This window comes from Photorhabdus asymbiotica, from assembly GCF_003634575.1.
GTDB classification, from domain to species: Bacteria; Pseudomonadota; Gammaproteobacteria; order Enterobacterales; family Enterobacteriaceae; genus Photorhabdus; species Photorhabdus asymbiotica.
This window is the reverse complement of sequence record NZ_RBLJ01000002.1, coordinates 1-57,671: the sequence shown is the minus strand read 5'-3', so window position 1 is coordinate 57,671 and position 57,671 is coordinate 1. Positions and strand designations below refer to the sequence as shown.

42 protein-coding genes and 3 pseudogenes (1 of these 45 running past the window's edge) are annotated in these 57,671 nt (G+C 45.4%); 23 read left to right on the top strand and 22 right to left on the bottom strand.

Annotation, left to right across the window (positions count from 1 at the left end):
* From BDD30_RS06905 to BDD30_RS06890, 4 genes are all read right to left on the bottom strand, one after another.
* Window positions 1–7,180, bottom strand: partial view of a non-ribosomal peptide synthetase gene (locus tag BDD30_RS06905; RefSeq protein WP_015835476.1) — the 5' portion only. It extends 137 nt beyond the left edge of the window; the window shows 7,180 of its 7,317 coding nt (coding positions 1–7,180); its start codon is at window positions 7,178–7,180; its stop codon lies off the left edge, out of view.
* Between the two features lie 3 nt (window positions 7,181–7,183).
* On the bottom strand, window positions 7,184–18,070 hold the full coding sequence (locus BDD30_RS06900) for a non-ribosomal peptide synthetase (protein WP_041382956.1): 10,887 nt from the start codon (window positions 18,068–18,070) through the stop codon (window positions 7,184–7,186).
* A gap of 802 nt (window positions 18,071–18,872) precedes the next feature.
* Window positions 18,873–19,271: a M15 family metallopeptidase gene (locus BDD30_RS06895; RefSeq protein ID WP_015835474.1), complete on the bottom strand. Its 399-nt coding sequence runs from the start codon at window positions 19,269–19,271 to the stop codon at window positions 18,873–18,875.
* Entirely contained in the window at window positions 19,268–19,576 is a 309-nt protein-coding gene (locus BDD30_RS06890; protein ID WP_015835473.1) for a phage holin family protein, read from the bottom strand. The genes BDD30_RS06895 and BDD30_RS06890 overlap by 4 nt, the downstream gene beginning before the upstream one ends.
* A gap of 362 nt (window positions 19,577–19,938) precedes the next feature.
* Between BDD30_RS06890 and BDD30_RS06885 the strand changes: the two genes are divergently transcribed.
* The 19 genes from BDD30_RS06885 (at window position 19,939) to BDD30_RS06790 (ending at window position 42,558) form a co-directional block, all read left to right on the top strand.
* On the top strand, window positions 19,939–20,388 hold the full coding sequence (locus BDD30_RS06885; RefSeq protein ID WP_015835472.1) for a phage tail protein: 450 nt from the start codon (window positions 19,939–19,941) through the stop codon (window positions 20,386–20,388).
* 38 nt (window positions 20,389–20,426) lie between these two features.
* Window positions 20,427–21,494, top strand: coding sequence for a phage tail sheath family protein (locus BDD30_RS06880; protein WP_015835471.1), 1,068 nt, complete (start codon window positions 20,427–20,429; stop codon window positions 21,492–21,494).
* A gap of 23 nt (window positions 21,495–21,517) precedes the next feature.
* Complete coding sequence (locus BDD30_RS06875) at window positions 21,518–22,840, top strand: phage tail sheath family protein (RefSeq protein WP_015835470.1); 1,323 nt, start codon at window positions 21,518–21,520, stop codon at window positions 22,838–22,840.
* 70 nt (window positions 22,841–22,910) lie between these two features.
* Entirely contained in the window at window positions 22,911–24,143 is a 1,233-nt protein-coding gene (locus tag BDD30_RS06870) for a phage tail sheath C-terminal domain-containing protein (protein WP_041382954.1), read from the top strand.
* Between the two features lie 15 nt (window positions 24,144–24,158).
* Entirely contained in the window at window positions 24,159–24,617 is a 459-nt protein-coding gene (locus BDD30_RS06865; RefSeq protein ID WP_015835468.1) for a phage tail protein, read from the top strand.
* A complete protein-coding gene (locus BDD30_RS06860) occupies window positions 24,614–24,796 on the top strand; it encodes a DUF5908 family protein (RefSeq protein WP_015835467.1) in 183 nt (60 codons plus the stop codon). Before BDD30_RS06865 ends, BDD30_RS06860 begins: the two co-directional genes overlap by 4 nt.
* The gene (locus BDD30_RS06855) at window positions 24,793–25,482 is read left to right on the top strand and encodes a CIS tube protein (protein ID WP_015835466.1); all 690 of its coding nucleotides are present in this window, start codon (window positions 24,793–24,795) and stop codon (window positions 25,480–25,482) included. Before BDD30_RS06860 ends, BDD30_RS06855 begins: the two co-directional genes overlap by 4 nt.
* Window positions 25,479–27,095 carry a phage baseplate assembly protein V gene (locus BDD30_RS06850; RefSeq protein WP_015835465.1) on the top strand — a complete coding sequence of 539 codons (1,617 nt, stop codon included), beginning with the start codon at window positions 25,479–25,481 and terminating at the stop codon, window positions 27,093–27,095. The genes BDD30_RS06855 and BDD30_RS06850 overlap by 4 nt, the downstream gene beginning before the upstream one ends.
* A gap of 13 nt (window positions 27,096–27,108) precedes the next feature.
* The gene (locus BDD30_RS06845; RefSeq protein WP_015835464.1) at window positions 27,109–27,531 is read left to right on the top strand and encodes a GPW/gp25 family protein; all 423 of its coding nucleotides are present in this window, start codon (window positions 27,109–27,111) and stop codon (window positions 27,529–27,531) included.
* The gene (locus BDD30_RS06840) at window positions 27,528–27,953 is read left to right on the top strand and encodes a hypothetical protein (protein ID WP_015835463.1); all 426 of its coding nucleotides are present in this window, start codon (window positions 27,528–27,530) and stop codon (window positions 27,951–27,953) included. Before BDD30_RS06845 ends, BDD30_RS06840 begins: the two co-directional genes overlap by 4 nt.
* Before the next feature lie 91 nt (window positions 27,954–28,044).
* Window positions 28,045–30,231, top strand: coding sequence for a hypothetical protein (locus BDD30_RS06835; protein ID WP_015835462.1), 2,187 nt, complete (start codon window positions 28,045–28,047; stop codon window positions 30,229–30,231).
* On the top strand, window positions 30,224–33,076 hold the full coding sequence (locus BDD30_RS06830) for a hypothetical protein (RefSeq protein ID WP_015835461.1): 2,853 nt from the start codon (window positions 30,224–30,226) through the stop codon (window positions 33,074–33,076). The genes BDD30_RS06835 and BDD30_RS06830 overlap by 8 nt, the downstream gene beginning before the upstream one ends.
* Before the next feature lie 58 nt (window positions 33,077–33,134).
* The gene (locus BDD30_RS06825; protein WP_015835460.1) at window positions 33,135–34,661 is read left to right on the top strand and encodes a tail fiber protein; all 1,527 of its coding nucleotides are present in this window, start codon (window positions 33,135–33,137) and stop codon (window positions 34,659–34,661) included.
* Between the two features lie 56 nt (window positions 34,662–34,717).
* Window positions 34,718–36,433, top strand: coding sequence for a contractile injection system tape measure protein (locus BDD30_RS06820; RefSeq protein WP_015835459.1), 1,716 nt, complete (start codon window positions 34,718–34,720; stop codon window positions 36,431–36,433).
* A gap of 35 nt (window positions 36,434–36,468) precedes the next feature.
* The gene (locus BDD30_RS06815; RefSeq protein WP_015835458.1) at window positions 36,469–38,565 is read left to right on the top strand and encodes an ATP-binding protein; all 2,097 of its coding nucleotides are present in this window, start codon (window positions 36,469–36,471) and stop codon (window positions 38,563–38,565) included.
* Window positions 38,566–38,648: 83 nt separating this feature from the next.
* The gene (locus BDD30_RS06810) at window positions 38,649–39,530 is read left to right on the top strand and encodes a Pvc16 family protein (RefSeq protein ID WP_015835457.1); all 882 of its coding nucleotides are present in this window, start codon (window positions 38,649–38,651) and stop codon (window positions 39,528–39,530) included.
* Between the two features lie 496 nt (window positions 39,531–40,026).
* A complete protein-coding gene (locus tag BDD30_RS06805; protein WP_231849147.1) occupies window positions 40,027–40,866 on the top strand; it encodes an Insecticial toxin in 840 nt (279 codons plus the stop codon).
* A 1,010-nt stretch (window positions 40,867–41,876) separates the two neighbouring features.
* Window positions 41,877–42,128, top strand: a complete 252-nt coding sequence (locus BDD30_RS06795) for a hypothetical protein (protein ID WP_049795217.1) — start codon at window positions 41,877–41,879, stop codon at window positions 42,126–42,128.
* Window positions 42,129–42,261: 133 nt separating this feature from the next.
* On the top strand, window positions 42,262–42,558 hold the full coding sequence (locus tag BDD30_RS06790) for a LysR family transcriptional regulator (protein ID WP_015835452.1): 297 nt from the start codon (window positions 42,262–42,264) through the stop codon (window positions 42,556–42,558).
* Window positions 42,559–42,726: 168 nt separating this feature from the next.
* Here BDD30_RS06790 and BDD30_RS23505 read toward each other — a convergent pair whose 3' ends face one another.
* Window positions 42,727–42,867 carry a hypothetical protein gene (locus tag BDD30_RS23505; protein ID WP_170152948.1) on the bottom strand — a complete coding sequence of 47 codons (141 nt, stop codon included), beginning with the start codon at window positions 42,865–42,867 and terminating at the stop codon, window positions 42,727–42,729.
* Window positions 42,868–43,064: 197 nt separating this feature from the next.
* Between BDD30_RS23505 and BDD30_RS06780 the strand changes: the two genes are divergently transcribed.
* Window positions 43,065–44,087, top strand: a complete 1,023-nt coding sequence (locus tag BDD30_RS06780) for a cytotoxic necrotizing factor Rho-activating domain-containing protein (RefSeq protein ID WP_015835451.1) — start codon at window positions 43,065–43,067, stop codon at window positions 44,085–44,087.
* A gap of 523 nt (window positions 44,088–44,610) precedes the next feature.
* On the opposite strand, the gene BDD30_RS23500 is transcribed toward BDD30_RS06780, so the two are convergent.
* Complete coding sequence (locus BDD30_RS23500) at window positions 44,611–44,757, bottom strand: hypothetical protein (protein ID WP_170152947.1); 147 nt, start codon at window positions 44,755–44,757, stop codon at window positions 44,611–44,613.
* 434 nt (window positions 44,758–45,191) lie between these two features.
* Between BDD30_RS23500 and BDD30_RS06770 the strand changes: the two genes are divergently transcribed.
* Both BDD30_RS06770 and BDD30_RS06765 read left to right on the top strand, forming a co-directional pair.
* Window positions 45,192–45,623: a lysozyme gene (locus BDD30_RS06770; RefSeq protein ID WP_041382327.1), complete on the top strand. Its 432-nt coding sequence runs from the start codon at window positions 45,192–45,194 to the stop codon at window positions 45,621–45,623.
* A gap of 60 nt (window positions 45,624–45,683) precedes the next feature.
* On the top strand, window positions 45,684–46,361 hold the full coding sequence (locus tag BDD30_RS06765) for a lysis protein (protein WP_015835448.1): 678 nt from the start codon (window positions 45,684–45,686) through the stop codon (window positions 46,359–46,361).
* A 45-nt stretch (window positions 46,362–46,406) separates the two neighbouring features.
* Here the strand turns inward: BDD30_RS06765 and BDD30_RS24980 are convergent, their stop codons facing one another.
* The 5 genes and pseudogenes from BDD30_RS24980 to tnpA form a co-directional block, all read right to left on the bottom strand.
* A complete protein-coding gene (locus tag BDD30_RS24980; protein ID WP_387795993.1) occupies window positions 46,407–46,556 on the bottom strand; it encodes an nSTAND3 domain-containing NTPase in 150 nt (49 codons plus the stop codon).
* A 156-nt stretch (window positions 46,557–46,712) separates the two neighbouring features.
* A pseudogene (locus BDD30_RS06760) lies at window positions 46,713–47,024 on the bottom strand (ATP-binding protein); the annotation flags it as partial.
* A 55-nt stretch (window positions 47,025–47,079) separates the two neighbouring features.
* Window positions 47,080–48,582 (bottom strand): annotated as a pseudogene (gene tnpC / locus BDD30_RS24630) (IS66 family transposase).
* A 105-nt stretch (window positions 48,583–48,687) separates the two neighbouring features.
* Window positions 48,688–48,867, bottom strand: coding sequence for a hypothetical protein (locus BDD30_RS24075; RefSeq protein WP_071823750.1), 180 nt, complete (start codon window positions 48,865–48,867; stop codon window positions 48,688–48,690).
* Window positions 48,861–49,163 (bottom strand): IS66 family insertion sequence element accessory protein TnpA, encoded by a 303-nt coding sequence (tnpA, locus tag BDD30_RS06745; protein WP_041382323.1) that lies wholly within the window; start codon window positions 49,161–49,163, stop codon window positions 48,861–48,863. The genes BDD30_RS24075 and tnpA overlap by 7 nt, the downstream gene beginning before the upstream one ends.
* A gap of 261 nt (window positions 49,164–49,424) precedes the next feature.
* Between tnpA and BDD30_RS06735 the strand changes: the two genes are divergently transcribed.
* The gene (locus BDD30_RS06735; RefSeq protein ID WP_015835441.1) at window positions 49,425–49,562 is read left to right on the top strand and encodes a hypothetical protein; all 138 of its coding nucleotides are present in this window, start codon (window positions 49,425–49,427) and stop codon (window positions 49,560–49,562) included.
* 67 nt (window positions 49,563–49,629) lie between these two features.
* Here BDD30_RS06735 and BDD30_RS06730 read toward each other — a convergent pair whose 3' ends face one another.
* The 11 genes and pseudogenes from BDD30_RS06730 to BDD30_RS06680 form a co-directional block, all read right to left on the bottom strand.
* Window positions 49,630–50,172 (bottom strand): DUF3916 domain-containing protein, encoded by a 543-nt coding sequence (locus BDD30_RS06730; RefSeq protein ID WP_015835440.1) that lies wholly within the window; start codon window positions 50,170–50,172, stop codon window positions 49,630–49,632.
* A gap of 96 nt (window positions 50,173–50,268) precedes the next feature.
* The gene (locus BDD30_RS06725; protein WP_015835439.1) at window positions 50,269–50,970 is read right to left on the bottom strand and encodes a hypothetical protein; all 702 of its coding nucleotides are present in this window, start codon (window positions 50,968–50,970) and stop codon (window positions 50,269–50,271) included.
* 36 nt (window positions 50,971–51,006) lie between these two features.
* Window positions 51,007–51,339: a hypothetical protein gene (locus BDD30_RS06720; protein ID WP_015835438.1), complete on the bottom strand. Its 333-nt coding sequence runs from the start codon at window positions 51,337–51,339 to the stop codon at window positions 51,007–51,009.
* On the bottom strand, window positions 51,336–51,857 hold the full coding sequence (locus tag BDD30_RS06715; RefSeq protein WP_015835437.1) for a TNT domain-containing protein: 522 nt from the start codon (window positions 51,855–51,857) through the stop codon (window positions 51,336–51,338). Before BDD30_RS06715 ends, BDD30_RS06720 begins: the two co-directional genes overlap by 4 nt.
* Before the next feature lie 56 nt (window positions 51,858–51,913).
* Window positions 51,914–52,177, bottom strand: coding sequence for a hypothetical protein (locus BDD30_RS06710; protein WP_015835436.1), 264 nt, complete (start codon window positions 52,175–52,177; stop codon window positions 51,914–51,916).
* Window positions 52,174–52,464 carry a hypothetical protein gene (locus BDD30_RS24070; protein WP_015835435.1) on the bottom strand — a complete coding sequence of 97 codons (291 nt, stop codon included), beginning with the start codon at window positions 52,462–52,464 and terminating at the stop codon, window positions 52,174–52,176. The genes BDD30_RS06710 and BDD30_RS24070 overlap by 4 nt, the downstream gene beginning before the upstream one ends.
* Window positions 52,452–52,655, bottom strand: a complete 204-nt coding sequence (locus BDD30_RS24065; RefSeq protein ID WP_015835434.1) for a hypothetical protein — start codon at window positions 52,653–52,655, stop codon at window positions 52,452–52,454. The genes BDD30_RS24070 and BDD30_RS24065 overlap by 13 nt, the downstream gene beginning before the upstream one ends.
* A gap of 8 nt (window positions 52,656–52,663) precedes the next feature.
* The gene (locus BDD30_RS06700; RefSeq protein ID WP_015835433.1) at window positions 52,664–52,963 is read right to left on the bottom strand and encodes a hypothetical protein; all 300 of its coding nucleotides are present in this window, start codon (window positions 52,961–52,963) and stop codon (window positions 52,664–52,666) included.
* On the bottom strand, window positions 52,960–53,637 hold the full coding sequence (locus BDD30_RS06695) for a hypothetical protein (protein WP_015835432.1): 678 nt from the start codon (window positions 53,635–53,637) through the stop codon (window positions 52,960–52,962). Before BDD30_RS06695 ends, BDD30_RS06700 begins: the two co-directional genes overlap by 4 nt.
* A gap of 845 nt (window positions 53,638–54,482) precedes the next feature.
* Window positions 54,483–55,613, bottom strand: a complete 1,131-nt coding sequence (gene xerC, locus BDD30_RS06685; protein ID WP_015835428.1) for a site-specific tyrosine recombinase XerC — start codon at window positions 55,611–55,613, stop codon at window positions 54,483–54,485.
* A pseudogene (locus tag BDD30_RS06680) lies at window positions 55,600–57,671 on the bottom strand (DNA primase); the annotation flags it as partial. The pseudogene BDD30_RS06680 and the gene xerC, both read right to left, overlap by 14 nt.

The following is a 57,671-nucleotide window of genomic DNA, read 5'->3' as shown; positions in this document are numbered from 1 at the left end:
AGATATTATTATCCGGTATTTTCGTTATCAATTTACCCATGGCTAATTGAATTTCATCTGTATAATATGGAGTCATTTGGCCAGCTTTAAATAGAGTAATATTGGTATGGGCTAATTTCCCGCTTAAATTGCAGTTAGTCATTCCACGTTCAAATGGTATTGCTTCCAAAACTTTATTAATATAGGTATCACTTGCCCCCATTTTCCGCAATTTTCCAATGATTGGCCCATGTTCACTTGATATACTTAAGTTATCTCTGAACTCTTTTATTTCATCATTATTGATTATAGTATCTAACAAGAACAATTGAATTTCTTTTGCACCTAACTGTTCTAATTGAAAAGCAATCTCCATCGCTAATTGTCCACCTAATGACCATCCTAAGATGCGAATAGGTTGATCAATAGAAGTTTCAGTCAGAATTAACTCCCTATAAATTTGGGCTATTTGGTGTAGTGAATCTATCTGATTATCTGTACAGAGATTATAATTATCGATGCCTATGCAGTTATACATACTAGATAAAGTATCTGCCAGAAATTCATAGACTTCACTGCCGGCATTAGCAGGATGAACCATAAATAGCTTATTTGTTGCCGTTGATTTCGGTGTTAATAAATTAAGTAAACTGGATTTTGTATTGCCTGTTTCCAACCATTCGGATAATAAAGAAATGCATTTGCAGCTAAATAAAATATTTAAAGGAATATCAACTCCCATTTTATGGCGTATTGCTGTAGTCAGCTTAATTACCATCAGGGAGTTCCCCCCGATGCGAAAGAAGTTATCATCAATACTCACCCGTTCCAGCCCCAATACGTCCTGCCAGATGGCACACAGTTGGGTTTCCAATGGATTGCGGGGCGCTACATACCCCTCTTGGTTTCCCCAGACCGGTGCAGGCAATGCCTGCCTATCTACTTTGCCATTCAGGGTCAGGGGGACCGCGTCAATACGGATAAAGCAGGCCGGCAGCATATAGTCCGGTAGACGGGAAGATAAGTGCCTGACGAGCTTATCGTCTGAGAGTGCTCCTTCTGTCACCAGATACGCCACCAGTGCTTTATGGCCGTTATGCTCCCGGTCAATGGCTACCGCCTGTTTGACCTGTGGGTGCAAAGTGAGTGCAGTTTCAATTTCGCCCAATTCAATGCGGTAACCGCGGATTTGGACCTGAAAATCATTGCGTCCTAGGTATTCCAGAGTGCCATCCGGCTGCCAGCGGACTAAATCGCCGGTTTTATACAGACGGGTGTAACCGCGCTCCTTATCTTTATTTGTGGCAAAGGGGTTTGCCACAAACCGCTCGGCAGTCAGGTCAGGCCGGTTCCAGTAACCCCGCGCCAATCCGGCACCACCAATATACAGTTCTCCCGGAGCCCCGACAGGAGACAGATTGCCGTGATTGTCAAGAACGTAAAGGCGAACGTTATTAATCGCTTTACCAATGTTTGTTGCAATATCGCCACGTTGATACTGCTTCCATGTCGCACAAACGGTTACTTCTGTCGGGCCGTAGGCATTCAGTATGTTGTTGTGTTGGCTGAAATATTCAAGAAAATCTGAAGAAGGTGACTCTCCGCCTGTCACTAATAATTGCAGGGAAGGCAACTGAGCCCCAATTAATAATTTCAATATAGCAGGAGGTAAGATGGTCATTTCAATGTTTTCCTGTTGAATGAGTTTTTCAACGGCGGGAACATGACGTTCTGTTTCGCTGCAAAGGTAAATGGTATGACCATGAAAGAGGCTGAGGAATAACTCGAAAACTGAAGCGTCGAAGACATAAGCAGCAAACATTAAGGTTTTTTTTCTCTCTGCGGCATCAAAGATTTCTGCCTGTGCTGCCACCAGATGAGCCACATTTTTGTGCTCAATCATGACCCCTTTTGGCTGGCCGGTGGTGCCGGAGGTGTAGATGATATAGGCCAAATCCGAGGGGGTGTTTACTGATGCCGGATTGTCCACAGGCTTGTCTGCGGTGATTGTCGGGTCATCTGCTGCTATCAGCACTGGTTGTTCTGTGCATGTTTGCTTGTCTGTCGCCAGCGTGGCTAGATACCTTTGTTGTGTGACGACACAGGGGGCTTGGGTATCGTCTAAAATAAATCGAACCCGCTCTAATGGATAATCAGGGGAAATGGGGACATAAGCGCCGCCGGCTTTCAGTACCGCTAAGATACTGATAACCATTTCCAGACTGCGGTCGAGGTAGAGGGCGATTGGGGTATCCGCTGGCATAGGGACAGGCTTGTGTTGCTGATAACGTTCACGGATCACATAAGCCAGCTGGTTGGCCCGTTCGTTAAGCTGACGGTAGGTCAGGGATGTGCCTGCAAACACCAGCGCCACGGTATCGGGAGTGCTTGCCACCTGGGCTTCAAACAGTTGTTGCAGGGTTTTATCCTGCGGGTAAGGCGCATCGGTCTGATTCCAGCAATGCAGCAGGGTATGGCGCTCCTGTCCGGACAAGATATCAATCCCGGCCAGCGATGGGGTCTGGTCTGCCACGAAGGCTTCCAGTACCCGTTGATACATCCCCGCCAGTCTGACGAGGGTGGTCTCTGCAAACAGGCTGACGGCGTAGTTCAGACACCCGGTAATCTCGGTTTGCCCATCGGATAGAAACAGGCTCAGGTCAAACTTGGCCGGGCTGTATAACGGCGTATCCAGCGGCACTGGCCTGAACGGCAGACGGCTGTCTGGGGGATGATTGCCAAAGCTTTGTAACCCGAACATGACCTGAAAAATCGGATGGCGGGCGGTGTCACGTTCAATATCCAGAGCCTCAACCAGCTGTTCAAATGGCATATCCTGATGGGTTTTGGCTTCAGTGACCCGCTGATGGGTCTGTTTAATCAGGGCTGCGACACTGTCGGCTTGTTGAAGTGGTATCCTTAAGGCGAGTGAATTGACAAACATCCCTATCAGGGTGTGGGTTTGGGCGTGGTGGCGGTTATCTGCCGGCGTCCCCAGGACGATATCGTGTTGCCCGGATAATTTTGCCAGCGTGAGAGAAAAGGCACTGAGCAGCACGGTATACAGGGTAGTTTCCTGTGTTTTTGCCAGCGTTCTTAACTGCTCAGAAAGTCGGGCGTCCAGCACAAAATGGAAATCCCGTCCCTGATAATTCACCCGTGCGGGTCTGGGATAATCGGTGGGCAGGTTCAGTGATTCATAGCCGGCCAGGGTCTGTCGCCAGTAAGTGAGCTGGCGTTCACGGGTGTCCCCCTGTAAATAGTCCCGTTGCCAGGCGGCGTAATCGCCATAGGTAATCTCCAGCGGGGGAAGCTGGCTGTCACGGCCTTCCCGCAGGGACTGATAAATCTCTGCCAGTTCCGCCATAAAGATATCGATTGACCAGCCATCCATGGCGATATGGTGCCATAGCATGAATAAGTAATGCTGGCCAGATACCGGATAGTGGCACAGGCGCAGGCTGGGTTCGGTGGTCAAATCAAACGGGGTGGCTATTTCAGTACGAACCATGTTCAACAGCGGGGCAGCATTTTCACAGGAGTGGATAACCAAATTGCTGTCCAGTTTCTGAGGATAAACCTGCCCGTCATCATCGCAGCGGTACACCATCTTCATCACCGCATGGCGTTCGGCGAGCTGGTTAATAGCGGTTTCCAACAGGGGCAGACAGGCATCATTATGCAGCTGAACCAGATAAGGGATATGGTAGGTATCGGAGCCTTGTTCAAACTGTTCAATAAATAGCATCCGTTCCTGGGCGAACGATAAGGGGTAGCGCTCCTGAGCCCGATGAGGGATAACCGTATAAGTTTGTTGTTCCAGCTGGGTTGTCAGGCCCGCGATGGTTTTCAGGGTAAATAACTGCGCCAGAGAGACTTCGGCTGCCAATATGCGACGGATGGCGGCGGTCAGCCTGATGGCGGTCAGGGAATTGCCCCCGATGCGGAAGAAATTATCTTCAATGCCTACTCGCTCCAGCCCCAATACGTCCTGCCAGATGGCACACAATTGGGTTTCTAGTGGATTGCGGGGCGCTACGTACCCCTCCTGGTTTCCCCAGACCGGTGCCGGCAATGCCTGCCGGTCCACTTTGCCGTTCAGGGTCAGAGGGATGGACTCAATGCGGGTCAAGCTGGCTGGCAGCATATAGTCTGGCAGGGAAGAAGATAAGTACCTGATGAGCTCATCGTCTGAGAGTGCTCCCTCTGTCACCAGATACGCCACCAGGGCTTTATTCCCCTCATATTCGCGATCAATCACCACCGCCTGCTTGACCTGCGGGTGGGTAGTCAGGGCCGTTTCAATTTCGCCCAGTTCAATGCGGTAACCGCGGATTTTGACCTGAAAATCATTGCGCCCGAGATATTCCAGAGTGCCATCCGGCTGCCAGCGGACTAAATCGCCGGTTTTATACAGACGGGTGTAACCGCGCTCCTTATCTTTATTTGTGGCAAAGGGATTTGCCACAAACCGCTCGGCAGTCAGGTCAGGCCGGTTCCAGTAACCCCGCGCCAATCCGGCACCGCCGATATACAGTTCTCCCGGAGCCCCGACAGGAGACAGATTGCCGTGATTATCAAGAACGTAAAGGCGGGCATTATTAATGGCTTTACCGATATTGGTTGGGATGCCCCCCCGTTGATATATTTTTTCGGTGGCACAAACGGTCACCTCGGTTGGGCCATAAGAATTTAGGACATTGCAATGACGGCTGAAATGTTCAAGAAAATCCAGCGAGGGGGATTCTCCGGCGGTCACTAATAGCTGTAAGGAAGGTAAGTGCGAGTCAACTAACAACTTCAGTATTGCTGGCGGTAAAGCCGCTATCTCAATGCCTTCACGTTGAATGAGTTTTTCAACTGCGGGGGCATTGCGTTCTGTTTCGCTGCAAAGGTAAAGAGTCAGGCCATTAAATAAACCGGGGAAGAGTTCGAAAACAGAACCATCGAACACATAGGGGGCAAACATTAAGGATTTTTTTCTTTTTAAGGCATCAAAAATTGCAGCCTGTGCCGCCGCCATATGCACCACATTTTTGTGCTCAATCATGACCCCTTTCGGCTGGCCGGTGGTGCCTGAGGTGTAGATGATATAGGCCAAATCCGAGGGGGTGTTTACTGATGCCGGATTTTCTACAGGCTTGTCTGCGGTGATTGTTGGGTCATCTGCTGCTATCAGTATCGGTGGTTCCATGAGTGCCTGACTGTATGCTGTCAGCGTTATCAAGTGTCGCTGTTGAGTCAATATGCAGGAAGCTGCCGTGTCAGCCAGAATAAACTGGACTCGCTCTGATGGATATGCCGGTAAAATGGGGACATAAGCGCCGCCGGCTTTCAGTACCGCTAAGATACTGATAACCATTTCCAGACTGCGGTCGAGGTAGAGGGCGATTGGGGTATCCGCTGGCATAGGGACAGGCTTGTGTTGCCGACAACGTTCACGGATCACATAAGCCAGCTGGTTGGCCCGTTCGTTAAGCTGACGGTAGGTCAGGGATGTGTCTTCAAACACCAGCGCCACGGTATCGGGAGTGCTTGCCACCTGGGCTTCAAACAGCTGTTGCAGGGTTTTATCCTGCGGGTAAGGCGCATCGGTCTGATTCCAGTGGTACAGCAGAGTATGGCGCTCTGCTTCGTTGAGGAAGGTGATTGATGTATGTGACTGGTCTGGGTTGTATGCTACTGCGTGCAGGATACGTTCAAGCTGACCCAGTACGCGCTGTGTCTGTGCTTCTGTCAGCCAGTCTTTGCCGTAACTGAATTTAATGATGAGACTGTTGTTGTGCTCATAGGCTAACAGCGATACCGGATAATCCACTTTTTCAACGGACTGACGGAATGTCAGGGTATGTTCTATACCTGTTGGGTTTTCGCTTACCACGGGAGCAGGGTAGTTTTCAAATACCAGCAGGCTGTGAAATAACCGTTCCCCGTCGGATTGTAAACTGGCCAGTGAGATGGCACTGTGGCTGTTGAGGGCAGCAATAGCTGTCTGGATATCTTGTAAGACCGCCGCTACACTGTCTGCTGGATGCCATTGCACCATTAGCGGCAAGGTATTGATATATAGGCCAACACTGGATTCAATTCCCGCCACCGGAACATCGCGGCCAGAGACAGTGGTGCCGACAAGAGTCTGTGCATCGCCCGTGTAGCCGTGCAGGAGTTTATGCCAGGCAAATTGCAGGGCCACATTCAGCGTTACCCCTTGTATCCGGCACATATCCTTAAGCTGCGTATAAGCGCTGCCCTGAATAATGAGTTCTTGTTCAGCCGGATTTTCAATGCTTTTTATCTGCGCTAAATCGACACAGTGACTTAACAACGCAGAAAAATCATTGGCACCCTGAAATTGGGTTTTGTATGCCGCCCAGTAGGCATCTGACTCAGCTTGATGATCCAGATGATATTGCTGGGTTGCCAGATAAGTTTGTTCCACTACGATCTGGGGCTTTTGCCCCTTTATCAATTGGTTGTAATACTCATGCACAGCCTGCAATAAAATTGGGTTACTCCAACCATCAGTAATGCAATGATGTTGTGTAAGCAGTATGGTGACTAACTGCTCATCTTGCCTGATGAAAGTAAAGCGGATTAATCCGGGCTGACTTAAATCAAAAGGCAGGATACGGTCGTGTTGTTGAATTTCGTCAATCGCCTTGTTTCGATCTTCTTTTGGTAATTGACTGATATCTTTGAACTTGAAGTTCAATGGCCCAATACTGGCACCCGTTGTTACGATCTGTAATATTTTTCCTTCCCAATCAAATGCGGTTCTGAGAATGGGGAAACGCAGTGAAGCCAGTGACCAAGCTTGTTGGTAGACGGTAAAGTTGATATTGGTGTGATAATCCAACAACAATTGCACACGATAGGCATCATCTTGTGGTTGAGTCAGATGGTGATAAACAAACCCTTGTTGCAAACTGGTGGCAGGAAATATCGTTTCAATTTTGTTTCTGTGGGATACGACAGGATCATTCGAACTAGAATGATTTTCATTAAAAGTAAAACTTTTAAAGTCTTTTTCAGAGAAGATACTTCTTTCGTTTAAAAAACCTAATATGTTTTCTTTTCTCTGTTTAACCTTATCAATAAGTTGGGAGGGAGGAGTTTCCCCGGTAAACGCCAGTTTCAACTTATTATCACTGGCCCATACTGATATACGATTTTTACTGAGTTCTTTAAATAGTATTAACATCTTTTACACATCCAAAATAGTTTTCTTTTCTGAGTGATAGTCTGAATTTTCATGATTCACATGATCAAAACGATGAGTAAGCTGATTTAGCTGTTCCATTGAAACATCTTTGAACCCGTAATCACTGGGGGTTTTTATTCCGCCCAATTGAGCCTGCTTTTGACTAGTAGCAATGACTTCATTAAGTGCTTGTTCAAATGCCGTGATAAATATCTCTGTTCGGGTTTGTGGTAAGCGGGAATCTACGCTGAATTGCAGTTTTCCCCTCTGAACTGAGCCATTGATGCCCAGTAGTAGATGGCGGCCATTTTCGCTAGCTATCACAGCACCACAATCATCGTTGGTTATGGACCAGTCTTGATGGTTGGTCCTTCCTAACTGGCCAAGGTAGTTGAAACTGATGGTTGGTAAATCGCCAGTCAGATATCCCGCTTGATGTAACGCACTGTAACCAATACCTTTATTTGGTACGCCACGAAGCATCTCTTTGGTGTGGATGATGGTTTCTGCAATATCAGTCTGCATTTCCAGGCGGACAGGGTACATGGTTGTAAACCAGCCAACGGTTTCGGAAAGATCTAATGTGTCGTCAATGGATTCCCTCCCATGTCCTTCCAGAATGATGTAGTTTACAGCTTGGGAGAAAGTCTCCTGTAACGCCAGTGTCAATGCGCTCAACAGTAAGTCGTTAATTTCAGTGTGGTAACCGGTGTTGGCTTCATGTAGTAGAATGTCCGTCATTTCGGCAGGAATGCTTAACAGGTGCTGAGTGATGTTATCTAGCACGGGTTTGGTGTCGTTTCCTGCTATCACCTGTTGCCAGTAGGGTACTTCATCCTGATGCTGCTGAGCATAACGATGGACAGCCGTTACCCATTGTCGATAACTGCTAGTCTTCGGTGGTAAGGCCATCTCTTGTAATAACAGACGTATATGTTCAGCAATAATTCTCCAGGAAACGGCGTCAATAATCAGATGGTGGAATGCGAAGAATAGCCGGGCACTGCCATCTGTGTATCCGGTCAGATGACCTGCTTGCCATAATGGCCCGTTGTTGTAATCGAACCCACTTTGCCATTGGGTTAGTTGTTGATGTAATGCTTCCTTATTTGATCCCCTGATATCACAGTGATGTAAAAGGGAATATGAAGATGGCATCTCTAAGGAATAGTACTGATGATAGCTGTTTTCGGTTTCTATAAAACGGGCACGTAGTATATCGTGTTGTTCGGCCAACATTATCAGCGCCTGTTTAATCTGTACAGATTTGATATTCCCGGGGATCTGAAGCATAAATGCCTGATTCCAATGGTGTGGATTTGGCCAATTCCAGTCGAAGAAGATCTGCTGGATAGGCAACAGGCCAAATTCCCCGCTTAACAATCCCTGCTCTGCGAGCACGTTAACTGTGGGCGATGAGAGTGCTAGTAGTTGGGCTAACCGGGCCACTGTTGGGGCTTCAAAAATTGATTTAACTTGGAGGGAGAAGCCTGCTTGGCGCAGTTTTGAGGCCAGTTGGATACTGACAATGGAATCTCCACCAATACGGAAAAAGTTATCTTCAATGCCAATACGTTCCAGCCCCAATACGTCCTGCCAAATGGCACACAGTTGGGTTTCCAGTGAATTGCGGGGCGCTACGTACCCCTCTTTGACTCCCCAGACAGGCTCCGGCAATGCCTGTCGGTCCACTTTGCCATTCAGAGTCAGGGGGACAGACTCAATGCGGGTTAAGCTGGCTGGCAGCATATAGTCTGGCAGGGAAGAAGATAAGTGACGGATTAGCCTGTCGTCTGAGAGTGCTCCCTCTGTGACCAGATACGCCACCAGGACTTTATGGCCGTTATGCTCACGATCAATCACCACCGCCTGTTTGACTTGCGGGTGGGTAGTCAGGGCACTTTCAATTTCGCCCAGTTCAATGCGGTAACCACGGATTTTGACCTGAAAATCATTGCGTCCCAGGTATTCCAGAGTGCCATCCGGCTGCCAGCGGACTAAATCGCCGGTTTTATACAGACGGGTATACCCTTTGGTCTTATCTGCTGCGGTGGCAAAGGGGTTTGCCACAAACCGCTGGGCGGTCAGGTCAGGCCGGTTCCAGTAACCCCGAGCTAATCCGGCGCCACCGATATACAGTTCTCCCGGCGTTCCGACAGGAGACAGATTGCCGTGATTATCAAGAACGTAAAGGCGGGCATTATTAATGGCTTTGCCGATATTGGTAGGGATGCCCCCCCGTTGATATATTTTTTCGGTGGCACAAACGGTCACCTCGGTTGGGCCATAAGAATTTAGGACATTGCAATGACGGCTGAAATGTTCAAGAAAATCCAGCGAGGGGGATTCTCCGGCGGTCACTAATAACTGTAAGGAAGGTAAGTGGGAACCAACTAACAGCTTCAGTATTGCTGGCGGTAAGGCCGCTATCTCAATGCTTTCGCGTTGAATGAGTTTTTCAACGGCGGGGGCATTGCGTTCTGTTTCGCTGCAAAGGTAAAGAGTCAGGCCATTAAATAAACCGGGGAAGAGTTCGAAAACAGAACCATCGAACACATAAGCGGCAAACATTAAGGATTTTTTTCTTTTTAAGGCATCAAAAATTTCAGTCTGTGCTGCCGCCATATGCACCACATTTTTGTGCTCAATCATGACCCCTTTCGGCTGGCCGGTGGTGCCGGAGGTGTAGATGATATAGGCCAAATCCGAGGGGGTGTTTACCGATGCCGGATTGTCCACAGGCTTGTCTGCGGTGATTGTCGGGTCATCTGCTGCTATCAGCACTGGTTGTTCTGTGCATGTTTGCTTGTCTGTCGCCAGCGTGGCTAGATACCTTTGTTGTGTGACGACACAGGGGGCTTGGGTATCGTCTAAAATAAATCGAACCCGCTCTAATGGATAATCAGGGGAAATGGGGACATAAGCGCCGCCGGCTTTCAGTACCGCTAAGATACTGATAACCATTTCCAGACTGCGGTCGAGGTAGAGGGCGATTGGGGTATCCGCTGGCATAGGGACAGGCTTGTGTTGCTGATAACGTTCACGGATCACATAAGCCAGCTGGTTGGCCCGTTCGTTAAGCTGACGGTAGGTCAGGGATGTGCCTGCAAACACCAGCGCCACGGTATCGGGAGTGCTTGCCACCTGGGCTTCAAACAGTTGTTGCAGGGTTTTATCCTGCGGGTAAGGCGCATCGGTCTGATTCCAGCAATGCAGCAGGGTATGGCGCTCCTGTCCGGACAAGATATCAATCCCGGCCAGCGATGGGGTCTGGTCTGCCACGAAGGCTTCCAGTACCCGTTGATACATCCCCGCCAGTCTGACGAGGGTGGTCTCTGCAAACAGGCTGACGGCGTAGTTCAGACACCCGGTAATCTCGGTTTGCCCATCGGATAGAAACAGGCTCAGGTCAAACTTGGCCGGGCTGTATAACGGCGTATCCAGCGGCACTGGCCTGAACGGCAGACGGCTGTCTGGGGGATGATTGCCAAAGCTTTGTAACCCGAACATGACCTGAAAAATCGGATGGCGGGCGGTGTCACGTTCAATATCCAGAGCCTCAACCAGCTGTTCAAATGGCATATCCTGATGGGTTTTGGCTTCAGTGACCCGCTGATGGGTCTGTTTAATCAGGGCTGCGACACTGTCGGCTTGTTGAAGTGGTATCCTTAAGGCGAGTGAATTGACAAACATCCCTATCAGGGTGTGGGTTTGGGCGTGGTGGCGGTTATCTGCCGGCGTCCCCAGGACGATATCGTGTTGCCCGGATAATTTTGCCAGCGTGAGAGAAAAGGCACTGAGCAGCACGGTATACAGGGTAGTTTCCTGTGTTTTTGCCAGCGTTCTTAACTGCTCAGAAAGTCGGGCGTCCAGCACAAAATGGAAATCCCGTCCCTGATAATTCACCCGTGCGGGTCTGGGATAATCGGTGGGCAGGTTCAGTGATTCATAGCCGGCCAGGGTCTGTCGCCAGTAAGTGAGCTGGCGTTCACGGGTGTCCCCCTGTAAATAGTCCCGTTGCCAGGCGGCGTAATCGCCATAGGTAATCTCCAGCGGGGGAAGCTGGCTGTCACGGCCTTCCCGCAGGGACTGATAAATCTCTGCCAGTTCCGCCATAAAGATATCGATTGACCAGCCATCCATGGCGATATGGTGCCATAGCATGAATAAGTAATGCTGGCCAGATACCGGATAGTGGCACAGGCGCAGGCTGGGTTCGGTGGTCAAATCAAACGGGGTGGCTATTTCAGTACGAACCATGTTCAACAGCGGGTCAGCGTTTTCACAGGACCGGATAACCAAATTGCTGTCCAGTTTCTGAGGATAAACCTGCCCGTCATCATCGCAGCGGTACACCATCTTCATCACCGCATGGCGTTCGGCAAGCAGGTTAATGGCGGCTTCTAACTGGGGCAGACAGGCATCATTATGCAGCTGAACCAGATAAGGGATATGGTAGGTATCGGAGCCTTGTTCAAACTGTTCGATAAATAGCATCCGCTCCTGGGCAAACGATAAGGGGTAGCGCTCCTGAGCCCGATGAGGGATAACCGTATAAGTTTGTTGTTCCAGCTGGGTTGTCAGGCCCGCGATGGTTTTCAGGGTAAATAACTGCGCCAGAGAGACTTCGGCTGCCAATATGCGGCGGATGGCGGCGGTCAGCCTGATGGCGGTCAGGGAATTGCCCCCGATGCGGAAGAAATTATCTTCAATGCCTACTCGCTCCAGCCCCAATACGTCCTGCCAGATGGCACACAATTGGGTTTCTAGTGGATTGCGGGGCGCTACGTACCCCTCCTGGTTTCCCCAGACCGGTGCCGGCAATGCCTGCTGGTCCACTTTGCCGTTCAGGGTCAGGGGGATGGACTCAATGCGGGTCAAGCTGGCTGGCAGCATATAGTCTGGCAGGGAAGAAGATAAGTGCCTGATGAGCTCATCGTCTGAGAGTGCTCCCTCTGTCACCAGATACGCCACCAGGGCTTTATTCCCCTCATATTCGCGATCGATCACCACCGCCTGCTTGACCTGCGGGTGGGTAGTCAGGGCCGTTTCAATTTCGCCCAGTTCAATGCGGTAACCGCGGATTTTGACCTGAAAATCATTGCGCCCGAGATATTCCAGAGTGCCATCCGGTTGCCAGCGGACTAAATCGCCGGTTCTGTACAGGCGGGTGTAACCGCGAGCCTTGTCCTCTGCGGTGGCAAAGGGGTTTGCCACAAACCGCTCGGCAGTCAGGTCAGGCCGGTTCCAGTAACCCCGCGCCAATCCGGCACCGCCGATATACAGTTCTCCCGGTGCCCCGACAGGAGACAGATTGCCGTGATTGTCAAGAACGTAAAGGCGAACGTTATTAATCGCTTTACCAATGTTTGTTGCAATATCGCCCCGTTGATACTGCTTCCCCGTCGCACAAACGGTCACTTCCGTCGGGCCGTAAGCATTCAGTATGTTGTTATGTTGGCTGAAATATTCAAGAACACTGGCAGAAGGTGACTCTCCGGCGGTCACTAATAATTGCAGGGAAGGCAACTCAGCATCAGTTAATAATTTCAGTATGGCCGGTGGCAGGGTGGCCATTTCAATGTTTTCCCGTTGAATGAGCTTTTCAACGGCGGGGGCATTGCGTTCTGCTTCGCTGCAAAGGTAAATGGTATGACCATGAAAGAGGCTGAGGAATAACTCGGAAACCGAGGCGTCGAAGACATAAGCAGCAAACATTAAGGTTTTTTTTCTCTCTGTGGCATCAAAGATTTCTGCCTGTGCTGCCACCAGATGAGCCACATTTTTGTGCTCAATCATGACCCCTTTTGGCTGGCCGGTGGTGCCGGAGGTGTAGATGATATAGGCCAAATCTGAGGGGGTGTTTACTGATGCTGGATTGTCCACAGGCTTGTCTGCGGTGATTGTCGGGTCATCTGCTGCTATCAGCACTGGTTGTTCTGTGCATGTTTGCTTGTCTGTCGCCAGCGTGGCTAGATACCTTTGTTGTGTGACGACACAGGGGGCTTGGGTATCGTCTAAAATAAATCGAACCCGCTCTAATGGATAATCAGGGGAAATGGGGACATAAGCGCCGCCGGCTTTCAGTACCGCTAAGATACTGATAACCATTTCCAGACTGCGGTCGAGGTAGAGGGCGATTGGGGTATCCGCTGGCATAGGGACAGGCTTGTGTTGCTGATAACGTTCACGGATCACATAAGCCAGCTGGTTGGCCCGTTCGTTAAGCTGACGGTAGGTCAGGGATGTGCCTGCAAACACCAGCGCCACGGTATCGGGAGTGCTTGCCACCTGGGCTTCAAACAGTTGTTGCAGGGTTTTATCCTGCGGGTAAGGCGCATCGGTCTGATTCCAGCAATGCAGCAGGGTATGGCGCTCCTGTCCGGACAAGATATCAATCCCGGCCAGCGATGGGGTCTGGTCTGCCACGAAGGCTTCCAGTACCCGTTGATACATCCCCGCCAGTCTGACGAGGGTGGTCTCTGCAAACAGGCTGACGGCGTAGTTCAGACACCCGGTAATCTCGGTTTGCCCATCGGATAGAAACAGGCTCAGGTCAAACTTGGCCGGGCTGTATAACGGCGTATCCAGCGGCACTGGCCTGAATGGCAGACGGCTGTCTGGGGGATGATTGCCAAAGCTTTGTAACCCGAACATGACCTGAAAAATCGGATGGCGGGCGGTGTCACGCTCAATATCCAGAGCCTCAACCAGCTGTTCAAATGGCATATCCTGATGGGTTTTGGCTTCAGTGACCCGCTGATGGGTCTGTTTAATCAGGGCTGCGACACTGTCGGCTTGTTGAAGTGGTATCCTTAAGGCGAGTGAATTGACAAACATCCCTATCAGGGTGTGGGTTTGGGCGTGGTGGCGGTTATCTGCCGGCGTCCCCAGGACGATATCGTGTTGCCCGGATAATTTTGCCAGCGTGAGAGAAAAGGCACTGAGCAGCACGGTATACAGGGTAGTTTCCTGTGTTTTTGCCAGCGTTCTTAACTGCTCAGAAAGTCGGGCGTCCAGCACAAAATGGAAATCCCGTCCCTGATAATTCACCCGTGCGGGTCTGGGATAATCGGTGGGCAGGTTCAGTGATTCATAGCCGGCCAGGGTCTGTCGCCAGTAAGTGAGCTGGCGTTCACGGGTGTCCCCCTGTAAATAGTCCCGTTGCCAGGCGGCGTAATCGCCATAGGTAATCTCCAGCGGGGGAAGCTGGCTGTCACGGCCTTCCCGCAGGGACTGATAAATCTCTGCCAGTTCCGCCATAAAGATATCGATTGACCAGCCATCCATGGCGATATGGTGCCATAGCATTAATAAGTAATGCTGGCCAGATACCGGATAGTGGCACAGGCGCAGGCTGGGTTCGGTGGTCAAATCAAACGGGGTGGCTATTTCAGTACGAACCATGTTCAACAGCGGGGCAGCGTTTTCACAGGACCGGATAACCAAATTGCTGTCCAGTTTCTGAGGATAAACCTGCCCGTCATCATCGCAGCGGTACACCATCTTCATCACCGCATGGCGTTCGGCGAGCTGGTTAATAGCGGTTTCCAACAGGGGCAGACAGGCATCATTATGCAGCTGAACCAGATAAGGGATATGGTAGGTATCGGAGCCTTGTTCAAACTGTTCAATAAATAGCATCCGTTCCTGGGCGAACGATAAGGGGTAGCGCTCCTGAGCCCGATGAGGGATAACCGTATAAGTCTGCTGTTCCAGCTGGGTTGTCAGGCCGGAGATGGTTTTCAGGGTAAATAACTGCGCCAGAGAGACTTCGGCTGCCAATATGCGGCGGATGGCGGCGGTCAGCCTGATGGCGGTCAGGGAATTGCCCCCGATGCGGAAGAAATTATCTTCAATGCCTACTCGCTCCAGCCCCAATACGTCCTGCCAGATGGCACACAATTGGGTTTCCAGTGGATTGCGGGGCGCTACGTACCCCTCCTGGTTTCCCCAGACCGGTGCCGGCAATGCCTGCCGGTCCACTTTGCCGTTCAGGGTCAGGGGGATGGACTCAATGCGGGTCAAGCTGGCTGGCAGCATATAGTCTGGCAGGGAAGAAGATAAGTGCCTGATGAGCTCATCGTCTGAGAGTGCTCCCTCTGTCACCAGATACGCCACCAGGGCTTTATTCCCCTCATATTCGCGATCGATCACCACCGCCTGCTTGACCTGCGGGTGGGTAGTCAGGGCACATTCAATTTCGCCCAGTTCAATGCGGTAACCACGGATTTTGACCTGAAAATCATTGCGCCCGAGATATTCCAGAGTGCCATCCGGCTGCCAGCGGACTAAATCGCCGGTTTTATACAGACGGGTGTAACCGCGCTCCTTATCTTTATTTGTGGCAAAGGGGTTTGCCACAAACCGCTCGGTGGTCAGGTCAGACCGGTTTAAATATCCCCGTGCCAGTCCAGCGCCGCCGATGTAAAGCTCTCCGGGGGCACCAATAGGTACAAGGTTTCCGGAATGATTCAAGACGTAGGCATACATGTCATTTAATGGCCGTCCAATGCAAGATACTGCTGTGGCGTCGTTTTGGGTTAATTTCTTGTAGGTAACATGTACGGTTGTTTCGGTTATCCCATACATATTGATGAGAGCGGGAGATTGATCGCCGTAATGGTTCCACCAGGGTTTCAATTGAACCGGATTCAGTTTATCTCCACCAAAAATCACGTAGCGGAGGTGGGGAAATTCTGCACCAATATTTAATGAGGCATCGATAAAGGCATAAAATGCCCCGGGTGTTTGATTCAATACAGTGACATTTTGATCTGAACAGAGGCGACTGAACCTGCCAAAATCTTTGGTGCACTCGACTGTCGGAATAACTAAACGCCCGCCATAGAGCAATGCTCCCCATAGTTCCCATACACTGAAATCAAAGGTGTAGGCATGGTAAAGCACCCAGGTATCATTTTGGTTAAATTGATAATCCTTCTGTGTGCTGGTAAATAAACGGACAACATTATGATGGGTTTGTAACACGCCTTTTGGCTGGCCGGTGGTGCCTGAGGTATAGATAACATATGCCAGATCTGTGGCTCCGCTGACGGGTACCAAATCTTCTGTCGGCAGGTTTTCTATTGCCCTCCTATCATCCACAGTTATCAATGCAGGCTGTTTAGTTTGTACCTGCGTATATTCCCTCAGCGTTGTCAGATATCGCTGTTGAGTCAACACACAGGGGGATGCGGTATCTTCTAAAATAAACCGGACCCGTTCCGGCGGATATTCCGGGGAGATGGGTACATAGGCTCCCCCGGCTTTCAGCACTGCCAGAATGCTGATTACCATTTCCAGACTACGATCCAGATATAAAGCTACTAGCGTATCGGCTGGTATGGGTTTATTGCACTGCTGTTGATATTGTTCACGGATCGCAGCAGCCAACTGATTAGCCTGTTCGTTTAGCTGGCGATAAGTCAGTGTTTTCCCTTCAAACACCAATGCCACATTGTCCGGTCTGGCTGCTACCTGAGCCTCAAATTGTTGCTGAAGAGTGCGGACTTGCGGATAGGATATATCAGGCTGATTCCAGGTATGCAGTAATGTATGGCGCTCCTGCTCTAATAAAATAGGTAATTCACTGACTAATGATGCAGGGTTGTTGAGTAAGGTAATAAACAGGTTTTGTAATCGTTTAAGTATTCTGTTGATATCCTGCTTACTAAAGTATTTCCGTAGATAATCTATCGTTATTTTTAGTTCCTGAGTATACCCATAGTCTTTCAATCTAAAGACGATAGGATGAATGTTAAAAACCCCATCTATATGATAGTGCTGATTTTCGGTGGCTTCTAAGTCTGACTCAGAAAAACGTTCATAGAAAATAGATATATTGGGTAGAGAAAGCTTATGTTTATGAGCAATTCGAGCAAGGTGAGATTGAGGAAATTTACAGTGATAATAACTATTTTTTAGTTCGGATTTTATTAATTTAATCTGTTCAATCATACTAGCCGCATGAGAAATATGACAATACACCGGATACATATTTGCCTGCATCCCTACAACATATTTTTCTGATTTTCCCTCTCTTCCATGTGTGATCGTGTTAAAAACCAGCTCTTGTTGTCCTGTAAGTTCAGTCATAATAATGCTGACCAGACTCGAAAAGATGAAAAGCAGATTGGTTTTGTATTCTTTACAAAAAGTACGTAAATCTTCTTTAATTGAAAGAGGTAATATTAACGTACAATTATTACTACCTGTATTCTGATAGCAAGGTGTTAATTGATGTATTTCTTTTTTCTTCAGAAAATCAAACCAATAACTCTTATCTTTTTCATACTGAGTGCTATTGAAATATTTTCTCGACTTGATTATTGTAGTTAAATATTGTGGGATTTCCGATAACCATGTTATTGATGTTCCGTTTTCAATACATGTATACAGCTTGTGGACATATTCATGAAGTCGATATAACCCGACACCATCAATCATAATATGGTGGAATTTAGTGAAAAAGTAATATTTTTCATTGTCTAAGCGAATCAATGTAACCTGATATGGAGTTTCTTTTAAATAATCGATAGGAATACCTATTTGTTGCTTCATCCAAAGATATGCTTTCTTTTCGGAATCAAGCTGCATCGAAACATCATAGTACTTGATTAATTCTGGCGTGCGCTGATTTTGAATATATTGAATAGCTTCATTATCTGAATTAATTGATATACGTAAACGTAACATATCAATATGTTGATATAGTAAATTCCATACTTTTTGCAAAATAACCATATCAATATTTTTTTCTATCAATGTATACCAGCCGAGGCTGTGTATTGGGCTATTCTCATAAAGCACTTGTTCGTAAAACACATCTTCCTGAGAAGGATGAAGACTATATAATTTCGAATCCAACGAACCCTCAGATATTCTCATAATAAACCATACGAATGTATTCCGTTTGCAAGTTATTTGTAATTTATGGCATGAATGAGTAGATTTCATTACTTTCCTGACTTTAAATTATCTATGTTACAACATGAATTTAATAGGCATTGGTATAATCTATCATTGCGTCATTACAGATAATCTCGCAATCTTTCAACACTCTTCCTCATGAAAAAATAGTTAATATAATATTTATTGGCTAATGATTCACTTTCTATTAATTTCCTATAGACTCAAGTACACATATTTTTTACCAACCTTGTTTTTATTAAATTTACTTTCAGAAATTATTATTATCTTTATCTATCATACTATAATCATAATTTTTTTCGGCGTAATAATGATTGTTATTTAAATTGAGATCTATATTGTATAACAAGCTTTTTAATCAGGGCAAGATCGCTAATATTTTTTAATCGCGAATAAAGAATAAATCAGTTGATTAGGAAAAGGGAAGTCGCTGTGATCTTATACTCTCTTTTTGAGAGAAGATACCATGTGCCTTCAGATGGAACCGCTAAAAACTTTTCTCAGTGGCTAAATTCAGAGTTTCGTATAAAAATTTATTGTTTTTACGAATTAGATCACAAATTGAGGCAGATTATTCCTGTGACTTATCGCGAATCTTACGCTCGATAAGCTAACCATACGCATCAAAATAACGGCTAGGCTAAATTTCAGAGGGATGGATGCTAAGATAATTCGCGAGGGTCTGACCAGAATTGGAAGATTTCTCGCAACTTTGAGCATAAAAACAATTGTGTTCTTAAAGTGCAAGTTCGCCAGAATTTCATGGATAATATTGGCGAGGCAATTCAAAATGTGGGCCATCTTTTAGTGACTTCCAGTCTCCACCCCAAATAATAGGAATATTCAAACGCTGGGCAGCTTGTTTGACAGTAGTTGCAAGTTCAATAAAGGCTTGCCAGTTATCCCAGGGAATAGTGCTATTGATTAATGGTGCGAGATCGACAGCGTGTCCGGTTAAATGGCGGCTGTTCAATGTTTGGCTATGCCCATCAGCAAACATTTGCCGTTGGCGTTCGGCTGTTCTTAGCCCCTCAATAACACAAAAATCGGTATTGGAGAGCTGTAGAGCTAAACGGGTAACCTTCACCAGATCAGGATGTACACCAATTAAATTTTGTTCACTTCTTTTGCTGAAGTAGAAGCTATTGTTGATACTCATTTTTTGTCTTCACCACCGAAAAATTTTCCCCACAGATAACTGATTCCTGTGCTTCCCATCGTTCCAAACAGTCCGGAAATAACGAAAGTCATGTAAAGGCTGACGCCACTCTCAAAACTGAGAAATCCACCAAGAAATCCCGTAAAACTGGATACAATCATTTGACTTGTTGCTTCTTTACAATCCCAACGTATCTTGTCCTTTTTCATATCAATAATGTATCGGACAACTCCGCCCCATGTAGAAAATGTACCTATAATTATCCAAATAATTACATCTTCATCATTCGGTATTTTAAATGACATATATCCTCCTTCCGAATAGTTTTAATGGTGATGTTCGATTGGACAGTGTTTTCCATTATTAAAATTTTAAGTATCACATCATGTTTAATGAAGGATTGATGTTTATTAGAATATTCATAATAGCTTTGTCTTTGCCTCTATGTAAATGAAATTGCATAAAAAGCAAATTGCATTATTGGCAATGTACTTATTCTGGATTTTTCGGCACGATAAATTATTGGTGTAAGTTTTATATCATGAGTAAAAATTCGGAATGATATTCCTGTCATTTTGTGGCGGTAGCGTTACTCAAGATATTATCCTACATCATATGTTGATTATTGTAATCAATCGAGCTATTTTTTGTCTAAAAAGGGGCTTTTATGTCTACAAGTACATCTCAAATTGCGGTTGAATATCCTATTCCTGTCTATCGCTTTATTGTTTCTGTCGGAGATGAGAAAATTCCATTTAATAGTGTTTCAGGATTAGATATTAGTTATGACACCATTGAATACCGAGATGGTGTTGGTAATTGGTTCAAAATGCCGGGTCAGAGTCAGAGCACTAATATCACCTTGCGTAAAGGCGTTTTCCCGGGGAAAACAGAACTGTTTGATTGGATTAACTCTATTCAGCTTAATCAGGTAGAGAAAAAGGATATTACCATCAGTTTAACTAATGATGCAGGTACCGAATTATTAATGACCTGGAATGTTTCTAATGCTTTTCCCACTTCATTGACTTCACCTTCATTTGATGCCACCAGTAATGATATTGCAGTACAGGAAATTACGCTGATGGCAGATCGGGTGATTATGCAGGCTGTTTGAAGCATTGATATTTAATCATCTCATATAAGGGAACTTTTATGACAACCGTTACCAGTTATCCTGGCGTTTATATTGAAGAATTAAATAGCCTGGCCTTGTCAGTTTCAAATAGCGCCACAGCGGTTCCTGTTTTTGCTGTGGACGAACAAAACCAATATATTAGTGAAGATAATGCAATCCGTATTAATTCGTGGATGGATTATCTTAATCTGATTGGCAATTTTAATAATGAAGACAAATTAGATGTTTCTGTGCGTGCTTATTTTGCCAATGGAGGTGGATATTGTTATCTCGTCAAAACAACGAGTTTAGAAAAAATTATTCCAACCTTGGATGATGTAACCTTATTGGTTGCTGCGGGCGAAGATATTAAAACGACAGTAGATGTTTTATGTCAGCCAGGAAAAGGGTTATTCGCAGTCTTTGATGGCCCTGAAACAGAGTTGACTATCAACGGTGCGGAAGAGGCAAAACAAGCCTATACCGCCACACCATTCGCTGCGGTTTATTATCCTTGGTTGAAAGCGGATTGGGCTAACATAGATATTCCACCCAGTGCAGTGATGGCGGGAGTTTATGCATCGGTGGATTTATCCCGTGGTGTATGGAAAGCGCCTGCCAATGTTGCGTTGAAAGGGGGCCTGGAACCTAAATTTTTAGTCACGGATGAATTGCAGGGTGAATATAACACTGGCCGCGCTATCAATATGATTCGTAATTTCAGTAACACAGGTACTACGGTTTGGGGTGCAAGAACCCTGGAAGATAAAGACAATTGGCGTTATGTTCCAGTGCGACGCTTGTTTAATTCTGTGGAGCGGGATATCAAGCGTGCCATGAGCTTTGCTATGTTCGAGCCTAATAATCAGCCTACTTGGGAGCGGGTACGGGCGGCGATTAGCAACTACCTTTATAGCCTGTGGCAACAGGGGGGATTAGCTGGCAGCAAAGAAGAAGACGCTTATTTTGTGCAAATTGGTAAAGGTATAACGATGACACAGGAGCAGATTGATGCAGGGCAAATGATTGTTAAAGTCGGTTTGGCTGCTGTACGGCCTGCGGAATTTATCATTCTCCAGTTTACGCAAGATGTAGAACAGCGTTAATCATATGATTATGAGGAGTTATCATGTCTGCTATTCTGAAAGCGCCTGGCGTTTATATTGAAGAAGACGCTTCCCTAGCGTTGTCTGTCAGTAACAGCGCGACTGCCGTGCCTGTTTTTATCGGAAAATTTACTCCGACAGTGGTTGATTCAATCCAAGTCTGTACCCGTATCAGCAACTGGCTTGAATTCACTTCCTCTTTTTCCCTAGCTCCAACAGTTGAGATTGTTGTCCAATCTAACACTGAATCTGAATCTGAATCTGAAACTTACCACTATATTGAGACAATCAATTTATCTCCAGCTGTGGAAGCATTGCGACTCTATTTTCAAAATGGCGGAGGAGCTTGCTATATCTACCCATTAAATGATGCTGAAGATGAATTGGTTCTGGCGGCCATACCAGAAGTCATTGAACAGAAAGGTGATATTACTCTGTTGGTTTGCCCGGAACTCGATCTGGATTACAAAACTAAGATCTATGGCGCAGTGAGCTCACTGTTGAATGATAACAAAGTGGGCTATTTCCTGATTGCGGATAGCAATGATGGAGAATCTGTGTCAGGAGTATGGAATAGTGCTAAGGCCGCCGCCTATTATCCCCAGTTGGAAACTAACCTAAAATTTTCCACGTTGCCTGGGGATAAGGACATTCGTATCAGCGGTTATCAGGATGATGATGAAACACATAAACCGAAAAACTTGGATGAGCTCAGGACAATCAACGAGGCGTTGGCACAGGATATTGATGCAAGATTGCTCGAGGAGAAACAACGTGCTGTCATCATTCCGCCAAGTGCTGCCATTGCGGGCATTTATTGCCAAACGGATAATCGTCGCGGTGTTTGGAAAGCGCCAGCCAACGTTGCGCTCACAGGGATCGGGAGTTTGCTTGATAAGGTAGACGATGAACGGCAGGGAGAGATGAATGACAAGGGAATCAATGTCATCCGTTCATTTACCGACCGTGGTTTTATGGTCTGGGGAGCCCGTACTTGTGTGGACGCTGCCAACATCAGCTGGCGTTATATTCCTGTTCGTCGCCTGTTCAATTCCGTTGAACGAGATATCCGCCAGGCGCTGCGCGCTGTGTTGTTTGAAACTAATAGTCAGCCTACCTGGGTACGTGCTAAGGCTGCCGTTGATCAATATCTTTATACCCTTTGGCAGAAAAATGCATTGATGGGTGCTCGCCCGGAAGAAGCTTATTTTGTGCAAATTGGTCAGGATATCACCATGTCCGAGGCTGATATTAAACAGGGTAAGATGATCATGACTGTTGGTTTGGCAGCAGTGCGGCCAGCTGAGTTCATCATTCTGCAATTTACGCAGGATGTTGTTCAGTAATCTCCATGACTAAACGCCAGGCACTGTATTGACAGTGCCTACTCTAACCATCTTGGAGGAGGTGATGATGATGGAGAGACTCCAACCGGGTGTGACTTTAACAGAAAGTATAATCACGATGGGTCAGCAAGAGATACCCAGTGCTGTGCCGGTGTTTATTGGTTACACCGTTCGTTATCCGGAACAATCGGAAGCATCAGTCCGTATCGACAGTTTGGCCGAGTATACCAGCCTGTTTGGTGACGACCATGTGATGATGTTTGCTGTCAGGCACTATTTTGATAATGGCGGGCAACAGGCATTTGTTTTACCCCTGAAGGACAATATGCCATCAGTGGAGATGACCACAGCTGAAGCGGAAAATCTGATAGCCGCATTGCGCTCTGCTACGGTTAGCGAAGCCATTGGTGGGCATAGTCAGATTACACTGATTTTGGTACCGGATATGGCTCGGCTTAATGACAGTGATATTGATGACTCCTCAACCCAGGTAAGCCTGTGGTCCCAAGGCTGGGAGGCGCTGCTGCAATTGAGTCAGGTTAGGCCCAACCTCTTTGTGCTGTTAGATGCGCCGGATAATGTTGAACAGGCGCAGAAGTGTATGACAACGCTATCGTCAGATTATCGTCAATGGGGGGCAGCATATTGGCCTCGTCTGGAAACTACCTATCAGAAAGAAATATCTGGCAAGGACAATGAATCTCAGGGAATTTTCCAGGGGACTGTTCTGTCACCCACAGCCGCGGTCGCAGCGGTAATTCAACGCACGGATAACGACGCGGGTGTTTGGAAAGCACCGGCCAATATTGCCTTATCCCAGGTTATTCGACCTGTTAAATCTTATCTTCAGGGAAGTGTACTGTTTAACAGCAGCGGCACTTCGCTCAATGTGATCCGCAGTTTCCCAGGTAAGGGCATACGGGTATGGGGATGCCGCACTCTGGAAAACACGGATAATACGCAGTGGCGCTATCTGCAAACACGTCGGCTGGTTTCCTATGTAACAGCGCATTTGACCCAATTGGCTCGCATGTATGTCTTTGAGCCAAATAATGAACTTACCTGGATGAAGTTAAAAGGACAAAGTTACAACTGGTTACGGCAATTATGGTTGCAGGGTGGCTTGTATGGTTCACAGGAGGATGAGGCATTTAACATTCTGTTAGGCGTAAACGAGACGATGACTGAGGATGATGTTCGTGCAGGAAAAATGATCATGAAAGTTGAGTTGGCTGTGTTGTTTCCTGCCGAATTTATTGAGATCAGTTTGGTGTTTAATACCCAAACAGAGGCGCTGTCTTAAGAAGGAAAAAGTACGATGAACGATTATTACACACCCGTGGTATCCCATCGTTTTATGGCGAGTTTTATTTTTAACCGCATTCCCGATCCGCTGGATATTCGTTTTCAGCGTATCTCTGGCCTTAGTCGGGAACTACAGGTGACTCAGTACAGTGAGGGAGGAGAAAATGCCCGTAATAACTATTTAGCTGAGAAAATCCAACACGGTACGTTGACTTTGGAACGGGGCGTGATGACAGTCTCGCCATTGACCTGGATGTTTGATCGGGTATTGAGTGGTGAAAAAATCGCTTATGCCGATGTGGTGGTGATGCTACTGAATGAAAATTCACTGCCATTGTCCAGTTGGACGTTGAGCAATGCGCTGCCGGTACGCTGGCAAACCAGCGACTTTGACGCTAACAGCAATGCCATATTGGTGAATACCCTTGAATTGCGTTACCAGGATATGCGCTGGCTTGGAGTCAAAATATGACAGTAGAAATCAGAGAGTTACTTATCCAGGCAAAGGTAGTGCCATCAACACGACCGACTGAATCAGAACGGCAAAACCATTCTTTGATACAGGAAAGTCTGGATGAGGCGACTTGGGTGGAAACGATAAAACGCGAAGTGTTGGCCGCATTACGCGATGAGGAAGGGTGGCGTCCATGAGTCTGATTGAACGTGGTTTAGCTAAGCTGACAATTAATGCTTATAAGGATAGGGAAGGGAAGATACGGGCAGGAACGTTGCAGGCCATGTATAACCCTGACTCCTTGCAACTGGATTACCAAACGGATTATCAGCAATCCCAAGCGATTAATAGCGAAAAGCAAAGTAGCATTTATGTACAGGCCAAGCCCGCAGGGTTATCACTTGAATTAATTTTTGATGCCACGATGCCGGGTAACAAAACCCCCATTGAAGAGCAGCTCATGCAGCTCAAGCAACTGTGCAGTGTGGATGCAACCAGTAACGAGACGCGATTCCTGCAAGTTAAATGGGGCAAAATGCGTTGGGAAAGTCGGGGTTACTTTGCTGGCAGGGCCAAGAGTTTGTCTGTGAATTACACTTTGTTTGATCGTGATGCGACTCCCTTGAGGGTACGGGTAATATTGGCATTAGTGGCTGATGAAAGTCTGGTGTTGCAGGAGACTGAACAAAATCTGCAATCTCCGGCAAAAATCGCATTACGCATACAGGATGGGGTATCTCTGGCTCTGATGGCAGCCAGTACGGCATCAACATTGTCAGGCGGTGTGGATTATCTGACGCTGGCCTGGCAAAACGGTCTGGATAATCTCAATGGGTTCGTTCCGGGTGAAATATTGCAGGCCACCAGGGGAGACGAATCATGAGCCACCAACTGAAAATTATTGCAGATGGTAAGGCACTGTCACTTTTGGCCGCGGTAGATGTGGACACCTGTTATCGGGTTAACAGTATACCTTCTGCGACATTGAAACTGAGCGTACCGGATAGGCCACTCTCTTCTTTCAGTCAGACGGATGTTCAGACAGAACTGGCCCACTGTCAGGTAGGGAAAACCCTGCGTCTGGAATTGATTGATGGTAGCAAAAAATGGGTGCTGTTTAATGGTCTTATTACCCGTAAGGCTCTGAGAATTAAGAATAAGCAATTATTGCTCACTCTGGTTGTCAAGCATCGGTTGCAACTGATGGTGGATACCCAGCATTCACAGCTGTTTAAAGACAAAAGCGAAAAAGCGATCTTAAGCACGCTATTGAATCAGACCGGAATCAATGCTCGCTTCGGAAAGATAGCGGCGTTAGATCAAAAGCATGAACAGATGGTGCAATTTCGTTGTTCAGACTGGCATTTTCTGTTGTGCCGACTGTCGGCAACCGGTGCATGGTTGTTACCTGCCATAGAAGACGTTCAGTTTGTTCAACCTGATGCTCTGAAATCAAACTCAGCCTATACCTTGAAGAGCAGGGGGGATGAGAACAAAGACATCGTTGTCAAGGATGCTTACTGGCAGTTTGACAATCAAATCAACCCCGCTTTGCTGGAAGTCAGTGGCTGGGATATCAGTAAGCAGCAGGTACAATCAGGCGGTCGCTACGGAAAAATCGCGTTGGGTAAGGCGGCACTCTCTCCTGATGGATTGGCATCCCTTAATAAAACGGGTTGGGACATTTGTTATAGCAGTCCGTTAACAACCCAGGAAAGCGGTTATCTGGCACAGGGATTATTGCTTAACCAGCGCATTTCTGGGGTGACAGGAGAATTTTTGCTCAAAGGAGATGGGCGTTACCAGTTGGGAGACAACATTCAGCTGACTGGATTTGGTTCACAGTTAGATGGTACGGCAAGCATTACTGAGGTTCGCCACCGTCTTAATCGGCGAATTGATTGGGAAACCACGGTGAGCATTGGTTTACAACATGAATATTTGCCGATATTACCTGATGCTCCCGAACTACATATTGCGACAGTAGCGAAATATCAGCAGGACAGTGCGGTGTTAAACCGTATCCCCATTATTCTGCCGGTACTGAATCGTCCCAATGAATTTTTGTGGGCCAGATTGGGGAAACCTTATGCTAGCCATGAAAGCGGTTTCTGTTTTTACCCAGAGCCAGGTGACGAAGTTATTATTGGTTTTTTTGAAAATGATCCGCGTTATCCAGTTATTTTAGGTGCTATGCATAATCCGAAAAATAAGGCCCCTTTTGAACCAACCCAAGATAATAGGGAAAAAGTATTGATCGTTAAAAAAGGTGAAGCGCAACAACAATTAGTCATTGATGGCAAAGAGAAAATGATCCGAATTAATGCGGGTGAAAATCAAATAATGCTTCAGCAAGATAAAGACATTTCTCTGTCAACGAAAAAAGAATTAACACTGAAAGCGCAGACAATGAATGCCACGATGGATAAATCATTGGCAATGTCCGGGAAAAACAGTGTTGAAATCAAAGGCGCAAAAATTAATCTTACCCAATGAAAGGTGACGATGAATGGAAAATCAAATACTGACACAACTCTATGGTCGTGGTTGGGCTTTTCCTCCGGTCTTTTCCCTTGAAAAGGGGGTAGAGATGGCTGAAGGGGCGGAAGATGTGAGACAAAGTTTGCAGATTCTGTTTAGTACTGAGCCGGGGGAACGTCTTATGCGTGAAAATTATGGCTGCGGATTAAATGATTTTATGTTTGAAAATATCCGCAATGAACTTATTGCTGAAATTGAATCCCATATCCATGACAACGTATTACGATATGAACCCCGGGCTGATATGACTGATATTCAGGTTCGTCAATCCCCTGGCATGGGGAATACTTTGCAAGTGCAGGTCATGTATCGCCTGAGAGGGAGTGATATCAATCAACAAATCCAGGGAGTACTTGCACTGAGTGAAGGCCGGGTGACGGAGGTAGTATGAGTGAAGCGATTGTGGTGGATGGTGACGTGTTACAGTTTGATCCCAACTTTGGCAATCGGCAGGTGACGGTTCCCAGCCCAGGAAAAATTAGCGGCACAGGACATGCGCAGGTAAGTGGAAAAAAAGTGTGTATTCTGGGGGATGAGAAACAGGTCAGGGTTTCTGCAACCTATATTACAACAACACATACTACGCCGGGAACAGGAACCATTACTATCAGTGCTCTGGATGCTGGCCAGCAGGCCCTTCAGTGTACCAGTGGGGCGGCTTTAATTATCAAGGGGCAGCAATTTACGGCGATGTTTACGCCTGAATTGCCAGCCATGAATAATACAGTGACTCCGCCACAACCGGATGTTACGACACCTTCATCAGGAAAAGGACGTTTTATCACTCAACAAAATTTTGCTACCGTAAATTAGAGTATTGACTGAATTAAATAGAATTAACGAAGGTGTAAATAATTATTTATTTGCTGACGAATCGCTGTGACAAATAAACACAGGTGATGTTATGGAATTAAATGAGTTAACTAACAAATTGTCAAATTTGGTGCCAATGACCGATTTTAAATTAGATAATCGAGCCAGTTTGCAATTGCTTAAATATATTGAAGCGTATACGAAGATAATACCCTTTAATTCTGGCGATAAATATTGGAATGACTTTTTCTTTATGTCAGGAAATACGCCAGAGAAACTTGCAAAATTATATCAGAAAGAAATAGAACCCAATGGGGAGTTATTACCTCAGCAGGCTTTTTTGTTGGCGGTTTTGCGTTTATTGGAAACACCAATATCCTTATTAAATGTATTACCTGCTGCTCATCGTGAGCTCTATTATCGGGAGCTTTTAGGCTTGTCTTCCCATGCGGCACAGCCTGATCAGGTTGCTTTATCTATGGAACTGAATTCGACAGTGATGGAACAGCTGCTCCCTGAAGGAACCCTGTTTGAGGCTGGTCAGGATGAACAAGGCAATGCATTGCAATATGCCCTGGATGCCAGTTTGCTGGCTAATCGTGGATATATCAGTGACTTGCGCTGGTTACGGAATGACGGGGAAAAGCAATGGGTTACTTCTGCTCCATGGGATTTACAGGCACAGGTGTCACTGCCGTCTGATGGGATACGATTATTTGGTAAGACAAATAGTGATCAGCAGGTATTTGGTGGGGTGTTGATAACGTCATCACTTCTGGCGATGGAAGCGGGGATAAGGAAGATCATTGTTACTTTTGAGCAGGAGATGAACACCCAAGAACTGGTGGCACAGGTCAGCAGTGGAAATCAATGGCTAACATTGACGTCTGAGGTAAATAAGAAAGAGGTCACACTGACACTGTCAGACAAAGAACCGGCAATCAGTGCGCCAGAGGATCTGGATAATCTCTTTTTCACGCAACCGGTACTCAGGCTACAGGGAAAGGATAGTCAGGCACTGCCGGAGGTGACGGGTATCAGCGTTTCGGAAAAGGATGATACTAAGGATACCTCTTTTGAGATGTATCACTTAACACCATTTGGTTATAGCAGTGATATAGAGCCATTGGAGGAAAATCCAGCGTTATATTTAGGCTTTACTGATGTAAAGCCAGGGCAAACACTGGCGCTGTATTGGAAATTAAAATCCCCGCAGCAACCAACCGTTTCCTGGTATTACCTGGATCAACATAATCAATGGGCTGAATTGGATTCATGGGTCAGTGATGGAACCCAGAATCTGTATCAGGATGGTACTTGGCACGTTGAGTTGCCTGTGGATGCATCCAATCAGGCAGAGCAGATGCCAGTTGGACGCTATTGGTTGCGGGCAGTGGTGGAGGTACCCGCTCATGAGGGGGCGTTGGGGAAGGCTCCTTGGCTATATGGTCTAATCTATAACGCCATGACGGCAACCTTGGTTAATGTAGATAGCATCAGTGACAGCCATTTCTTAACCCCTTTGCCTGCCAGCAGCATACAGCGGCCCGTTGAACCCATCATTGTGTTGGCATCGGTCAACCAGCCTTGGGCATCATGGGGTGGACGTATACCTGAATCCTACAGTGCCTTTTTTGAACGGATAGCTCAAAACCTGTCTCATCGAAACCGGTCCTTAACCTGGGGAAATATGGTGACATTACTCAAAGAGCGTTATGTCAGCATCTTTGATGTTAAGTATCCAGGTAATGATGAACTCACCAGAGTGCCAGCATTGGAGCAGCAGCAACTAACAGTGATTCCAGCAAACCGGTACAACGATAGCGATGATTCTCTGCGTCCGGTACTGAATCCTGCTCGTCTGCAAGAGATGGCTGATTGGTTGCAGCAGAAAGACTCTCCCTGGGCCTCTATTGAGGTCAGGAATCCAGAATACTTGGATGTGAAAATCCATTACGAGGTGATTTTTAAACCTGATGTGAACGAAGATTTTGGCTATCGCCAGCTACAGCAGCAACTGTGTGAGGTGTATATGCCTTGGAGCATAGATGAGCAGCGGCCCGTTGTATTGAATAACAGCATTAATTATTTCCAGTTGTTAGCCACTATTCAACAGCAACCGCTGGTTGAGCGAGTCACTCGTCTGACACTACATCGGGCTGATTCTTCTGATGAGAGTGATGGTACAGCATCTGTGGAAGCCAAAGATAATGAAGTGCTTATTTTAGTCTGGGAAGAGGACGATAATCTGCAATACCGAGGAAATGACTATGAGTAATCAGGATGCACTGTTTCATAGCGTTAAAGACGATATTCACTTTGATACCTTGCTGGAACAAGCTCATCAGGTGATTGAAAAACAGGCTGAAAAACTGTGGAGTGATACGGCAGAGCATGATCCGGGTATCACATTTTTGCAGGGAATCAGTTACGGTGTGTCAGATTTGGCTTACCGACATACATTACCCCTGAAAGATTTACTGACTCCGGCGCCGGATGAGCAGCAGCAAGAGGGAATTTTTCCTGCCGAATTTGGCCCGCATAATACACTGACTTGTGGGCCGGTGACAGCGGATGATTATCGCAAGGCATTGTTAGATCTACACAGCAGCGACAGCCTGGATGGTACTCAGCAGGATGAGGGGGATTTTCTGTTCCGGAGTGTGCAACTGGTGCGTGAACCGGAAAAACAGCGTTATACCTATTGGTATGATGCAACCAAGAGGGAATATAGCTTTGTCAACAGTGAAGGGGCTAAAGAGTTTACCTTGCGGGGGAATTACTGGTTGTATCTGGAACCAACCCGTTGGACTCAGGGTAATATTGCCGCTGCTACCAGACAACTGACAGAATTTTTGACTAAAAATCGCAATATTGGTGAATCTGTCAGCAACATTATCTGGCTACAACCGGTTGATCTGCCACTGTTGCTGGATGTTGAACTGGATGATGATGTAGGTGCACAGGATGTCCCCGGTATTTTTGCGGCGGTGTATAGCACCGCAGAGCAGTATCTGATGCCTGGAGCACAGCGTTACCGTACGGAAGTACTGCAAAATGCTGGGATGAGCAATGATCAAATCTTCGAAGGTCCATTATTGGAACATGGCTGGATACCAGAGCTGCCGGCAGCCCGTGATTATACTCAAAGGCTCACTCTCAATCTTAGCCGGTTGGTAAATAGTCTGCTTGAGATTGAGGGCATTAAACATGTGAATCGTCTTCGTCTGGATGATAGCTTCGATAAAACTGCTATTGAACCCGTTAAGGGGGATACCTGGTCGTGGTCGATCAAAGAGGGCTATTATCCACGTCTTTGGGGAGAAGACCCACTTAACCAATTGGCGCAACAAAATGGCCCGCTTAGGGTGATAGCCAAAGGAGGGATTAGCGTCAGTGTGAGTAAAGAGCAAATCCAGGCCAGTTTACCCAGTCAATCACTGATTCAAAATGAGCCGGTAATATTGGCTTACGGCCAGCACCGTGACGTTGGCAGCTATTATCCCGTCAGTGATACTTTGCCGCCTTGCTATGGACTACAACATTCTTTGTCTGAAAGTGAACACTTATTGCCACTTCATCAATTTATGTTGCCATTTGAACAATTATTGGCCTGTGGTTGTCAACAGATAGCCATGCTCCCGCGGTTACTGGCTTTTCAGCGCGAAGGTTATGAGGTTTGGGGTGATCAGTGGCCCTTTAAGTCAGGCTCAGTGAATGATGACGCCCATCAAGATTATGCCCCTGCATTAAAGGATTTGTTAGGACAGATTGCGCTGGATAGTGATCATGAATTGGATATTATTAATTACTTGCTGGGTTACTTTGGCACACAGCGGGCACCGCGTACCTTTACGACACAACTCGATGATTTTCGTGCGGTCCAACAGGGTTATCTGGCCCAGCAACCGACATTGACTTACCACCGCTCCAATATTCGTATCGATCAGGTATCGTCGCTACAAAAACGTATTGCTGCTCGCATGGGGCTGGGCGGTGAGTTGTTTAAACCTCAACCGGATCTGAGCCAACTGCCTTTTTATTTGATTGAACATCGAGCGTTGCTGCCAGTCAAACCCAATAGTCAGTTTGATAAGGAACAGAAACCAGCCTCGGTGACAGAGGAGGGGGGCAGCCAAACAGGTCAACATTATGTGGTCATTGAACAGAAGGGCATTGATGGCAAGCTGACACAGGGGCAAGTGATCAATTTAATTCTGTATGAAGGAGAGCAGGGAGAAACCCAATTTACGATACGCGGTCAGATGGTATTCAAAACCGAGGGGGATAAGTTTTGGTTGGATGTGAATAATAGTGCGCAACTGGAATATAATCTGGCGCGGGTAATGACAGCAGCCAAGGCGAGTAAACTCTTTTGGCAAAACAGCCCGGTATGGATGGAGGATATGGGCTATCGTCTGGCCTATGCTAGTGACCAATCCTCATTGCCTGTGAATCAACGGCGCTTGACCCGCACAGTGCAAACTCCATTCCCGCCGATGGTTGTTGTAGGTAGCGAAATCACCCTGTTAAAGCAGGTGGGGATAGTCAATTTAAAAAAAGCGGAGTCAGAAAAACTTTATGCAAAAGTTGTTAGCTTTGATCGCATTGAAGGGACCTTGATTATTGAGCGTTTGGGTAATTCCACTCTGGCTTTTCCTACCTCGGAAGAGGCGTGGCGGTATAGTTGGTATTTTTCGGGGGAGAAATATGAAAGGACTGACCGCTTTTCATTTGTGATTAGCGTAGTAGTGAACAGTGACTTAATTAAATTGCCCGGTGTTGATCCCTATAAATTGGAAGAATGGGTGAAAGAAACGATTCTTACCGAATTTCCAGCTCATATTTCTATGATTATCCATTGGATGGATCGGGAAGCCTTTTTAAATTTCGCCAATACCTATCAGCGTTGGCAAAATAATGGTACGCCACTGGGGGATGCGGCTTATTCCATTCTAGAAAGTTTGACACTTGGTAAATTGCCATCTGCCTTAAAAGGTGTTGGCACAATGCGTATTGCCACATCTAGTCAAAGAGAAGAAGTGGTGGGTAGTAATGGTGATCAATGGAATACAGATGGAATAACCCAGAATGAATTATTCTATGTTCCTAAAGAGAGCTAGGAAAAATAAATATCTGCCACTAATGATGTTGAATTAAATATGTTTTCTGGAGTTAATCATGAACGAAACTCGTTATAATGCAACTGTACAAGAACAACAAACATTATCTAATCCAAAAGCTGTTGGACCTGACATCGATAAATTAAAGGATAAATTTAAAGAGGGCAGTATTCCCCTGCAAACCGATTTCAATGAGTTAATTGATATTGCCGATATTGGACGTAAAGCCTGTGGTCAAGCGCCACAACAAAATGGCCCAGGAGAAGGATTGAAATTGGCTGATGACGGTACGCTTAATTTAAAAATAGGCACTTTTTCCAATAAAGACTTTTCTCCATTAATATTAAAAGATGATGTTTTATCTGTAGATCTTGGTAGTGGTCTGACTAATGAAACCAATGGAATCTGTGTCGGTCAGGGCGATGGTATTACAGTTAACACTAGCAATGTAGCTGTAAAACAAGGTAACGGAATTAGCGTTACTAGTAGTGGTGGTGTTGCCGTTAAAGTTAGTGCTAATAAGGGACTTAGCGTTGATAGTAGTGGTGTTGCAGTTAAAGTTAATACTGATAAGGGAATTAGCGTTGATGGTAATGGTGTTGCAGTTAAAGTTAATACTAGTAAAGGAATTAGCGTTGATAATACAGGTGTTGCAGTTATAGCTAATGCTAGTAAGGGAATTAGCGTTGATGGTAGTGGTGTTGCAGTTATAGCTAATACTAGTAAAGGAATTAGCGTTGATGGTAGTGGTGTTGCAGTTATAGCTAATACTAGTAAAGGAATTAGCGTTGATAATACAGGTGTTGCAGTTATAGCTAATGCTAGTAAGGGAATTAGCGTTGATGGTAGTGGTGTTGCAGTTATAGCTAATACTAGTAAAGGAATTAGCGTTGATGGTAGTGGTGTTGCAGTTATAGCTAATACTAGTAAAGGAATTAGCGTTGATAGTAGTGGTGTTGCAGTTAAAGTTAAAGCTAATGGCGGAATTAAAGTAGATGCTAATGGTGTTGCAATTGATCCTAATAATGTACTCCCCAAGGGAGTGATTGTAATGTTCTCTGGCAGTACTGCACCAACTGGTTGGGCGTTATGTGATGGCAATAATGGTACACCAAATTTAATCGATCGATTTATTTTAGGTGGGAAAGGGACTGATATTAATGGAGTGAGTACTAATACAGCTTCAGGTACTAAAAATAGTAAGTTATTCGATTTCAGTTCTGATGAAGCTACATTAACTATTGATGGTAAAACACTGGGGAGAGCATTATCGTTACAGCAAATACCTAATCATGCACACTTTAGTGGAATAATTATGGATACAGAGAAAGTTAATTATTATGGAAGTAAAAAAATCACAACAAATGTGTGGGGTGTAACAACAGGAGATAATACTTCAGTACGATATATTTATAAGTCATCAGGTGTACTTGACTCTAACAATAATGTCTCCAACAGTACCTTAGGCGGAAACAGTCTGCAGACGCACGATCATGATATTAAGATAACGGGCACAGGAAAACATTCTCACAAAAACAAAGTAACAGTCCCTTATTATATTCTGGCTTTCATCATAAAGCTTTAATATATATGAAAAATTGAAAATATAAATTATCCATTAATAATAAAGAGGATATTAGCATGACTTCGGAGCCAAATCTGTTAAACCGGATTACAATTACTATTGAAGCTAATAATCAACAAGTAGCTAGAAAAGTATTGCATGGCTCCTTGCTTAATCAAGCTAATATAAATAAATTATTTAATTCATACTTTAATGAATATGAAATTAATAGGGGTGTTTATTTAGAAACATTAATCCTGAATCTTGGTACGATAAATTTCCATGATTTTAATTCATTGTTTCCTACTCTCCTAAAAGCTGCATTGAATAAAGAATTCAGTCAATATCAGATAAACAACCATAGGGAAGAAATGCTATTTAATGAGACAATATCAAATCAAGCTACTGATAAGTCTTACATATTTGGCGATAACAAATTAATTGATGCAGAGAATTTCATTCACTTTTTATATCAAAAGCATTCCACATTAAATCTAGTAGAAGCAATGGGAAATAATGGTATTGAAAAATTAACAAATCAGTTAACACAAATAGAAAATAAATTTGCGTTATTATTGGCAAAAAGTTGTTTGTCTGAGGAAGGCTTAAAACGACTCTTGGCTATCAAACAACCCGATTTATTAATCGCTATCAATCGCAGATTATCTGAAAGAATAAATAGACCACAATATCAGGAGAAGCTTGTTTCCTGCGGACAACTGATATTTAGTGCTCTGGGATATATACAACAGTACAATATACAGGAAATTCCTAAACCGGATGAAAAAGTTATTGCACGCATAACAACTGAACTTAATAATAATGGTTTGCTTAATACAATACCTATTATTACACTATTTCGTCAGAGTGGGATTAACGATTCATCACTAAATGATTGGCTAAAGAAAATCTGGCAGGTGAGATCAATTTCACAGTTATGCAGAAAGTATCTTTCTGCTAAGGAATACCAATATCTGTCAGAACATTTTGTTTCAAAGAGCGTCGATAAAAATAGATATGATGAAGAGCCCGTAAATCAGAGCATATTATCAAGGTTGAATAATAATTCCATTAAAGAAGGAAATAATCACAGTCAACTCTGTACTCTCAGTAGACTATATTCTGAACCCGTTGTATTACCTGAACAAACCATTCTACGTCAGGTTAGTAATACAGTAGATCAGAGCATATTATCAAGGTTGAATAATGCCTCCATTAAAGAAGGAAATAACCAAAGTCAACTTCGCACTCTCAGTAGACTATATTCTGAGCCCGTTGCATTACCTGAACAAACCATTCCACGTCAGGTTAGTAATACAGGTATATTAATTCTATGGCCAATGCTACCTACACTATTTAACCAGCTTGGTCTACTTGAGAAAAAGAAATTTATCCATCGTCAGGCCCAGTTTAATGCCGTTGATTTTCTTGATTACCTGATTTGGGGAACCGAAGATGTGAAAGTGGAACGAAAGGTTTTGAATAATGTTCTATGTGGGTTAATGGCTGATGAAATTACTGAACCAATGCCTATTGAACCAGAAAAACAATGGATAATAATTCAATGGCTGGACGCTATTATCTCCCAACTTTCTGGCTGGAAAAAGTTAAGTCGTAATGACGTCCGTCAATTATTTCTACAACGACCAGGAGAATTACTGATCAATGAACAGGAAATTAAAATCACAATACAGCAACAACCATTTGATGCTCTGTTAACTGATTGGCCGTGGCCAATGAATATGGCTTGTTTTAGCTGGTTGAGTCAACCATTAACCATTACGTGGTTATAACCATTGACCACAATGACTTAGTCTGAGTAAAAAATATGAATATATCGCCTGTTTTTTATGATTCATTGAATCAGGATAACGACCGTGATCTATCGTTTTTATTTAGCGAACTGGAACGAATAGATCTCGCTCTTCAACACCATTTTTATTGTGTAGAAAGTCAGCGAAGTGAGCTCCTGGATGAGTTTCTGCTCACTGAGGCGGAAGTGGTGACCAGGCTGGATAAGCCACTTGGTAAACCTCATTGGATAAATGATGATTATCTGGCGATATCGCAAAAGGGCAATGTAAGCCTAATGGCAGCGTCCAGATTAATGGATCTGATCGAACGCTTTGAACTGACTGATTTTGAGCGCGATGTTTTACTATTAGGCTTATTGCCCCATTTTGATAGCCGCTATTATCGACTGTTTTCGCTGATTCAAGGGGGACAACAGGGTCGATTACCTTCTTTTGCGCTGGCATTGGAACTGTTTTGCCACTCGGCGCTGGAGAAACAGGTACAGCAAGCGAGTTTTCTGCACCGGGCACCTTTGATGGGTTGCCAGCTATTATCCATCGATACTAGTCAAAAAACGCTGGCCTGGCTCCAGACTCCCTTTATTACTGACAGCGGGGTATATCACTTTTTACTGGGGCATCACTACATTATGCCGGCTTTAGAACATTGTGCTGAGTGGTTAACACCGACAGGGATTGGCTGTTATCCTGAAGGATTAAAACAAGTACTGGGTAACGTATTGTTATCTGACAACGATAATATTAGACCGATTGTCTTATTACGGGGAATGGCCGGCAGTGCCAGAGCTTATACCATTACTAATATGATGGCTTCAGAAGGGAAGCAAACACTGCTGGTAGATATATCCAAACTTGCTGATAGCGATGAAAAAAACATTATTCTTCAGATAAAGCATATTTTGCGGGAAACCCGCATGCATGGAGCATGTTTATTATTACGGAATTTTTGCTTGTTAGTGGAACAGAATAAACAACTATTGGACTCCCTGTCAGAGTTATTGAATCAACCTGAATTAAGAATTGTTTGCCTGATTGAGCCTTATTCCCCATTGGTATGGCTGAAAAAGATACCGGTATTACTGATTGAGATGCCACTTTTAACGCCTGCGGAAAAAGCCAGATTGTTAATTGCCAGCTTACCGGATAATTGTTCCGAGGATATTGATACGATAACTTTAAGCCAGCGTTACACTTTTAACCCAGAAACCCTGCCATTGATTTTGCAAGAGGCCCAGCTTTATCAACAGCAGCGAGATCCGCTGGATATCTTGCAGCAATGCGATATACGCCAGGCATTAAATTTGCGTGCTCAACAAAATTTCGGTCAATTGGCACAGCGGATTATTCCTAAGCGCTCATTAAAGGATTTATTGGTATCCGATGAGATTGCTCAGCAGTTACGGGAAATACTCATAGCAATTAAGTATCGGGAACAGGTTCTGGCGGGAGGGTTTAAAGATAAAATTGCCTATGGCACTGGTATCAGCGCCCTGTTTTATGGTGATTCAGGCACTGGAAAAACCATGGCAGCAGAAGTGATTGCTGACCACATTGGCGTTGACTTAATAAAAGTGGATTTATCTACAGTAGTGAATAAATACATCGGTGAAACAGAAAAAAACTTATCCCGTATTTTCGATTTGGCGGAACAGGATGCAGGGGTATTATTCTTTGATGAAGCTGACGCACTGTTTGGTAAACGCAGTGAAACTAAAGATTCCCAGGACAGACATGCCAATATTGAAGTTTCTTACTTATTACAGCGCCTGGAGAATTACCCGGGTCTGGTCATTTTATCCACCAATAATCGTGGTCATTTAGACAGTGCTTTTAATCGTCGTTTTACTTTCATTACCCGTTTTACTTACCCGGATGAAAAAATCCGTAAAAAAATGTGGCAGGAAATTTGGCCTAGAAATATAAAAATATCGGAAGATATCGATTTTAACGAATTAGCTCAACGAACAAGCGTGACTGGCGCGAATATCCGCAATATTGCTTTATTGTCTTCATTCTTTGCTTCAGAGCAGGGGAATGATGAAGTCAGTAATGAAAATATTGAAATTGCATTGAAGCGTGAATTAGCTAAAGTCGGACGATTAACATTTTAAAAGTTATCACAATGAAAGTATTGAAATATTAAATAAATTTATTACCAAAAAGTTATCACGATATAATTTAAGAGAGGTTTTTTATGTTAAACACGCAAACTATTATTGATGTCAATAAGGCAATGGATGCCATGCTGCGCGCATATCTGAATCAAGATATTGCCATTCGTTTTGATCTACCTGAATTGGATACTATGCAATCTGATGCGATGGTAAGTATCTTTCTTTATGACATTCATGAAGATTTACAGCTTCGCTCGGCAGAATCAAGAGGGTTTGATGTTTATGCCGGGAGGTTATTGCCTGGTTGGGTAAATATTAAATGTAACTATCTGATTACCTATTGGGAAGCTTCTAAGCCAGCGACTGATGCCAGCAGTCCGGATAGCCAACCTGATAACCAGGCAATACAAGTGATGTCACAAGTATTAAATGCCTTGATTAATAATCGTCAATTGGCAGGTATTCCTGGTGCTTATACTCAGGTTGTACCGCCTAAAGAGAGTTTAAATAGCCTGGGGAATTTCTGGCAATCACTGGGTAATCGCCCACGGCTTTCTCTCAATTATTCAGTGACAGTACCTGTTAGCCTAAACGATGGTCAGGATAGCGCGACTCCGGTTACCGCGGTTTCTTCTACAGTGGAACAAACGGCATCGCTCAGTCAAGAAGTGGTTAGTCATGCTTTACGCGAATTACTCATTACGGAATTAGGAGGAGGAGAGGATAACCGGTTGGTACTGAGTAAAGTTGAATTATCCGCAGTGAAAGAGACGATGACTCAAGACAGTCCGGCTCAGATGATTATATTGTTGTCTGTTTCAGGCATTACACGACAGGAATATTTGAAGGAAATTGATAATATCTTTGATCGTTGGGTAAATAATGCTGAAGTTATTACCACTATTGATGATTGTGGGATTAGAATTGAAAGTATAACGAAAGATAATCTTGTAGGAATTTAAATTTTTTTAATTAAATAAAGGAATTAATATTGATTTGATAGAGCATGTAATCAATAACTTCTATGAAAATGTTGAAAAACAATACACGGAAACACTTAACTTACAATTAAATTGTTAAAGGAGATGATGATAAGAATGGTCAGTCACCAGATAAAATGATCTCTGGTCAATTTTAGGAAAGCTGAAAAAACCTGACCAAATGCGTCGTAAATTCTATGCTTAGAAAGACTCGGTGCCAGTGTAATACCTAAGATATGGTTTTTATTTCCATATCTGTTCGAAAACTTAGAAATAACAAGTTCAACAATAACCAGGGACTTTAAATATGCCTAGATATGCTAATTATCAGATAAACCCCAAACAGAATATTAAAAATTCACATGGGAAATCTTCATCGTCAGATTTTTCTAGTGGGTACCTTTCATTCTCAAATAATTCGCTTGATGACCCTTTTATTCGGCAGCAAGTTAAGAGAGAATTTATTTGGGAGGGACATATGAAGGAGATTGAAGAAGCTTCAAGATTAGGTAATTTTGCTGTCAGTTTTCGGGCTGCGGGCGGGCCAACACTCAGAGCTTTGGGCAAAGGTGCGGCAGCCAAGGGGCATGATATTTTGGAAAAAACCATTAAACCCGGCTCAATTAACAAAGCTTATCCCAAAGACGAAGCTTCAGATGTAATAAAGAAAGTACAGGAAGCGGGTATTGAAGGCTATGTAGGCCATTGGGATAAAAAAACTGGCCGCCTTTTGGGTATTTACATGAGTAGTGGTCACGGTTTATCAGATGAACAGGTCAATGGAAAAATTTATCCTATAGACTTAAACAATCTGGAAGCGAGTCTCTCAGCCTTGAAAGCAAAAGAGAACTGGGCTGCACTACCTTTTACTGGTGACTATGATATGCATGATATGATTAGTTTCACAGGTCAACCTCATTCAGTACCATCCAACTCATCAGAGGAAAGGAAAATTATAGATCGCATTAACCGATTGGTTGCTCGATCTGATTCAAACCGGCCATTTGGAGATATAGAGCATAATGTTATCAGGCATGGAGCCCAGGTAAGCTACCCGGCTTTTGCTATGGATAAAGAAAAAGAGGAAATAAAAAAACACGGGGGGATTGTCAAGGCTGTTGCTGAACCCGGTGAATTTCCTGTCGCTATTGTTAGCAAAGGAAAATGGACAATTGCCAACAACATTGATGAACTAAATCAGTTTTATAATAGTATCGGTGCAAAAATGAAAGTGAGCTGGAAGCCGGGTGCTGAAAATCCTGGATTCGTTTCTAATCCACAAAGACCGGGCATGGCCAGATTTAGCCGGAAAAGATGATATGGATTTTCATGTCATCAGGAGAATATTCAAAATTCTGTGTCACACAAAATATTTTACAGCGTAATCACACCATTAAGAGGGGCATCAAAATAAATGGTTAACTGGGACAATGTTGAATTTCATTTTTATAAGGCATTGTCCGTATTATCCACCATCCAGATCAACGGATTCAGATGGTGTAAAGAAAGCATATAGCTGGTAGGTAAAATTAAGAAGTGTAGTTTTATAAAGTATTAATGGAGAACGATGAATTTAAAGTAAATGGAGGAAGGTTAGTTTCACTATCAAATTACAGGACCAAAAATATGGAGTATTCCATCTTCTTTGGTGAATTAAGTCTTGAAGACTTCAACAAATATTGCCTGGAACTATGGGCCTGTGAATGGTATTGGAGTATCATTTATAACGACTATTTCGATAGGAAATTTAAAGTCTTGTTGAAAATGACTAATCGTCTAAAAGTATGTCTGGAGAAATAGGTTTAATCTCTATATTTAACGGTTTTATTTTCATCTATTTACTAATGGTAAATTTTTTTACTCTTTGAATATATTGGTGAGTTTGTTATCCCCATTAGTTACCAGGGTATTATTAATGAGTGAAATTCAATTTTATTGATATTAAAGTCAAATTTACAAATGATGACTTTATTATTTTTTATTTATTAATTTTAAATTATTTTTTGTTAATCTTTACTATAAATGAATTTTTTGCTTGCATGGACTTGATTTTTTTATATATAACATTGACAAATATTAATTCATATATATGATTGTTATAGTGAGTTATTTAATTGATTCGACTAACAATTTCATTGTAATTTTTCAAGATAGCAGTCAATTGCTATAACAAGCATCTTTCTCGTCAAAGGAAAATGTGTATGGCCTATAAGCAGCAACTTGAAAGATGAAGGATATAATGATGATTAACTTAACGGAGAGTAGATATTAGAAGTAGTAGAAGGACAATTTAAGACTTTATACCCATTAAAACAAAGGGGTAAAATAATGATGTTTGATGAAAATTTAGAATGTGTTAATCACGAAATTATCAATGAAAAATTAGATACGAAAATTCACCTTGCTAATCCTTATGCCTTTTGGGGGGGAAGGGTAAATGAGAATATAAATGGGTTAATTAAACAACATTCTTTAAGAGGAACTGACTTTAATAAAATTTTTAACCGGAAGATAAATTTTTTTGTAAATGGAATAAATAATTGCCCCCGAAAAACTCGGAATATAAAACCCCCTAATTAATTATTTAAAGGAATAAGAGTTTATTTGCTCGTAGAGTAATTATGTTCCATTAATATGCTAAATTGCTCAGTAAAGTTATTAACTTTTTTTCAACGCCAGTGAATAAGTCTGTTTTATTAAATAAGGAGTTCAGGTGTTTATTTCAAAAGAATTATCAAGCTTTATTGCTGTAGCTAAAAATAAATCAATAAATAAAGCAACAACGGAACTTTTTATTACACAGTCACCGATTTGCCGAAGCTTAAAAAAACTGGAATTTTCATTAGGTGTAAAACTCTTTGTAAGAAAAAGCCAGGGATTGGCTTTAACAGAAGAAGGAGAATGCTTATATAATAAAGTTTTGTCAATTTGTGAACGGCTTCAAGAAATAGAAGGTGACTACAAGAATGAAAAATCAACATACAATGATCTATATCAAAAAAATATATGAGGTTCTAATATAATAAGCGGTTCTAGATAACTAAAGTCATCTATTACCAATATCTGTATACTCAGTGAAAGTTTTGTCTTCTAGGTAAGTTTTCATAATAGTGACATACCTTATTTTTTCATCTGGGTGTCTCTCATCCTGAAGAATGGGTGATATAGTTGAAATAACTCAGTTCGTTTTGTGGTTTACGATTTTTGGCGGATCACAAAAATAGGGCTGAGTCCCTTCAAGTGAGTTTTGAAATATACAATTATACCCTTCATCCTTTAAGTTGTTGCTTTGTTGGCTGTTTTCATTCACCTCAGTCACATAGTTATCTATGCTCCTGAGGATTCGTTCACTTGCCGTCGTGCTGCAACTCGAAATCTATTGGGTATATATGTAATTTTCATATTCTGTTTCATTTTAACGGTATTATTTAAATATTTATATTTAGAACATTAGGTTATTAGAATAGATAATTTTAGGTAAATGTAATTAATTCAACCATCACGGAGAGTTTATCAATGTTAAAATATGCTAATCCTCAGACCGTAGCCACACAACGTACTAAAAATACTGCGAAGAAACCGCCATCATCAACCTCTTTTGATGGGCACCTTGAACTTTCAAATGGTGAAAACCAGCCTTACGAAGGCCATAAGATTAGGAAAATCAAAGGATTGAGACAACATCTTGCGGATAGGAGTCTTAATAAAGGGCATATTTCCCCGTTGATGAATAAGGGATTATTAGTAGGTAGTAAGGATGTGTCAATTGACATCCCAGTTATAGCTCATCGTTATGACAGCAGCCATCAACTTACAGATGCGGAGCCTTTGAAAGCTGATAGTCACTCCAATCATCTAGACCCTTTTTATGGTGTTATTGCAGGATTTCGTGGTGATCAGGTGACATCATCAGAGTCGGGTTCAGGATCAATAGGCGTACATTGGGGGAAAAATACGCTGGATTCCAATATTATGGGTGTTAATGTGGTTAATGGTGCATCGGGAACCGTGGGAATAAGAATTGCTTTGAAGGATATTCAGCATGGGTCCCCGGTTATTGTCACGTCTGGAGCATTGAGCGGTTGTACTATGGTATATTCGGTGAAAAATGGCTATTTTTTTGCCTATCATACGGGGCAGAAACCGGGTAATAATGAATGGAAAACAGGCAGGCAGGGTGTTGTTGCTACCTATCTGAGCCATCAAGCCCTTTCGCCGGATAGTGAACCTATGACGGTTGGTGAACAGAATAACGATTTAGTGAATATTTTTGCAAATTATGATCAGAGTGTTATTACCTATATGGGAAAACCGGGAGTGCTGATTGATAAAATGGCAGAAAATGTTGGTGTTTTTAATTATGACGAAATTAAGCCTGAAAAACCTGCTATTAGAGCTGGCTACAGTTATGCGTTGCTGGCTAAGGACGATAAAGGAAAGGTGAACGTTAAGGTACTATCGGAAGATGTTATCGTTTCATCAGGTAAGCAGGGAAATACTGTTAAGGCCATTAATTCACTTAAAAAACGGTTGTTATAATTTTGCCCAATGAGGGCAGGAGGTACGGATTTTCATTAGCACTTATCGAAGCGGATATATGTTTGTGACTACATTGTCAGAAAATTTCATTCATCAACTTGAATTAGAACAGTGTCCATATAACTTATTTAGAATAAAGGAAGGAAATTAATCTTAGATACAATGATAAGGGAAATAAAATAGAAAGTAGAGTTAATTGTATTAATAAGGTGCTGGAGCTTTACTTACAAAATATCAATGATTTTTGGTTTCGTATAAGTAATTAATTTAGAGTAATGAAAAATTATTTGTGGGTTAAATTTTATTTATTGAAAATTCATTGGTTTATTTTATGAAATAGGAAGGTAATAGCGGTATTATTCGGTTGAAATAACCGTATAGATAAATAGTAGGATTTAGATAAATTATTTCATATATGACAATTTTTACTATTATATGGGGTTTGTAAATGTTTAAATATAAAAAGCTTCTTTATTTAAGAAAATATTTAGAAGATTTGGCGATCATGCTGGATATGTGCATATTACTGATTATACCCGTCATCTTTCAAGTTGCCTCTTTGTTGGCTACACTCACTCACCCCGGTCACATAGTTATCTATGCTCCCGGGGATTCGTTCCCTTGCCGTCGCGATGCATCTTGAAATCCATAGGGTATATAATAGTATCAATTAAATGATTTCTCATTTATTTGGATAAAATCTTGGGAGGTTCTATTTATAGTTAATGTAATAGGCATTATTATTTTTCGTTTTAAGCGAATTCTACTATAAAATAGGCATTAAAAAGTAGAGTCTACCCTGGATAACTAAATTATTATAGAGGAAACATATATGCCATTTTTAAAAGAAACAATAGAAAAAAACGGAGGAAAAATACTTTTTTGATATTGAAGAAGATTCTTAGTATGACGTTGAAGAAAGATATGAAATAAGACATCACTTCTTATTTATTAATATATTAAGTTATTGTTTTATATGGTGCAGTAACCATCAAAGTACTAACCGGTAAGTATTATTAGGCCCGACAGTGCGTGGCAGTGATTAACCTGACGCTGTGTGTTTTTGTTCACAGCGTAAAGATAACCTGTTTAACGGAGGAGAGAATGAAGCTGAGTGAAAAAGGGTTTGAACTGATAAAACATTTTGAAGGTCTTCGCCTTCATGCCTATCAGTGTTCAGCAAACGTCTGGACTATTGGTTACGGACATACTGCTGGAGTACGTCTTGGAGATGTTATCAGCGCTGAAAAGGCAGATGCTTTTTTACGTCGAGATGTGGCTGATGCTGAACGCACGGTAAACAATGCGGTCAGTGTTTCGATTAACCAGCATCAGTTCGATGCACTGGTGTCATTTGTTTTCAATCTGGGGGCAGGGAATTTCCGCTCTTCAGTGTTGCTGAAAAAATTGAACGCTGGAGATTATGCCGGCGCGGCAGGTGAATTGTTGCGCTGGGTGAATGCTGGTGGGCAAAAACTGGCTGGTTTGGTGCGTCGGCGGGAAGCCGAAAAAATGTTGTTTGAAACACCAGTGTAACCAGTATCGGGACAAAATCATGACGTATTTTGTCAGGGTAAGACTCCGTTGTAGAGCAGGATGCGGCCTGTACCCGTCTGTCTGTTTATCCAGCGGTTTGTGGGACAGAAAGATGAGAACGCACGATGTCAGACAACAGGATGGCCGATTGATACTGACCACGTATTTAATAATATACCGGCAGCGGTAGTTGTTGGTTTAGCCATCACATCAGCCCTTAGTGATGACATAAGTGCCCATAATTTATGGACAAACGGGATGGAAACTGGAATGAATTTACGAATGTATCTTTATACAGCACTGGCGATAGTCCTCTTGGCACTGAGCTGGGCAACTGATCATTATCACAGTAAGGCTGTAGTCTGGCGCGACAAGGCACAACAGGTCGAAAAGGTAGCCAGACAGCAAGCCGCGATCCTTACCGAAATGAACATGCGCCAAAAACAGCTGATCGAACTGGATAGGCAACATACGGAGAAATTGAACAATGCTGAAAGCGAAAATAATACTTTGCGTACTCAACTTGCCACTGGCACTCACCGGATGTATGTCGCAGGCAGGCGTCCCGTGTCTGGAACCAGCGAAAGTACAGCCGCCTGCCGCGTGGGCCATGATGCCCCCATCGAGCTCGCTGCAGACGCTGGACAAAACATTCTCGCTGTCCGAGAGGGGATCATCCGTGATCAGCAAAAATTGAAGTACTTACAGGAGTATATTCGTACTGAATGTTTGCGTTAGCGGTGCTAATTTCCTGAAAAATATTGCTTTGAAGTGATTGAGAGGTCACTTGAGATGCTTATAAAGAATCTGCTGCTTTTTACTCTCGGATAGGTCATGTATATCGATTATTGCTTGGCTTTCACTCAGCAGTGGAAAAGCTCCCTGTTTTAGGTTCTGTTGCGCACGATTGTAGATATATGTAGTGTCTAACATTTGGGGGCAAAAGGTCAACATTTTTATCTTTACATGATTCTGGACATATTTAGCCGGAAAATTGTTGCTGCTGCGTATTACCACGATGGAGATCACTGAGTAACTTTGATGGAGATCGGTTCATGTCACTTTCACAGAACCCTTTTTAAAGTAACTTTACTGATCTCCATTGGTCAATGATGTTTGCATTTTTCGCATTGATTCTCCTTTGAGTTCTATCTTGATACTGCCATGAACCAGACGATCCAGGATGGCATCCGCATGGGTTGAGTCGCCTATCATTTTGTACCAGCTATCCACCGGTAACTGGCTTACGACGATGATTGACCCTCGCGGGTACATCAGATCCACTATTTCCAGCAGATCGCTGTAATTCAGCTTTGTCAGTAATTTGCTGTATCTTCCGTCCGCATGTCCCTGGTAGCACAGATCCATTAACGCTTTCAGACGGTAGTAGTACACCTTGTATCGTAATGTTCCGGTGAACTCACCTTGCGTTGTCAGACAACAACACAATGGGATGTTAACTGAAAGTATTATCAGGCCAGGGCAACAGTTCATTCAGCCGACTGTTCGGCCAGACAGGCAGCCGACTGAGGACATCACGCAACCAGACCCAGGGCTCATGTCCGTTGGCTTTGGCCGTTTCCAGCAGGCTCATTATCATGGCCGCCCGTTGCCCCGCAGCCAGTGAACCCGCAAAAAGCCAGTTCTTTCGACCGAGCGTCACACCCCGGACCGCATTCTCCGCCCGGTTGTTGTCTATCGGCACCCGACCGTCATCCAGATAACACACCAGCGCCGCCCAGCGCTTCAGCGTATAATCTATCGCTTTGCGTAACCCGGAGTGGGGGGCCGTTTGGGTCTGCATCGTCTGCAACCAGGACCGGAACTCATTCAGCCTCGACCGGGCATAACGCTGTCGCCACTGACGCCGTTTATCCGGCGGCTGGTGTTTAATTTTTCGCTCCAGTTTATACAGTTCCCGGATACCTTCCAGCGCCTGTTTCGCTACCGGACTTTGGCTCGCTTTGTATTGGTCAAAGAATTTGCGGCGGGCGTGGGCCCAGCAACCCGCTTCGGTGATATCCGCCCGGGCATGCAGCGCGTTGTAACCGGCATAATCATCCGTCACCAACGTGCCGCCCGACCAGTCTTTCAGCAGGCTCTGGGCATAACGGCCACTGCGGCCGGGATGCAGCTCATAGTACACCACTGCCGGCGAGATATCGGGGCCAGTAACATATTGTCCACAGATAGGCGCGCTGGGTCTGGCCTTTTCCCGGCGCCAGTATCGGCAACGGGGTCTCATCGGCATGCAGCACCGGGGACGCCAGCAGCGTCTGCTTCAGGACATCGGCCAGCGGTTGCAGCGTCACAGCCACCTGCCCCACCCTGTCCGACAGGGTGCTGCGGGCCAGGGTTACGCCGTTGCGGGCATAGATTTGCTGTTGACGGTAGAGCGGCAGGTGGTCACGATATTTGGCGACCACCCCCTGAGCCAGCAACCCCGGCTCTGGAATGCCCTTTTCAATCAGTCGGGCTGGGCTTTGGCATGAATTCGCTGGCAGGCCGCACAGCTGTACTGCGGACAGACATAACGCCGGACGATAAACGTGGCCGGACGGTATTCCAGCCGCTCACTGATTTCATCGCGCAAAAAGCGCAGGGCATGACCGCAATCCGGGCAGCTCTCCGTCTCCGGCGCCAGCCGGATATCTTCTCGGGGTAATGTCGCCGGCAAAGGTTGACGTTTAGGATGAGACGCGGGCGCGTTTTCCTTGATATGCAGGCGTGACAGCTGGGTTTCCAGCACCGTAATATCGGTGTCGGCATCCTCCTTGAACTGACTGCGTTTGGGGCCGGCAGGCAGGGTTTCACTGTGCGCGCCGAAACGCCAGCGTTGCGCCTGTTTCAGGGCCTCTTCCAGCTGGCGAATATAATCACCTTGTTGCAGAAGCAGCGCCAGTGCCCGCAGGCGGAACTGGCCGGGGTCATCCAGCGCGATTAAGTCATTGAGCGTCATGCCGACAGTGTACCGGATAATGCCCTGCCGTTATCCGGTAAAAGTGTGACCGGGGTAGCGGAATTAGCTTCGCCAGCCGGACAGGTCATTCCCCTCGACCTGTTGCTAGTGAATGCCGCGGATGAGCCAGTCAAACTGGGCACGGTGCAGACGGCGGGTACACAGCCAGACGCCGTGTCGGTCCCAGCGCAAATTCAGTCCCGCCAGGTGCTGGGTCAGGGCATCAATGCCCCGGCGCATGTCGACGGGCTCTCGCACCAGAAAGAGCTGTTGCGGTTTTAGCATCGGGCCAGTACCCGCATCACGTCAGGCAACAGCGTCAATGGACAGGCGATGGCATAGCCGTCTGGGGTATGCAGGGTGACGGTGTGCGCGTCATCAGGCTGGAGTGAAACCGGCAAGAGGGCGGGCAGTGTCTGGCTGAGAGGTTGGCGCATTTTGTTACTGTCGGCAATCCAGTCGCGGAAAGAGGAAAAATTCAGCTGATGCTGTTCGCAATACTGTTTTCGGGTCAGGTCACTGTGGCGCCATTGGGTCACATGTTGCTGTTTTTGTTCCGGGGTATATCGGCTACGGCTCATGGTGTCAGTCTCTAGGTGAAGATAAGGAAGCAGTAGCGTGCAGGGGCCGGAGAGGAAGAACAAGGTGAGACGACCGGAGCATTACAGATCAGCAGGCGCTGATTGTGTTAATGGACAGTTTGCTTAAACGTTCAAAGATGACGCAGTTACTGACATCGTAGAAAGGATTTGCTACAGAAAAGGCGATTTTATTAATGTAGCATCCGGGCGGCTACCCGGATAACGCTGCTTACCATCACCAACTATCAGAGGTAGTTAATCATGGCTAACCGCGATTGTAATGCAGCTTGGAAGATTTCAAAAGCCCGGCGCAGCTATAAGGTGGGGTATACCAGTACCCGCCATGAAGATCGTAGCACGGGCTGTTGGTTATACGGCTGGCTAATGAAGGATAATTAGCCGGTATATAAAGTAAAATCTCGGCGTTGTTGGCCGAGATTTATATTTAAAACATAAATTCTTACCCTTAGTTAACTTCACCAATATACCAATATTCAGAATAATAAGGCTTTCCCTCGTCATCTTCACTTATTCTAGAAACACCTAGCTCTGAAAAACCATCGGGTAATCGTAAGTTCCATTCTTTGCATAAGCTTCGTTCACTCAATAAAGTTATTTTACCAAACCGACTATATCCGTTACGCGTATGTTCATTGAAATATTCCTCAGATGTGAATATACATAATTCACTTGAAAACATATCAGGCAATACAATGGAACAAGTAATTCTTATATTATTTTCGCTGTCTAGCTTCGCCTTATAAAGGTTATAAGCTGCATCTATCAAATATTGAGCACAAATAGATTGAATGTTTTTATTTGTCTGTTTTCCTTGTACCAAGGCTGAATGCACCGGAATTTTCACATTCCAGTAACCATAAGAATAATCATTTTCAGTAATAACAGGAAAATAGGCCTTATATGACTCGGACCATATTTTCAAGGAACGTAGTCTACGTGGTATACCACGCAGTTTTTTATTGCTCAACGCTATTCTACGCATAGACATTTATAATTTCCTTCCTTTAGCAGCATCAGTTTTGGTCTGGTTTACCGTGCCATCTAAGTTTAAGACAGCCTTAAATTTTCCTTTATTATCAAAAACCTAAAGATGGTTTTTATGTTGACCATCAAGATATAGCTGATCACCTTTTTTAATCACTTTTCCAATATTGTTATTGGCTTTGTAAACACTCTGCCCCTGATATATTTGGCTGGTTTTTTGTGTACTATTTTTTATTTGAGTACCAAAACCGGGTTGAGTAAGAAATTCTTTCATATTCCCAACAGCTCTCTGATTCGGTTGATACGATTGCTTGTCTTTTCCAACATCTCCACCGCCTTTTGCTCCAGCTTTACTGATCCTTCCGGCCACTCCCGCAGATGCAGCAATTCCTGTCTGCCCCATAATCTTCACGATTTCCTGGGTCGTTTCTTCTGAGCCACCGGTGACTTGGGCACGATGGAGCACCAAATTGCGGGAGGCATCAATATTCGACATCGCACCCCGCAAATCAGCCCATTCCCGCACTTTTGCCGGTGTGAGGGAATCCAGCCCCTGCATTCTGGCTTTTTCCTGAATTTCACTCATCCGGGTACTGTAATCACCTTGTAATTCCCGCAGCTCTTTAGCAACCGCAACGCATTGTTCAGCACCGGTACAGCTTGTTATTCGCGTCTGAACCTTATCGTATTCCGGACGATACTTATCCCTGACAGCAGAACGGCAACTGGTATTACCATGATAGTTGACCAGCTCCTCACTCCTTGAGTGATTCTGGTCAACGCTTAAGCGATTGTTGTCCACATGAATTGCAAGGTGGATAAGTTTCTAGCTCAAAGACTATCCATAAATATTTATTTTTTCCCACTGTATATCAGGCAAAATATTACGTAATAAATTCCAGATAAAATATCTAACTGCGTCATGGTAATTACAGAAAATGCATAGCCCATGTCTTCCTCCTCTTTCTGAATAATACGACACCCAGAAACCTTCCTCTAAATGCAAGCAATATTTGTCATCTATATCTGGTTGATTAAGAGCATAGACATCATCCATCACTCCATGATCAGAGAGTAACCTATTTATTTCATGAAATATTTCATCAAGAGGTAATTTCATATTAACAACTTTTGCCAAAATATTTTCAGCCAAATCACGCTCTAATCTCATTGTTCAACCTTCTTGATATATTTGTTCTTGATCAATTCTTCTATCGTATCATTCAATTTATATTGAACACCGCCACCAGGCTCTCCAAATGCAGGAGCAATAGTCCCTTTTTCTGCTGGGATAGGTTTTATAACTTCATACTTAACAGGCGGATATGCTGCTGTTCCTGGAGCTAACGAACGCTCGGAATAAGGAACTCCTGAAGGTGATACAAAATATCCTTTTTCAGATCCAAATCTATCGAGGATAGTTCCTTTTGGGATGGTTGTTTGTGAAACACTTCCTGAAATAGCGCCATTATTTGGGGGCCAGTTCCAGTCCCCTTTTTCATTTCGATATTTACCATATTGAGACCATCCGGTTGCCGGGTCCTGACCATCGGGGACTTGTCCTTTCAAGTAGTGAGTTAAGGCTGCGTTTATTTCTTCCGGTGTTGCCCCGGATTGAACCATTTTTTGAGCCAGTGAACCCGCGCCTTCAAAATGTTTAGCACCTTCGGAACCAAACAGACGTCCCATGCTAAGGGCATTATTATCTGCAAAAATCTTGGTCAGAAGGCCAGAATTCTTACTTGCTAAGGACCAGAAGGGGGAAATTTCTCTTTGCTTTCTTTTAGGTTAGCTAAAATCCACGCTCCAATACCTAAAGGTATCCCTCCTGAAATCCCCACTTTAACAGCGTATATAACATCATTAAGACTAAAGTCTATTTCGCCAAATTGATAATACGCAATAACGCCGACGACAAATCTTATAAGTAAAGTTGTAATAAATAACGATGCAATAGTGGATAGAGTCAGGAAAAACAATAAATATGGAAAAACAATCGTAGATTTCATTTCTTACTCCAGTTTTTATTTAACTTATCTTCTATTGTACTGCCTGCAACTTCAGAGCTTATTGCACCAGAACCCGCACCAATGACTTCAGCAACAGTTCCTGATACTACAGGCTTAAATTTATCAGTAACTACTTTACCGGTCCTTGCACCTATCACGTTACCAATACCTGCACCAATTGCAGGGGACAACGGATCTTTCCCTTGCAATTTAGCACTTGCATACGCACCAGTAATACTCGCCACTTCTGTAAACCAAAACCCTTTGCCCTGCGTTACCGCTCCCATGCTGTTATCAATCCTCTTACCGGATCTTGTCCTGCCGGGTGATCGCCTTTGGCATGTTTTGACAATGCCGCTGAAATCTCTTGCGGGGATTTACCTTCATTTAACATAGCAATAGCCAGACTGGATGCTGACCGACCGTAATCCGCCATCCCTTTGGGCAAACTCAATGCATTATTGTCAGTTGTCGACAATAGACATCTTATTCCTCCTCCTTGTTTTTGTTTGATGAAGAAAGTTTCTTGCAAAATTCTTCTATTAGACTAAATAAATAAATAAAAAATCCAAATACTGCCCCACCACCACCGCCTACTTTTATACTGAATTTTAATCCATTAATGGCTGGTTGAATGTCTAAAAGAAAATAACCCTCTTTAAAAAGTATAATAAGGTATGTTAAGGGAATGCTAATCATGCAACATACTGAAAAAATGATCCCCCATCCCAAGACTAAATAGATAAATTGTTTTAGTCTAAAAATAATGCCTCTTTTATTGTTCATTTCTTTCTTCCTTGTGTTTTTTTCATTCCTTCTTCCGCAATGTAATCCGTCACAGTTCCCGCATAATTTCCGATAATGGTCCCACCAATTTCGGAAGCTTTATTAGAATAACCTTTAGAGAGCATTTCATTAGTAAATTTCCCGCCTACTTTATTGCCAACTATAGTGCCAACTGCATTGCCTAACATTGAGGTTGTAGGATCTTCTCCTTTAACTTTACTTCCTAAATAAGCGCCTCCTGTATTAACAAGGGTGCTAAATAGCGTTCCTTTACCTTGAGTTAATGCGCCTGTTCCCACCGCTATCAGTGTATCTGTTGCACTATAGTGTTCTCCTGGTTTCAACGTTAAAAGTTGTTTGGTGGCATCTGTTGCTCCGCCTAAAATACCTCCACCAATTACTGCCGCCGCCCCAGTAACAGGGGCAACTATAGTCCCTCCCACAGCAGAAGCACCAGCTCCCCAAGCGACTAACAGCCCTCTTACCGGATCTTGTCCTGCCGGGTGATCGCCTTTGGCATGTTTTGACAATGCCGCTGAAATCTCTTGCGGGGATTTACCTTCATTTAACATAGCAATAGCCAGACTGGATGCTGACCGACCGTAATCCGCCATCCCTTTGGGCAAACTCAATGCATTATTGTCAGTAACAACCCATTCCAGTGCGAACTTCACCGACGAACGCCGATTTTCCTAATGCTCTCAGTCAGTTACAACCCGTTTTTTCCAATGTCCGTTCACCGCCGAACCCAAAACCCCCTGACGCGCTTTTCGCCCCCGACGGCCCGTTTTTCCCGCCGGGCCTTTGTCAGCGTAGCGCCCTTTTCGGCAACGGGCGAACGTCGCCCAGCTTGCCTGGGCGGCGGACGCTCGTTCTGCGGGCGCGGGCGGCACAGAGCCCGCAAGCGGCGCCCCTGCGACGCTCTGAGGCACTGTGGCTTCGGGTTGCGCATGGCCTTTGCATGACCACCCGGTTTTGTTCAGGGAAGCCCCCGGGGGCTGCACGGGGCGGCGATGGCGAGCACGGGAACGAGCAACGGAGCGCAGCGCAGTGTGAGCCGCGCGCAGCCAGTAAAGCAGGGTTGGGGCGGGGGGCAGTAAATTAGCGGAGGCCGCAGGCCGACCTGCCTTCAGGGGTGTTAACCGGACGATAACGCGGCAGCTAAAGAAGAACTTGGGGTTGCCGATGGCCGGCTCAGCGGCTTACAGCAGAAGGCGTCAGCCTTGTGCGCCGCACCCTCCGATGCTAACCCGCGGGGGCGCCAGACATAATGCCAATTATACGCATTAAGCCGCTCATGGATGCTCAGGTGGTTACCTTTGCTTATCGGCGCAGTGCGTATAATTCCCCCGCATTATGTTCAATAGGCGTTGGGCGGCCTGTTCCGGCTTAGCGGGGACGCCAGCGGTTGGGCCGCCTGACGACTATTTACCCCCGCGTGCGCCGAGGCCAACGGGCAGTCCGGCCACGGTCTGCCCCCACACCGTACCCGCCTGACTCAACGGGGGCGGGCGGACAGTCAGCGGGTATCGGGAGTTGAGGTCGGCGCCGAACCGTCCGGCGGCGTGTCTGTGCCGGCGTCAGCTTCGGCGTACAGGTCGGCCAGTAAACCCACCTCATCGGCGTCGCCGGCTTTTTCGTCTGCCATCTGCTCCGCAGGATGCGTACTGGCGTGCACCGCCTGCAAGGCCCGGATGGAGACCTGCGTATACACCTGGGTTGATTCCACGCTCGCATGCCCCAGCATCGCCTGTATCCAGCGCAGGTCTGCCCCGTTCTCCAGCATCTGGGTCGCCATCGCGTGCCGGAACAGGTGACAGGCCCCTTTTTTCTCAATACCCACCGCGTTGATATAAGCTGTCACCAGATTGCTGATACCGTTGGCCTGTAAGCCATCCAGCCCATCCATCGCGACGAATAATGCCTTGACGTCAGGATTGACGATAAGTTGTGGCCGCACCTGTTGCTGATAGCGCTGTAGCCAGCTTAAGGCCCGTTCGCCGAGGGGCAACACCCGGTCTTTATTCCCCTTGCCCTGCCGGATGGTCACCGTTTTGCGTGACCCGTCAACGCTGTACACATCCAGCCGGGTTAATTCGCCCCGACGCATCCCGGTTGACCAGAGCAACTCCATCAACGCCCGGTCGCGTACCCCCTGCAACGTCGTCAGGTCAGGCTGCGCCAGTATCTGTTCGGTTTCATCGATGGTCAGGATATAGCGCGGCAGGTGCTTTTCCAGTCTGGGGAGCTCAAGGTCCGCCGCCGGGTTCGCCAGTATCAGGTTCTGTTTCGTCAGCCATTTGAACCAGACCTTCAAGGGCTCCAGCTGGGTACGTTGCGTTCGGGTGCTTAACGGCTCCCCGTTGGTCTTGCGGTACTGATACAGATAACGCTGGTAACGTTCCAGTATCGGCCGGGTGATATCCGCGGCATAGTACAGGCCCCGTTCGGTGGCCCACAGGATAAAACGATAGGTGTGATGGGTCTGCACTTTCAATGTCGTCTCCGACCAGTTCCGCTCCTGCCGCCACACCACAAAGCGCAGCAACAACGCATACAGACTCTTCGGGTCGTGCGCCGGCCCCACAGGCTGACGGTAGACGTCATTAACGGTCAGGAGACTCCCCTTGCGGGGTTTACGGTTTGCCATGATTGACCTCCGGTTGAGATTGAGGGGCGGGTGCAGACAAGGGGCGCGTTTTCTTTTTTCCTTTTATCACTGTGTTTTCCGTTACCCCGGCTTGCGGCACGCTGACCCCGTGTTCTGCCTGCCTTGATGGGGATTTTTTCATCCCAGACTTAACCCGGACCTGGCCCAGACTTGAGGCAGACTGGCGTTTAGTTAAGTCAGACTTGCTCTCATGACCTGTCGGGATGGCTGCCGGCGTTTTATCCCTGTCGGGCACAGGCAATGCGTTTCCGTGATGATTTTCTTTAATAACTGCGTTTTCATCTGACCGGACTTGCGCACTGTCTAACCCTTGTACTGTCCGGGTTGACGCGGGTTTTTCTTCCTCAGACTTAGGCCGGACTTGCCCCAGACTTGGGGCAGACTTATCTGCTTCCACGTCAGACTTGCGTTCACTGCCGGCGGTTTCTGCGTCCGGTTCCCCCACCTCCAGCAGGCCGCACAGATGGGCGGCGCCGTTGTCTTCCCCGTCCCACAGCAGTTCATAATGCAGCAGGTGCCCCCGGCTGCCGCCGTGCAACAGCAGGTATTCCATTTCCGTCAGGCGTTGACAGTGGTTCTTCAGCTGGCTGTCGCTCCAGTGGGTAAAGGCGCGGATATCCCGCCGGGTAAAGCGCACCTCGTTTGGCTGGCAGTGCTGGCGCTGCGCGATGTGGCCGACCATCTCCTGTATCAGCAACAGCAACTTGCGGGTCTGCGGCGGCATTTCGTCCAGCGTGCGCCCCAGCACCTCATGCGCCAGCCGGTTGGCCAGAGCAATGTCCGCTTTCGTGACTTCGATATATTCGATGACCTGTCCGCGGTGGGTCGTTTTCTTCACCTCCCGCTGGTACTGGTGCAGCAACGCAATGGCCTGTATCAGCGTCAGGTATTTCATGTGGTCGCGCCGCATCCGGGTTTTGTCTGACAGGAACGTCAGTTGATGGGCGTAAGGGTTGACCACTCTCAGCGGCCTTAACAGGCGCTGGGCGTTCTGGTGTAACTGCGTCAGATAGCCTTTCTCCGAGTCAGCCAGCAACCCTTCTAGCGTCTGACGGTGCCGCTGCATGGCGTGGATGGCCTGCGTCTGCTCGCGCGATTCGTTGACCGTCAGCACCAGACAGCGGTTCAGCAGCTCTTCATCCACATCAATGGCCGTGGTCGTTAACATCAGCATGACCGGCCCCTGTACCTTGTATTCCCGCGTCACCAGTTCGCCGCTTTGTTCGTTCTTGCCGGTGCTGGCGATTTTCAGCTCGCCGTCCGACTGCAACAGTTTCAGGGCATAGGCCGCCTGCCGCACGCCTTCCTCTTCGGCGATAGCCAGTATTTTGTGTTGCAGGCTGGTTTCTCCCAGATAGTAGAGGCTCTGCCCGGTCATCGCCGAGTACTGGATACGCTCCTCTTCCGGCATCAGGTTCAGCACCGCCTCCATCAGGCTGCTCTTGCCTGCCGCGCTGCTGCTCTGGATTAACACGGCCAGCGGTTTATCCAGTTTGCGCGAGACTGCCGCCAGATACCCGGTCAGCAGATTGGTCGATTCGCCGACCACGCCACAGGCGGCCATGTCGTTGATAATCTGTTCTGTCAGGTTTGGCGATGTCAGCAACGCCAGCGCGGCGGCTTCATCTTCTGCGCTGACCGTGACTACGGTTGTCCCTGAGGCTTCGGCGTCGGCCTGCTGTTGCGCGTCCTGTTGCTGCTCCAGCATCAGCAAGACCCGCCCGGCTTCGCGTTTGATGACCGACAGCTCGCATTCCAGCTCTTGCGCCGCCGTGCTGATGTAGTTCTGACGATGCCGCGCGTGATACATGTCCAGTGTATCCACATGGAACAGGCCGGACGTTTCATCCCGCACCTGCACATTGACTTTCATCACATCGGGCACCGGCGATTTTTTCATCCCCCGTATCCGCCAGACCCGGGGCCCGCTTTTCATCAGCAGTTCACCGCAGGCCGTGCGCTCACAAGGCACGGGGGCAACAGTCAGCTCTGGTGGGGCGGCTAAGGCAGCCGGTTTAGCCACATCTGCATTGTGAG

Bases quoted from the DNA above. Each gene is read 5' to 3' on its own strand.
- BDD30_RS06805 (WP_231849147.1), top strand. From the start codon at position 40,027: ATGAAGGAGATTGAAGAAGCTTCAAGATTAGGTAATTTTGCTGTCAGT.
- BDD30_RS06820 (WP_015835459.1), top strand. From the start codon at position 34,718: ATGACTTCGGAGCCAAATCTGTTAAACCGGATTACAATTACTATTGAA.
- BDD30_RS24980 (WP_387795993.1), bottom strand. From the start codon at position 46,556: ATGTTAGACACTACATATATCTACAATCGTGCGCAACAGAACCTAAAA.
- BDD30_RS06855 (WP_015835466.1), top strand. From the start codon at position 24,793: ATGAGTCTGATTGAACGTGGTTTAGCTAAGCTGACAATTAATGCTTAT.
- BDD30_RS06770 (WP_041382327.1), top strand. From the start codon at position 45,192: ATGAAGCTGAGTGAAAAAGGGTTTGAACTGATAAAACATTTTGAAGGT.
- BDD30_RS06815 (WP_015835458.1), top strand. From the start codon at position 36,469: ATGAATATATCGCCTGTTTTTTATGATTCATTGAATCAGGATAACGAC.
- BDD30_RS06780 (WP_015835451.1), top strand. From the start codon at position 43,065: ATGTTAAAATATGCTAATCCTCAGACCGTAGCCACACAACGTACTAAA.
- BDD30_RS06890 (WP_015835473.1), bottom strand. From the start codon at position 19,576: ATGTCATTTAAAATACCGAATGATGAAGATGTAATTATTTGGATAATT.
- BDD30_RS06720 (WP_015835438.1), bottom strand. From the start codon at position 51,339: ATGAGATTAGAGCGTGATTTGGCTGAAAATATTTTGGCAAAAGTTGTT.
- BDD30_RS06880 (WP_015835471.1), top strand. From the start codon at position 20,427: ATGACAACCGTTACCAGTTATCCTGGCGTTTATATTGAAGAATTAAAT.
- BDD30_RS06850 (WP_015835465.1), top strand. From the start codon at position 25,479: ATGAGCCACCAACTGAAAATTATTGCAGATGGTAAGGCACTGTCACTT.
- BDD30_RS24070 (WP_015835435.1), bottom strand. From the start codon at position 52,464: ATGGGAGCGGTAACGCAGGGCAAAGGGTTTTGGTTTACAGAAGTGGCG.
- BDD30_RS06835 (WP_015835462.1), top strand. From the start codon at position 28,045: ATGGAATTAAATGAGTTAACTAACAAATTGTCAAATTTGGTGCCAATG.
- xerC (WP_015835428.1), bottom strand. From the start codon at position 55,613: ATGGCAAACCGTAAACCCCGCAAGGGGAGTCTCCTGACCGTTAATGAC.
- BDD30_RS06830 (WP_015835461.1), top strand. From the start codon at position 30,224: ATGAGTAATCAGGATGCACTGTTTCATAGCGTTAAAGACGATATTCAC.
- BDD30_RS06810 (WP_015835457.1), top strand. From the start codon at position 38,649: ATGTTAAACACGCAAACTATTATTGATGTCAATAAGGCAATGGATGCC.
- BDD30_RS06845 (WP_015835464.1), top strand. From the start codon at position 27,109: ATGGAAAATCAAATACTGACACAACTCTATGGTCGTGGTTGGGCTTTT.
- BDD30_RS06795 (WP_049795217.1), top strand. From the start codon at position 41,877: ATGATGTTTGATGAAAATTTAGAATGTGTTAATCACGAAATTATCAAT.
- BDD30_RS06875 (WP_015835470.1), top strand. From the start codon at position 21,518: ATGTCTGCTATTCTGAAAGCGCCTGGCGTTTATATTGAAGAAGACGCT.
- BDD30_RS06700 (WP_015835433.1), bottom strand. From the start codon at position 52,963: ATGAACAATAAAAGAGGCATTATTTTTAGACTAAAACAATTTATCTAT.
- tnpA (WP_041382323.1), bottom strand. From the start codon at position 49,163: ATGAGCCGTAGCCGATATACCCCGGAACAAAAACAGCAACATGTGACC.
- BDD30_RS06870 (WP_041382954.1), top strand. From the start codon at position 22,911: ATGGAGAGACTCCAACCGGGTGTGACTTTAACAGAAAGTATAATCACG.
- BDD30_RS06730 (WP_015835440.1), bottom strand. From the start codon at position 50,172: ATGTCTATGCGTAGAATAGCGTTGAGCAATAAAAAACTGCGTGGTATA.
- BDD30_RS06765 (WP_015835448.1), top strand. From the start codon at position 45,684: ATGCGGCCTGTACCCGTCTGTCTGTTTATCCAGCGGTTTGTGGGACAG.
- BDD30_RS06715 (WP_015835437.1), bottom strand. From the start codon at position 51,857: ATGGGACGTCTGTTTGGTTCCGAAGGTGCTAAACATTTTGAAGGCGCG.
- BDD30_RS06710 (WP_015835436.1), bottom strand. From the start codon at position 52,177: ATGAAATCTACGATTGTTTTTCCATATTTATTGTTTTTCCTGACTCTA.
- BDD30_RS06840 (WP_015835463.1), top strand. From the start codon at position 27,528: ATGAGTGAAGCGATTGTGGTGGATGGTGACGTGTTACAGTTTGATCCC.
- BDD30_RS24075 (WP_071823750.1), bottom strand. From the start codon at position 48,867: ATGCTAAAACCGCAACAGCTCTTTCTGGTGCGAGAGCCCGTCGACATG.
- BDD30_RS06900 (WP_041382956.1), bottom strand. From the start codon at position 18,070: ATGAGAATATCTGAGGGTTCGTTGGATTCGAAATTATATAGTCTTCAT.
- BDD30_RS06865 (WP_015835468.1), top strand. From the start codon at position 24,159: ATGAACGATTATTACACACCCGTGGTATCCCATCGTTTTATGGCGAGT.
- BDD30_RS06885 (WP_015835472.1), top strand. From the start codon at position 19,939: ATGTCTACAAGTACATCTCAAATTGCGGTTGAATATCCTATTCCTGTC.
- BDD30_RS06860 (WP_015835467.1), top strand. From the start codon at position 24,614: ATGACAGTAGAAATCAGAGAGTTACTTATCCAGGCAAAGGTAGTGCCA.
- BDD30_RS06895 (WP_015835474.1), bottom strand. From the start codon at position 19,271: ATGAGTATCAACAATAGCTTCTACTTCAGCAAAAGAAGTGAACAAAAT.
- BDD30_RS06825 (WP_015835460.1), top strand. From the start codon at position 33,135: ATGAACGAAACTCGTTATAATGCAACTGTACAAGAACAACAAACATTA.
- BDD30_RS06735 (WP_015835441.1), top strand. From the start codon at position 49,425: ATGGCTAACCGCGATTGTAATGCAGCTTGGAAGATTTCAAAAGCCCGG.